Genomic DNA, 57,671 nt, shown 5'->3' on the forward strand with positions numbered 1-57,671 from the left:
TTGTCTTTTGAATTCTGCTGTAAATGTACGTCTTTGTTTTGGCATAGTAGATCCGCTCCTAGTATTATTCTCTTCATTCTACTAGCCCTTATTTTTATTGTCCAACTAAGTGTAGCCGATCCACACCGTTCATTCCATGATTATATCCGTCCATTCTTATTCTCTCCACGCCGCCAACATCACCGTGATAAGGAATTGCCGCCTCAGTTTTATCATTCCATTCCCCCATTGCCGACTTCCAAGCAGTTGCAAACATAAAGGTTTTCCCCCCGTATTGCAAGCCATCTGTTGCAAATATTGTATAAGAACCCGATGTTATACCCGTTTTCAGTTTTAATGGATCATTCCACCAACCATAATACTCATATGCTTCCAACTTAATTGGAGAAATTGCAGTTGCAACAAAAATCCCTAATGTAGCCGCAAATAATTTTAAGCGTGTTTTTGTATTACTAGTTTTCTTCATTGAATCATTACCTCCCGTTATCTATTTCACAGCCCCTATGATATGTAATTACTGTGATTGATGCAGGATGTACAATTTTTACATGTGAGAGTCATCACCCCCTAACGTAATAACATTTATACCAGTTAATAAATTTAAGTGAAATGATTTGCTTTCAGAATTGTGTATGACGTGATACAGTGTGAGAAGTTTGTCGAGGTCTTGGCTGATGTGGATCATTCGAACATCGGTCAGTGGTAAGCCTTTTTCATAGGCTTCATGCATTTGTTTTCGTAGGAATTCAATTTCATCAAACATAGAAATCACCTTTTTACGTTGGTGAGTGAATCTCCCCATTCACTCACCTATAAGTCAGTTCCCCACCATTATTATACAATCGGTTGCTTGTGATCTTATGGTTTGTGTTTGCAGCAACAAAAAAGACGCCGAATTGGCGTCTTGTGTCTTTTTCTTGATTACCATGGAACGTCTATAACTGACATAACTCTCCCGCCGTCAATTACTCCGCCAAGGATTGGAATGACAGTCACGACAAGACCTAATAAAGCAGCTGAGTATAAAATTTTGATAACCCTCTTTTTCATGATGACCCTCCTGTTCTAGTAAAACGGTTATAATAGTCCCCAATACGATCTATTACATCAGCTGTTAGTTTATTTTTCTTGCTTACTTGATAAATCAACCGCAAGCATTCGCGTTCATTGTCGACGTCATCAATACAAGCATATGCATAGGCTCCTTCAATGTATTCACTTATAGCCCGGTCGATATCAATCGTTTGACTATAATAGTCCCCCTTAGTTTTATAAAACTTCGCAAGCTCACCCCTTCGCATAGGTGTTGTGTAGGTCTGATCATGAATCGTTACCTCATAGCTTAAAAGGAGATTCTTTATTTTATCTATATGATCGCGCTCGAAACATAATGATACGTAAGCATTAACGATATACACGATAAAGGAATTAGAACAAAGTTGAAGGCACCTTTCGAACTGTTCAGTTGCAAGCTCTATATGCCCTCTTTTCGCGTTTATCATCGCCGTTAGCAAGCGGTCGTTATCTCCCTCAATAGAAGGAACACACCTCCGATACTCCTCGGCATACTTTTCGGCTAGTTCATAATTTCCAAGGTAAAAATGGGCGCTACGCAAGACGTCAATGACATATGATCTGACTGCTAGGGCTTCCTTCTCGCTACTCGCAAGTAGTGTCCTGCAATAGTTCACGCTGTCTTCGTACTCTCGTATAACATGTGCATGCACGGCGAGAGAATATAGTAGCTTGGAGTATTCTGCTGGGGGTAATTGCTCTTTGTATTTAAGAACGTACCTCCCAGCTTGGTACGTATCTTTTAACTTGCTAAAATCATCGCGTACAATAAGGTATTCTTGAAATAATGAACGGGCTAAGTAAGTCACTACCCCATGGCCTCGGGAGTAGTTTATGATGGTTTGGTATAGAGCGAGCTTTAGTTCTAGATTGTCGATGGACTGTGTGGAATGGAATAGTTGTGCAGTGGCGTCATAGCTGTCCAAACGCTCGGTTTCGAGAAACTTGATAGCAATTTGGGTTATGGTCGGGATAGGCCTCATATCCTTGATAGCGTCTTCAAGAATATTATTGATGACGTCAGGATTTTGCTCAGTTCCGATATAATGTATTAAATACGTTTCGTAAGGAATATGAAGGGCTTCAGCTAGCTTTTAAAGTCTTAAATTCCGGCCTCTTAACTTCACCACTTTCAATCCTTGAAATGATAGATTTGTTCACGCTTGACAAATTAGCCAACTCATTTAGAGATAACTTTGCCTCAGTCCTGTGCTGTCTTATTAAATCTCCAAATGTAAGCGTCGTAGTTACAGGCATCTTACATTCACATCCTTTTCAATTTTTACAACGTACTGAAAACATAGGAAATTTGAGACTAAGTAAATTATGAGGTGTGAAAAATAGAGGAAATTTATGGTTTATTAGCCATCTTAGATTATAACGGATCATCATATTTTGTCAATTAGTTATCGAACACTGTTAAATAGAAAGAATATGCAGAAAAAGACGAACAATTTCTGAGCAAGATTATTAGGAAATTTTATTAATAACGAACGTTTTTTATTAAATAGCGAAAATGTTCGGAAATAGAAAAACACTGATTCCTCGAAGGTTGTGTGGACTCTTATCTCTACTACCAGCATCTACAAGAGTTAAAAAAGGAAGCCCCGGTTGAACAGGGACTCCTAGAGTAAACTCGCGAAGCGTAAGCGATACGGAAAGAACAATCAACATCCCCAATCGCGAGCGCTTGATCAGACTTCCAGTTTGGCAAACGCGCCTTACAATGGCTATCTGCCGCGTATTCACAACGCAGAAACAGTCCTAACTCCTGAACAAGCGGAAGTATATCGAGCTGGTTTCTTTCCACGTATCTTAAAATACTACAACACAAGCGACCTAAACTATCGAAAAAGAGCGGCTCAGCCGCTCCCCTTATCTTTTGCAACTATATCGATATCCAACAACCTATATAGCTTGTCTACCATCCGCTACTGGACTATAACGCTCCAGCTACAACTTGTCCCATAAACATAACGGCACGGCGATCCGAACGACGGGCAACTGCCTCCGCTGAGCAACTAGCCTTTACGAATACAGCATCTGCGATACTGTCTTGAATAGGCCATACTTGCTCCCCATCCTTATTCAGCGGAGTGACACCACCTGTAATGCAAGCAAGTGCACGAGAAAGCGAGTACTCATCCGCATAATTGTACAACTCTGCCATTCGATTCGCTTTCTCCAGCATATCCCCTGTTCCGAACGGTGACCAATGATCCGTGATGCTGTCATTTCCAAGCTCAACCCGGACTCCTTTTTCACGCAGCATCGGAATTGGCATCTGCACTGCTCCGATCGGCACAGTAGAGGAAATCGATATGCCTAGCTCTGCAAATCGTTCCGCCAACTGCTCTGCCGCTTTCGTTACGGGACCTGCGAATCCGAAGGCATGACTCACCATCACGCGTCCCTGCCAGCCTGCTTCCTCTGTCAAATCAGCCAGCTTATTCATCGTATAAAGACCCAGCTGATTGCGCTCGTGCAAATGCAGATCAATGCCTGCATCAAACTCAATAGCAATATCCACTAGTGTAGCCAAGGACATCTCAATATTGTCGTCGACTATCGCGGGATCAACCGCTCCGACATGCGTAGCTCCAAGCCTCATGGCGCCCTTCACTCGTTCCACAGACGATGACTTAAGCAAGCCATGCTGAGGGAAAGCAACACTCTCTGCCGTAAGCTTGCCAGCATAATCGCTAAGCACTTGCAGCGTTAGCTCCATGTTTTTAGTTTCGACAATCGGATCAACATTTACATGTGTACGAATATGAGTGGCACCATAGCCAAGCAGTAAGTCGAGCATTTTAGCAGCCCGCTCCTTCACTGTAGGCAGTTGCTGTTTAAGAATGACTTGTTCTTCTGCCAAACGATCAAAGATATTTGAAGCTGGCCGCACTGCTTTCCAAGGTCCACCATAATACGTTTTGTCGATGTGAATATGCATTTCTTTAAATGACGGCAGCATAAGCAGGCCTTTGGCATCCATATGTGGAATCCCGTCCGCTGGCAATTGACTCGCAGCAATAATGTCGGCAATTACACCTTCTTTGACTTGTATATGATGAAGTGCTGTCTGTGTCCCTACGATCACATCTTGCTCTTTTTCAAAAGCTACCTCTAGCAAAACATTCGTAAGCCAATACGTAGATGAGTTCACGTCATGTTCCTCCTGCAGCTATAAGCATGTTTGCAATTTCATCGAATCCTCTTGATTTTGCATGCTCTAATGCAGATACTCCATCTATATCTGGGATGTTTACATCGGCTCCGTACTGAATAAGCATGCCCACCACTCGCTGGTGTTCTTCTCCGCCACTGCCCAGCACGATTGCCTCCATTAATGCCGTCCAGCCAAGATTGTTAACATGATTAATATCTACATTTGAATGCTTTACTAAGTATTCAATCACGTCTAAATGTGCATGTTCTGCTGCTGGGATGAGAGCAGTACCGCCGTAACGGTTCGTAATTTTGGTATCCGCACCTGCTTTGATCGTCAGCTTTAAAATTTCTGTTAACCCTTCCGCCCCAGCATACAAGTAAGGGTTGTCTTTGCGGTTATCTTGAATATTAACATCAGCTCCACGATCTAATAGAACTTTAACCGTAACAGAGTGATTGCCTACAGTCGCTAACATAACCGGTGTGCGATCATCCTTATCTCTCGTATTGATGTCTGCACCGTTTTTAAGATATTGCAGCACTGCTGTTGTTTCTCCTTTTTCAGCTGCAGCCAACAAGGCTTCATTTAAGACCTTCAGATCGTTTGACTTCGAAGAGGTTGGCTCCTGTTTTTGAGCCTGATCGGAGGATACGGAATTTTCTTTTTCTTTTTGTGACGGTGCGATCGAACAACCCATCATCAGAACTCCAGATAACACGATTATGAACGCTCTTGGCATGACGCTTCACCTCACCTTTTCTTGGTAATGCTTTTTATGCTACCATGGAACAAAATATATGAAAAATATTGATATAGTTACTTTTGCATATGAATTCAGTATGGAAGGAGCGTTTCGCTAAAAGTGGATATTAGACAACTTAGATATTTTATTGCTATTGCTGAAGAGCGGACAATTACTGGAGCAGCTGCCAAACTCCGCATGGCACAACCACCGCTCAGCCAACAGCTAAAGCAGCTAGAGCAAGAGCTTAATGTCCAATTGGTTAAGCGCCATCGTTCCGGCATCGAACTGACTAGTGCAGGGCAATCGTTGTATGAACACGCACTTCGGATTGTCCAGTTCATGGAAGAGAGTGAAATGGAAGTTAAAGAAATAGGCAGTGGGATTCGCGGTCAACTTGCATTTGGTGTAAATACGCTATCGGATCATGTCCTGCCGAAGCTATTGCAAGCCTTTCGGGAAAAATATCCGAAGATCACTTACAAAATACAACAAAATGAATCCGCTCAGCTATGCAAAATGATCAAGGAGCGGGCTATTGAAGTTGCCATTATCCGCTATCCTCTGAATCTGGAAGCGTTCACTGTTATGCCACTTCGAAAAGAATCGCTATGCTTTGTCACCGGTACACAAAACATATGCACAGATCGTGATCTATGGCAGCAACTGCAAGAGGTGCCCCTCATTTTACCGAGTACCCAAGGATTGGGTGTGCACAGCTTAATTATGGAACAGTTTACGGGGAGAAATATAGCACCGAATGTGATCGGCGAATGTTCAGATATCGCATTACTTATGAATCTTGTTCAATCTGGCTTTGCTTCAACGATCATACCAGAAACTGTACTACAAATGCACCCAGGTTTCCACGTTCGTTCTGTACAAATAGAAGATTCAACTTCATCATCCGTTTTAATTTGGCTCAAAAATCGTTATCTCTCTAAGGCAGCTCAGCATTTTATAGACATGTGCCAAGTGTACTATCGGGAGTAATCATTTGAACATTTTCTATGAGCAGCTAGAATGGTGGTAGATTAATCTGCGATCTATGAATGAATACTGTACCAGATGTACTATCATACAATCCAATAACGTAGAAATGAAAAATTGTTGCTATCATACATAATAAAGTAGAATTACTCATCTTATTTTATAAATCAAATAACATAAAAAAATCGCCTTTCTTCCACCCTATGAATAGGGAAAAGAAAAGCGATTGTTGTAGATTCACAGCCATCTTTACATACAGTCAAAATGGACTATCGAATGCATCTATCATTTATTTCTTGTCATTTTTCATGAAATACTCGAACAAATCGTCACGTGCCTCTTCCAAATATACAAGCTTCGGCTCACGCTCGATTTTGATCTTCATACGCTGTGCTGTCTTCTCTAGCAAGTCCACTGTATCGTTCGTACGAATGATTAGCTTTTGTGGACGAGCCCCCTTCTCTTCGATCAATTGAAGGAAATGATTCAAGAATTCCTGCTCATAGTTGTCATCATAAGACAAGTGGAAGCCTACAGCTTGACGCGCCAAACGGTCTACCCACAGGCAAAGTCGTGGATAGTAAGGACGCTCAGATTCACCTTGTACCGCTACAGGAGCAAAGAAGAATTCTGTTTCCCAATGTCCCTTTTTATTCGGGAAGCGCTCCATAATATCATTCAGGCGAGCTTGATCTTCGCACATCACTTTAACTGGACGCTTAAGAATGAAGTCCGGGTCTCTCCATGTATCCGTCCACTCACCGTTCACCAATTCACGGACAAGCACTTGACCAGAACGTGGTGCTGCAAGTGTCTCTGCATCCTTTTTCACGCGCTCTGCTATGATCATCGCTTGCTCTAATGCCATCGTCATGAAGCGAACTTGCTCACGGTTCAATGTCCAAGGCACAAGACCTGGATCGAAGGCACGGAACATCGGCCACGCATTTTTACCGCGGAAGCTGAAGCCCAAGTCCTTAATTTCTTGCCAGTCACGCTTCTCGATATCTGCACGGTCCTCATACGTTACCATCATACACTTTTGACGGTGCAGCCATGCGTAGCGCTCATCGCGCTCTAGCAGCATGTCGTTCAAGCTTTCCAAGCCCTCTGCACCACGGAACAAAGCCAATCCAAACAAAGATTCGCTCGTACCCATAATGCTGCAGTAGCCCATCTCTTCATCTTCTGGATTTTTAACCGCGAATACCGTATTATCGGACATCCACTTCCAAGCAGACAACTTCTTATAAGCTGTCGCTGCTTCATACATACGAGTCAATTCAGCTTGCTCTTCTGTAAGTACCTTTTCTTGCTCCACACTATTCTCTTCCACTTGTTTCACTGTCATGAGTTCCAAACTCCTCCTTCTTCGTTGCCTAACGGATCATACATCGAAGGCTTCGCACGAAGAACGCGACGATGTCGTGTGCTTCCTACGAAACCTTCCTGCCTACGAGCAAGAAGAACCCGTTCCATGCCCGGAACGGGTTCTTCCTCCATCATTAAACCCAAGTCTACTGTCGCAATAGCGATAAGAATTCCGCGCGCTGTGCCGCATCACTGCGGAAAGTCCCGCGAACCGCAGACGTTACCGTCTTGCTGCCCGGCTTCTTCACGCCGCGTGCGCACATGCACAAGTGCTCTCCTTCCACAACGACCATAACACCGTGTGGTTGAAGCACTTCATCCATTATATCTGCAATTTCGGATGTAATCCGTTCCTGAACTTGCAAACGACGCGTAATCGCATCAACTAGTCGAGCAAACTTGCTCAATCCAGCAATCTTACCGCTAGGAACGTACCCGATATGAACTTTACCGAAGAACGGCGCCATATGGTGCTCGCATTGGCTATAATACGTGATATCTTTGACGATGACAAGTTCTTCATGCTGTTCATCAAAGGTAACGCCGAGCACATCGCGAGGATCTACCTGATAGCCAGAGAAGATTTCCTCGTACATTCTCGTCACACGGGCAGGAGTATCTAGCAACCCTTCACGCTCCACATTTTCACCAATGAGCTTCAAGATTTCTTTCACATGATGCTCGATTCGCTCTCGGTTATCGCCAACTTGCGTATTAACGTAATCTTTCACGCCTGCCATAAATAGCCGTCCCTCCTCCAGCCGCTCCATCTCTATCTCCGTCAATTGCGTTAGAGGATGGCCGATTATTTAAATTTCTTGTTCTTCATCATTTGCTGTGCTTTTTGCATCTGCTTGCCATTCAAGTTATAGCCCATTTGCTTGGCCATCTTTTGCAGCATCTGCGGATCAGTCTGCATCTTCTCCATTTGCTTACGCAAGTAGAATACGCCACCGGCAAATCCAATGACAATACCGATAATTAGCGCAAGAATTATGAAAATGGTTGTCCACATGTTACGTCGTCACCCCAGCATTTATATTCATTCTTTTATGCACTCAACCATAATTCTACCATTACATTAGCCATTATGATAGCATGTCTGCCGTTTCTTTACAATTGAACTCAGTTCCATTTTTTTCTTGTTTACCCGGTAATCAGACAAAATTCGTCAACTTTCTAAAGAAAGCAACGTTTCTTTTATCCCTAAACCACCGCCATAACCGACAAGTGCACCACCTGCGCCAATGACGCGATGACACGGAATGACTACCGGCAGTGGATTACGATTGTTCGCTCCACCTACAGCGCGAACCGCTTTAGGGCGCCCAACTGCTTCAGCGATATGTTTGTACGAGCAAGTCTCACCATAAGGAATATCGCATAAGGCCGTCCATACTTCACGCTGAAATGGTGTTCCCCCTCGCATATCGATCTTCAAATCGAACTGCTTGCGTTCACCTCGGAAATACTCCTCCAACTGCAGCTTCGCTTCCTTTAGACGCTCTGGATGACGCTGCATCGTCACTTTGCCGATGGCTTTGGCTGCCCATGCTTGAATCGTATCGGATCGATCCAATATGGAGCCGAATTCGATAGCACAGAGGCCGTCCAGCGTAGCGCACAATGTCAGTGTGCCGATTGGAGATTCCATCTCTTGTACGTACAGCGGCTCCGGTGCCGCCTTCGCTTCCTCGATTGCGTCGCGCATTGCCTGACGCACCTCCTCATCCTGGTCGCGCGGCAATGCCTTCGCGAGCGCTTCGATCGCGGCCGCTCCACTGATGCGGCCGAGTGCCCATGCCGCCGTAATGCGCAGCTCTCTGCGCGGCTCGGCGTTCAACGCTTCCGTGAGCGCAGGCACTGCACTGCGGTCGCGGAAGTTACCCAGCGCCACCATCGCATTGCGCTGGATCGGCTTCTTGCCGCGCCATGCGGCGGCGCTCATGCCGAATTGATCGCTGAACTCGCGGTTGGACAGTTCCAGCATCGGTACCAGGAGCGGCTTAACCGCCTCAGGGTCAGGCTGCATTTCGGGATGATGCGTCCAATTGAAGCCCTTATTTTTCGGGCACACGACCTGGCACGTATCACAACCGTACAGCCGATTCCCCATCTTCGCCATCAAGTCGCCAGCAATCGGCTCCTTAAGCTGCGTTAAAAATGAAATGCAGCGCTTTGCATTCATTTGCCCCGGTCCGACAAGTGCTCCTGTCGGACAAGCATCCAAGCAGCGCGTACATTCGCCGCAATCCTCTGTAATTGCATGATCTGGCGGAAATGGAATGTTCGTAATCATCTCACCGAGATAGATCCACGAGCCATATTGCGGCGAGATAATTAAACAGTTCTTGCCGCTAAAGCCAATACCAGCCCGCTCTGCAACAGCGCGGTCACACAACTCGCCGGTGTCTACCATGCTTCTAAATTGCAGTTCCGGCTCAGGCACACGCTCGCGAATATACGCCTCCAGCTTCTGCAAGCGGTCGCGCAGCACATGGTGATAATCCATCCCCCATGCGGTGCGGGCAAACATCCCGCGGTATTGCCCAGGCTCCGACTTGGTCTGCGGAGATTCCGGCAGCTTCGACGGATACGCGACAGCAATCGCGATAATCGACCGTGCTTCCGACATTAACAGACGCGGCGTCGTTCGCTTGTCCAAATCCGGCTCTTCGAAGCCTGAGGCATAGCCTCGATCGATCGAAGTTTGCAGCCTTTCTTTTAAAGAAAGAAACGGATCTGCCGTCGTAAAGCCGACTTGGTCAATACCTAAAGACGACGCTGCTTCAATGATGTCTTGTTTCAAGGATGCCCAACGTTCTGCCGTCTCAGGCTCATGCCAATTCGCACGAGGCATTTCACGCCCCCTCCTTCTCCTTTTATTTTTACATCCGAAAACTATCAAGCTATATAATACATCCATGATTGCAAATGGAATAACATGCACAGAATGTGGTTGCTATATCAAAAGTTAGAACTTCGTTAACAAGATGTTCGACACCTTATTGTAACCCTACTAATGATAACGTTAAAGTGCGGTTCGGATCAACGTGTGTTTCTACCATAAACAAGATTGCCAAAAACACCAAGCAAAACTTTGCTTGATGTCTATTCCATCACAAATTAGCTTAGCATTGCTCACGGACACCGTATCTGTTATGAATGCTTCATTATGGTAGGCCTCTGGTCTAAAAAGCGGCAATTATGCAGTTATTTAATCTGTAAAAGTTCGTTTTAGGGATATTATCCGCAAAAATGCAGTTATTTGGGTTCCCACACTCATTTGCCCAATTGCTTAATCGCTTCTCGCGCTAGGAAGTCACAATGATTATTCAACTCATTGTCACTATGGCCCTTAACCTTTATATATTCGACTTTATGCTTGCGCATCAGCTGCCATAGCTCCTGCCACAATTCTTTATTTTCGACAGCCAGCCCTTTGCTCGTACGCCAGCCATTTTTCATCCAATTGTAAATCCAGCCTTGTTGAAAACAATTAACGACATAAGCAGAATCACTGTACAGCTTAACGAGACACGGCTCATTCAACGCTTTCAGCGCCTCGATGACCGCCTGAATCTCCATGCGATTATTGGTCGTATGCTTCTCTCCGCCAGATATTTCTTTGCGATACACACCAAAAAGGAGCACGGCGCCCCATCCTCCAGGACCGGGGTTCCCAGAGCAGGCGCCATCTGTGTAAATTAATACTTGTTTCACCAAGCTACCTCCATCATAACCCGATTAACTTTGGGCTTTCATCCATTGTTGATAGTACCATAGGACCGCTTCATCCTGAAAAGGAGTATCTCCCTTGCGCATCCGCCCCATTAATGCTTCCATTCCTTGTGCGACCCGCCGTTCTACAACATCCGGATAGTGATACACCAGACGATTCATATCATATTCCTCACGATCAACAATCGCAATATGACCGTCAGAATGACGGATCACGTCCAGATCGTAATCGATATAAGTAATGACCCCATCTGTCTGGTATGCTGGTGACGCAATATTACAATAATACCGTATTCCCTGCTCTTCTATGAGAGCGACAATATTGAACCATTGATTCGGGACAAAAAAAGTGACCGCCGGCACTTTGCTTATCCACTGCTTGCCATTCGCTTCTTGGATTGGAGTATGACAGTTAATGAGTACCAGCATGTCCTCTTGTTGATGTAGCTGGTGACACATTTGCTTTGGGACGATCCAATTCTCCATCCACATTCGATGCAAATGCCCATCATGCTTAAAACTTTTCACAAGTGTTCTACGATATGTAATCATGCGCTACCATCAGCCTCACGTCATCATATACTAATAGAAAAGCATATCTTTCCCCCGAATGCAACGGTTGAAAAGATATGCCTTCCTATGCATGATATTCGATTGTGTGCGCTTTAACTGTAAACCAGCCTGTAACTAGCCAGCTACAATGCGCAACTGCTTCAATGAACGTAAGACATGTTGTGTTCCGTATCCCAACTGCTCAAAGAACGGTAGCACCATCTCAGTATGCTCATCTGCAGCAATCATAATGTTCCTTACTTTACGTTGTTGGAACTTCTGCTCCAACTTGCCTACAAGTGCTTTGCCAATACCTTGGTTGCGGAACTCTGGATGTACTGCCAAGCGATAGTAGTAGCCATTGTTCTGATCTACTGTCCCAATCGCAACCCCTACAGTACGTACTTCTGAATCCAGCTCCAATTGTGCAACGACAACAAGCTCACCATCTAATGACAGTTGTCGCGCAAAGGCATCCCAAGTTTTCTCGCAACATTCTTCCGACAATGACAACTCCAGCAACTGCTTCGTCGGCATATAATCCGACAATTGAAAGGAACGAACAATCATGTCTTACTCTCCTCATCCTGAACTCAATGTATTTACAGCGTCTATTGTCTCTATCTATCGTCTGTTTGGTCTTTCCCTCTGACCTAAGTATTATACGACAAAAAAGCCTAAATTCCTTCTTCTTTGGCCATATTCCATAAAAAAGCACAGAAAATCTTTTGTTTTCTTGTGAAAGCGCTTAATTGAAATCGTTTACAAAGGTATTTTGTCTTAATTCCTGTTAAAAGTGTATATTTATTACCAAATGACATCTCCATGCATGCTCAATAAATCATTTCTATTGATAGTAATTGTGATGGATATGGCCGTCTCACATATTGAAGCCAGGTCCAGATTTTGCTCTTACAGATTCGTTTAGTTTATAAAAAATCGAAATAGGGTACATAATAGAAAGCGGAACTTAACTTACCTTCATTTCACATTGATTTGCAGGTAATTTACACAGTCATTTTAGACCTTCAAGACTTTTTAAACTTTTTTGTTGATTTATTCAATAGGATCAGGTTTAATTGAAGTAGAGTTATTACATATTCCTTTTAGGAGGTAATGCATAATGGCACATCAACTACCAGCGCTTCCATACGCAACTAACGCTTTGGAACCGCATATCGACGAAACAACAATGACTATCCACCACGGTCGTCACCACAATACGTATGTTACGAACTTGAATGCAGCTTTGGAGTCCGCTCCTGAATTGCAAGACAAGTCTATCGAAGATTTGATCGCTAATCTGGACGCTGTTCCAGAAAGCATCCGTACTGCTGTTCGCAACAACGGCGGCGGTCATGCGAACCACTCCCTATTCTGGGAGACAATCGCTCCTAACGCTGGCGGCGCACCATCCGGTAAGCTTGCTGAAGCAATCCAGAACGAGCTTGGCGGTTTCGACAAGTTCAAAGAAGATTTCGCTAAAGCAGCTACAACACGTTTCGGTAGCGGCTGGGCATTCCTTGCTGTAGACAACGGCAAATTGACTGTATACAGCTTGCCTAACCAAGACTCCCCAATCATGGAAGGCAAGACTCCAGTTCTTGGCCTTGATGTATGGGAGCACGCTTACTACTTGAACTACCAGAACAAACGCCCAGACTACATTGCTGCATTCTGGAACGTTGTGAACTGGTCCGAAGTAGAGAAGCGCTACGAAGCAGCTTTGAACAACTAATTATAATTGGGTCATCTGACCTTTGAAAAACACCTGTCATTCCGCTAGTCGGATGACAGGTGTTTTTTTATTATTTGCTGGTATATGTTCATCCGAAAGAAAGATAGCTGTACCTTACTTCAATCACTGAGCAAGATGAATCTTATCAAAAAAATGCCGTCGTAATGATCACGGACGACCATCACTTCATCCAGCCTCCCCCAGAGAAATTAGGTATACATTTCGTTTCATTTCCTGTCACTAGCTTTTACTTCTCAAATCAGGTACTATTCTCAATCACTCCGTATGTTTAGTTCAATTTAAACAAATGTATATTCATAATCTATTTACATTTATGATTTTACCGTATTTTCCTCGTCTTCCATTCATAAAAAACACATACTTTATTCCAAAATGAAATTAAGTAGCATATAATAAAGACATCAAGAAGTACAAGGAAAAGGGGTCAACAACGATGCAATCATCATCTTCCCTCTTCACAACGTCACAGCTCTGTCTTCAATTATTTTTATCCTTTATCAAAATAAGCCCGACGACCTTTGGGGGCGGGTACGCTATATTGCCGGTCATTCATCGCGAAATAACAGATCGACGGGGATGGATAACCCCTAATGAGATGCACGAAATAACAGCCATAGCAGGAGCTACTCCCGGTGGCGTCGCCATCAATATTGCAGCGCTTGTCGGATATCGAATGGCAGGAATTCGTGGCTTGCTTGCTTCAGTTACCGCTATATCACTTCCAACTGTCATGATCATGCTAGTGTTATCCATTTTAGCAGCCATATATCAACATTCTCCTTTCCTCGAGGCGGCCATGCTAGGCATTCAGCCTGCAATCATTGCACTCATTGCCTATGCCGCCATTCGTATGCGCAAAGATGTCCTTCGTTCACGCGCGGCTTGGATGACATTTGGAGGAAGCTGTATGCTGCTACTCTGGACGTCATTAAATCCTGTTGTTGTCATTGGATGCGGTATGGTTGCTGGCTGCCTCGTGCATTATCTTCAATGGAAGCGAGCTGTAAACCGAACTGTTGGAATGAATAGAAAATAGAAAGGAACTCAACGATGATATGGGATCTGTTTTGGACCTTTTTCAAATTAGGGTTCGTGTCATTCGGCGGGGGATATGCGATGATTCCACTCATCGAGCATGAAGTGCTGCAGCATAACTGGATGAGCGCGACTGAATTTACAGACGCTGTTACATTGGCAGGAATGGCCCCAGGCTCAGTTGCGATGAATAGTGCCGTCTATGTGGGCTACGCAGCATCAGGATGGATCGGAAGCACCGCCGCTAGTATTGGCATTGTATTACCTTCCATTATTTTGATGTTTTTAGTTGCTACTCTATTCTACCGGATGTATCATAATCATTGGGTGCAAGCTGCACTCGACGGCATGAAGCCAGCTGTTATGGCACTTATCGCCTATGCTGCCTTCAATATGGCGATGCATTCCGGCCTATTAAACGGATATGCTCGATATACGTGGTTCAGCGTCGTTATTTTCGCTGTCATGCTGTTCGCGCTTATTCGTTGGAAGTTGCATCCCATCGCTGTCATTTTAATTTCAGGAATAGCGGGGATTATTTTATATGTCTAATACACACGCTCAGGATGGAAGACCGCATCTGCCCTTGCAAGATCGAATCCCTTCATCAAAGACACGGGAGATCTTTAGACGGATTCGGCAGAAGCACGAAATCTCGAAGAACGACCTGCTCACAAAGAGCGGCTTAACAGTTAGCACACTCACCCGCGTACTGGAAGAGTTGTCTGCTGCTGGACTCATTGAGGAGAGCGGATTCGGCGCCTCAACAGGTGGTCGGCGTCCCATTCTTTATCGAACAATGGCATCTTATGGCTATTGCTTCGGATTGGACATTTCTCGTACAACTTCTCGCCTCGCTATTGTTGATGCGGCAGGACAGAAGATCGACTCGATTAACTGGACAATGACCGAGCATATGACACCTTCTGCGTTGATTGATTACGTTGTGGAGCAAATACAGCTATGGATTGCCAAGTATCGTATTCCACATGAACAGTGCATTGGACTTGGTATCGGAGCAGTAGGCACGCTTGATCGTTTTACTGGCATCATAGAGAATCCGCAATGGTTCTATGCGCCTGGTTGGAATGATGTCCCGATCGGTGCAGAGCTTGAGCATAGACTGCGTATTCCTGTGCTGCTTGATAATGGGGCCAACACAGCTATTATTGCCGAGTCGTGGAGCAATCGTACAAAAGGCGTCCGTTATATGCTCTACGTTCATGCAGGAGTCGGATTGCGCTCCGCGATGATGGCAGATGGCAAACTTATTCACGGTGCTACGGACATGGAAGGTTCCCTTGGTCAAATGATTATTCAAGCAGATGGAATTCCTCATCGCACCCCAGGAGGCAACTATGGCTGTCTCGACTCTTATGCCACGATCTATGCAATTGAACGAGAAGCGATCTCGAAGCTCCGAACAGGTCGACCAAGCCGTCTCCAATCCGTTATTCAACTCGGTGAAGCTGTTACATTCAGACATATCATCGAAGCACTACATCAACAAGATACACTAGCTACCGAGATCGTCAGTCAGGCTGCTACTTACTTCGGCATTGGGCTTGCGAATCTACTGAACGTGCTGCATCCTGAAAAAGTCATCCTTGGTGGACCTCTAATGACGTCCAATGACCTATTCTTCTATACAGCTACACAAACGGCTATTCGCCGCACCTACCATTACCCGAGCTATCAAGTTGTTTTTAGTAAAGGAACTTACGGCGAAGAAGCCATCGCTATTGGCGCAGCGCTGCTCGTTCTCGACAATCTCACATCTCGACAAGAAGCCTAAATTAGGTCATACAAGCTTAACTTCAAGATTAATCATCTTCTACACAAATAATCCCGTCTCTTCCGATAGGAAGTGACGGGATTAACTTCACTGCACTCTGCATGTACTTACTATATTTAGTGTGCTACGGCAAGCTGCATGTTCTGCTGTTCGCCAGCTTCATCACATCCAGCAACGGAACTCGATGCTTCGTAACTTCATGAATAAGTACCCCATCTTTCATTCTATCCACGAATAAGGTACCTTCCAAATGATCGATTTCATGCTGCAAGCAAACGGCCAAGCCGCCTTCCGCTTCCGTTATGAGCTGCTGTCCTTCTCGATCTATGCTCTTTACTTTGACATACTGATAACGGGTTACACGCCCATAATAGCCCGGATAAGATAAGCATGCCTCGAAACTTTGCTGTTCACCGTGAGCTTCCATGATCTCAGGATTGATAAACTCTCGGAAGCCATCCCCCATATCCATGACAACAGCTCTCCGCAAAATACCAATTTGCGGTGCGGCCAAACCCGCACGCCCAGGCTCCGCATAAAGCGTCTCTCTCAAATCTGTCAACAAGGTTAACATCCGCGGCGACATCTCTGTTATCGGCCTACAAGCTTTACGTAATAATGGGTCGCCAAATGGCAATATCGTTCTTACTGTCATCCTGCACCACCTATTCCTTATTAGCTGGTAGAAGTGTAAACCGCATTACATAATCTGTCAACTCATGCCATCGCAACCTATTAATCAGCGCGAATTGGCGCTGGTATATGCAAAAATGTCCGTTCTTCCACGTACAGCTGTCCTTGCAAACCGTGCTGCTCTTCTAACTTATGCAACTGGGCTTGCGCTTCTTCCTTCGTTGGGTAATAGCCCGCTTCCACCAAATACGTACCAGCACTGTCTTTCAAAATACGGACATGTTCTTGTTCGAGCAGTATCTCCTCCATCATGCTTTGCTCTTCTCCAAATGGATGTGAAGCAGTACGTACCGAATATACTGCTTCTTGCTCATTTATTGCTTCGCCTTGCTTAAAGGTAAGCACAACCTCTGCTGGTTGTTGATATTCCTTTACTTCATAAGCAATCGGCTCTTTAAATACAATGGTGAAGCGAACAAGCGAATCATCCGGTGATATGATCATGTAGGCATCCTGTACAAATTTGCTCTTTTTCAAAGTAGCCAAATCTTGCTCAGCAGAGAAATTACGAGCTCCACCAACCGCAAAAGTCATCGTATTTGGAAACTCACGATGAGTAACATGGAAGTAACTTGCTACGTCTTGCTCTCTATTATTTTGCTGGAAACGAATCGTAATCTGATCACTGTCGCCTTTCCCATGCAATCCAATCGCATAAACATCGGTCGAATCCGTAATCTGACCACCTTCAGCTTCTCCTTTATTAAACTGCAATACCTTTACTAGCTTGCCGATACCCGGAATATTCTCAAGGCTACTTGCAAAGGCAGGCATCGTATTCACGCTAATCGCAAATAATACAAATAAAGCTGCTGCGCTAGCCCCAATACGCTTCGCCCAACGATTGCGTGATAATGCGCGTTGACTTTGCGGCTGTCCTGAACGCTGCTGGTCGTTACGATTTTCACGATTCATTTGAATAGAGCCTGACTTCGCATCCAGACCTTGATTGTCAATTTGACCATAACTCACATCATGATAGGAAGCTTGCTTTAATCGCTCCCGTTCCTGTTTCCCCCGTTCCAAAGCTTGCCGCGTCACAGAAGTGAGCTCATCAGGAATTTCGATATTTTGATAGTCTTTCTTTAGCCGTTCCAAGTCTTTATTCAAGCAGCTCACCCTCCCCCAAATTTATTATCAGCTTCTCCAGCCCACGATAAACAATCGACTTAATCGTACTCAATGGCGCATCAAAGGTTTCGGCGATATCCTTCAAGGACATATCCTCAAAATATCGCAGCAATAACACCGTTCTCGTCTTCTCATCCAAACTATCCAATGCCTCATACAAATCCAGCTTCTCCTCCCGATGATCAGGGGTGTAGCTTCTTTCGATATCTTTGTCCATATAGACAACCCGCTTGGACTTACGTATATGATCCAGTGCAGCGTTCACCGCTATCTTCATCAGCCACGTATTAAAATATTGAGGCTGCTGCAGCTTCTCCACGGACAAATAGGCTTTATATACCGTCTCCTGTACAATTTCCAACGCATCCTCTTTATTTCTTACATACGTATAGGCCATACGGTAAATTCTTTCTTTCCGCTGCTCGATAAGGATAGAGAAACTCTCATCATCGCCAGCAATCGCGCGCTTCTCCAGTTCAAAGTCGCTCACGCAGCCCTTCACCTCCAGAAAATCATCGATCGTTACGTATCTCCTTATCTTTTAGTGTCGCCACTCCAACACCAACTTTAACCGTTCCATCGATGCGCAGTGCTACCTTTATGTAGAGAAGAAGCGACACCAGCAGCGTCGCTTCTTCCAAATAAGTCTACGCGATTTATCTATACAGGTTAGCGAATAGGCAGTACAAGTTTATTCGTCGCCTTGCCGCTTTCCATATCCATTTCAAACAATTCTAGTGTAAGCGGCTGTTTGCCAGATACTTTGCTCTTATCCATGGAAATCGTTTGATTGAGTTTGCCCCATTCCGGTGCGCCAATAGTTGCAGTGCCATAGCCCTGGGCAATCGTCGTTTTACCTTGTTTAACTGCATAGTGATAAGTGCCTTCGAAAACACGAGCTTCACCTTTTACAGCAGCCTGCAATTTCGCAGATGCCACTTTTACACCACGAAATGCATCATTTTGTTTCACTTTCCCTTTGCCATTCAAATCAACGACTACTTTGTTTACTTGCTTACCGCTTTCCATATCTACTTCAAACAATTCAACCGTCAATGGTTGCTTCTTAGCTGTTTTACTTACAGGAACCGTAATCGTTTGAGAGAATGTGCCCCACTCTGGACCGCCTTTAGATGCTGTGCCAAATCCTTTTGCGATCACTTTGTTACCTTGTTTCACAACATAGTTATAGTTGCCTTCAAATAGGCGACCTTCGCCTTTAATCACGTACTGCTCGCTAAGTTTCACTTCGCCCATGTTGCGGAATGCATCGTTTTTCACTACTTTATCTTTATTCGGCTTTAGTACTTCTTTGTGAGCTCCCGCTTCTTTCGCGATTGGCAACACGAGCTTGTTCACTGCTTTGCCGCTCTCCATATCTACTTCGAACAATTCCAGTGTCAAAGGCTCTTTACCGAACACTTTACTCTTTGGAATGGAAATCGTTTGGTTTACTTGTCCCCATTCTGGAGCACCTATTGATGCCGTACCGAAGCCTTTAGCAATGACGTTCTTTCCTTGTTTTACTGCGTAGTTGTAAGTTGCCTCATGTACTTGAGCTTCGCCTTTAATCGCTACTTGCACGTTGGCAGATACAACTTTCACACCGCGGAATGCATCGTTTTGCTTCACTTTTCCTTTACCGTTCAAATCAACGATTACTTTGCGTACTTGTTTACCACTCTCCATATCCACTTCAAACAGTTCAACTGTCAGTGGCTGCTTGCTGTTCAACTTATTAACGGGTACCGTAATCGTTTGGGAGAACGTGCCCCACTCTGGACCGCCTTTAGATGCTGTGCCAAATCCTTTTGCGATCACTTTGTTACCTTGCTTCACAACGTAGTTGTAGTTGCCTTCAAATACACGCGCTTCACCTTTAATCACATATTGTTCGCTAAGCTTCACGTCACCGATATTGCGGAATGCATTATTGGCGTACGTTTTTTCTTGTTGCGGCTTTTGCGGCTTCTGTACCTTTACATTTGGAACTTTCACTTCTTGTTTCGTTTGTGGGGAAGGCTGCTGCTGTTTGCCAGCGAATGTTGTACCTACATAACCAAGTAGAGAAGAACCTGCCAAGATAGATGCCGTTACGATTGCGATTGTTTTTGTTTTCATGTTGTATATGCTCCTTTATTTTGACCATGGTATCCATGTCTTCTTTTATTTGAATGACCTGTTAGGTGTTGTATCTTCATGAAGTTTACATGGATTAGACGGGGGAGCCTCACGAAAAGACGCAAGGTTTCATTGGGAATATATTCTTTGTTTTTTTTGTGAAACCAGCAAAAAAAACAGCCCCAGTTCATGAACTGGAGCTGTCTGTTCTTACTTATAGAAGTAGTATTTATTATTGCGCAGGTTGGAATGGAATCCCCTTCACTTCAAAGCCGTAAATACGAGCTGCTGTGTCTCCACCTTGTGTTGGCTTCTCTACGATCAGCTTCGCATAGCGAGCCTTCGTCTTAGCGATTGCATGCTTGCTTGTACCTTTATCATTATCCTTCACAACAACAGCATCTGTCCAAGTTTGACCGTCAGCGCTCAATTGAACTTTGAACTCACGTGTATTGAAGGATGCAGATTCACCACCTGCTTGCGCATGGTGTACAACGAACTCCGTAATGTTGAATTCGCCACCCAAGTCAACAGTCATCCAATGCGGAGCATTTCCTACCGCACACCACTTCGTATGCATTTCACCATCTACTGCAAATTGAGGCGCTTCACCTGCATTCACGAATGAGGAAGCTGTCGTCTTCTTACCCTTAGCTACATCCTCTGAGCGGTTGGCTGCTGCCTTATCTACCGTAATGAGCTTCTTCGTCACGACATCTTGGCCGACTGCGTTTTTCGCTGTCAGTGTAATCTCGTATTCGCCTTCTTGCTCATACTTCACTTGTGGATTACGCTCCGTACTAGATGTTGGCCTACCTCCTGGGAAGCTCCATAACCATTCTGTCGTTACTTCCGTAGACTTATCTTTGAGCTGGATCGTCTCCCCTGGTGCTACATACGTCTTATCTGCTTCAAAGTCAGCTTTGGGCGCAGGGTATGCCGGCCATTGGAATTGAACAGTCGCTGTACGCCCCTCTGCATAATGACGGTTAACAGGTACGACGATCAAGTCCGTCGCTTGCTCGATTCCATCACGGCGCATTTCGGAAACATAGTAATAGTTGTTGCCTGTTGCACCCATGAACTCACGGGAACCGTCTGGCTTCTGACGATACACTTGGTAGTAAAGAACATCGTCACCCATATCGTCCCACTTCAAACGAGCATCTGCATACAAACCATCTCGGAAATCGTTATCGATAATGGTTAGACCTTGTACTTCTTTAAGATTTGGAGCTTTAAACGCTTGGTGATCGCGGATTGCAAATTCACCTAGGTTCAGCTCATAGTTGTTTACTTGCTGCTTGCCTGCCACTTGTACAGACATTCCAACAACTTTCTTGCCTGCAAAGTCTTTCAAATCGTACGTAGCTTGTGTCCAATCTTTTGCTGTACCCGCTTTTTGCGTATGCTTCGGCTTCACGATTACATAATCATTTGGCGCACCTTCAAATGCAACACCGATGTTTACATCTGCTGCCTCTGCTTGATTGGTCTGATACGTTACCGACATGACAGTAGACTTCGTGACAGGAACATCTGTCTTATACAACTTCACATTTGTGCTTGCACCTGGTGCCGTTTGACCACTGAGCTTCAAAGAGCTACCGCCGTAATACGCTTTATTGAAGTCGAATGCGGCATCAATCTTCTGTCCTTGCTCGTCCTTCATCCAGCGCCATGTTGGTAAAATGTCCTGCAAGCTGCGGTTGAACCACTCACGGTCACGAACTTGCTGGCCGTGTACGCTGAACATTTTTCCGTTACCTGTATTGAAGTGCGTCGTAAAGTTAGTGTTTGTGATAACTGTCTCGTCGACGATATCATGCGCAATTCCACGCCAAGCCGTGCCATTGGACTTCGTCTTTGAAGGATCTTTACCTTGACCTACCCAGAAAATATGCTCGTTCTCCATGAACTGCTCATTCGTCTTGGACGCATTGAATGCCCAGTCTGGACGGTAAATACCAAGCGATGTTACTGGAGTACCATTGTCCGGGAAGAGAACAGGCCAATTCAATTTACTCTGATAGCCGCCTGCTTCCACATCGATACCTGCATACAGGTCATACTGACTGCGTCCAAGCTGCTTCGCAACATCAGGTGATTTCTTGAACGGTGTCTGCCCACTACCTTGGTATTGCCAACGGAAATCGATAAAGAGATGATCAGAAACACGCTGTGCACCATCTTGTACAAACATGCTGTTCTTATCGTTAAGAGCACCTTGCCATCTAACCGGACCATCATTAATCATGGAATCGTACCATACGATATCCATTTCAGGCGTTTTAATCTTTTGCAAATATTTCAGGAATTCCTGCATCTTCTTCGCATCTGCAGGTGTACCACCTTGAGTCTCCTCATTGATAAACCAGCCGTCAAAGCCGTAGTACTTCGCCACTTCGATTAACTTATCGGCAACTGGGAACGTGCCATCTGGGCGCTGCTGCAGCAAATCATGTGTCCATTGGAATTTGCCGCCGTGCTCCATTTGCGGTAGGAAGACCGTACCGTATACAGGCACACCGTTTTTATGTGCTGCATCAATAACATCTGCACTTGGTGAAACGATAAGGCCTTCACCTGCAGATCCGCCCCACATGATAAGACTGTCTACATACTGCCAGTAGCTAAATGCATAGCCATGCATGTTGTCGTTTCCTTGCGACGGCGCACCGGATGTATTTTTGTACATAGAAGCGAGTGCCATCACTTTTGGCTCTACTTTTGCATTCGGATTCACTTTAGTTCCTTGAACACGCTTTTCTTCCAACGGTACGGAACTACGGTTGAACGGTGCATCTGGGTCCGTCTGCGGCGACCAATTCAGAATCGTATTCGGGTACCAGTAAGAAGAATGAGGCTGAGCTGCCTGTACTTCGGAGGCACCAGTGAATCCTACCAAAGCACCTGCCAGGAGAGCTGTGCTTAAGTAGAGAGCTGCTTTGCGTTTCAGAGTGCTTCGAGATAACATGGTTGGTTTCCAACGTTTCATGTAAACATCCCCTTCTTAGATGAAATACAAATCGCATGCACATGATAGGCACTCACTTTTATGTGAGCGCTTACAAATTCTTATCGACATCATTATAGGACCTACAGTTGGACAAAAAAAGGGAGTTTGGACCCACAGGACCAACCTCCTTAAATATCAACACCTGATCTTTAATTTTTACTATGCAAAGTTGACATTCATCACTTAATGCGTACCCCTGACGCGATAATCATCACGAGAGGATTGATCAGCATCATAGAACACAATATCGCCATCCTTCAGTTGGAATGTGGCGCCATATGGATCAGTAACACTGTAAACAAAACCTTCGCGCTTCCATTGATTAGTCAACGGAGCATAAATGTACTGGAGGTGCGGATCATCCAGACGTCCTGCACGAATGGTCTCTATGTTGAAGTTCACGATAATATAGCCATCCTTTAAGAAAAATGAAGCGTCTTCTCTGAACGAAAATTGCCGATGCAGCGGAAATCCTTTCTGCACAACATATACTTTAGATGGAATACCGAACTCGCCATACCATTGCTGCTCAGCAGCATAAGCTCGATATGGATTTACGCCATTCGGCAATTGAGTCGGTCCACGGAATAAGCGAAGCCCACCTGGCACCTTCATATGACTGAATCCACCTGTCTTTGTTGGGCGATCGACTTGTCTTAACCATTGCTGCATGAACACCTGCTCACTTTGAGAAAGCTGATGACGATACAGCTGATAAAAGGTTCGCCCAGTCTGTTCAATTTGAAGCGGATGAAGATTCCGAAGCCTTGCATTCAACGTAATTTCTCGCTCAATCGTATCGAATGATGAACCTATTCTTACAAAGTTCCGATCTGGTGCGTGGTAATACAAATCTACATCTTGACGGTATTTGCCATCTCGACTCACAAACTCAAATGTCGGCGTAATCCGAATAGAGTCGTTCAGTCCGAACATATTCCCCTTCGTCTTGAGGTCAAATTTGAAATGATAGCCTGGCTTGACGGTTACATTTTTGAAGCCACCATTCGGATGGCTTCCTCGCCTAATCGGCAAGGTGTAGCGCGAATCATTTCCCCTCGGGTTTCCATCGATATTACGCGTACCTAACCAATAATAGCGACCTGTATGTTCCTTACTCTTTTTCTGCTGACGGAAAGCAAGCTCCCAGTTCATATCCACAATATCGGTAATACGGAAGTCATACACGCGTCCAATAACTTCAACAGGCACTGTATCTGTTGCTATATGGTTGTTTACTTCCAAATTGTCGTCTTGCTGGGTAAGCGTATCGGAAGGAGCATTTTCAGCAAACGATCTGAAATGAACCGTATAATCCCCTTCATCTACCCACACAGGTAAATAGAAGGTGGTTGCTAGATCTCTTACAGGAATGCTGATCCATGTATTCCTTGGATAAAAGGTGGATTTATCAGCACTGTATACATCGAACTCAAATCTAACTTGCTTGTCTTTTATGTATTTTGCATAGTCTCGGTTTCCATAGCCTAATATGTTGCGGTGCTGCCCGGAAGTCGGAATATGTATCGTAAATGGTCGATCAAGAATAAATGCTCTCCTATTGAGGTTAGGCCTGGTCTTTTGATTATGTGCAGCATCATCCGTTGCGTTGGAATAGTTGACCGTAGGTGTGTGAACAGTGACGGTATTAATTCCGTTGATTGGAAAGCTTCTATTAGCTCCACCATTTACATTTCCTGAGACAAGATCGTAATAAATCGTTCCTGAACTAACGGTGTTTAACTTGTTCGTTAATTGACTATTAATCATATGGCTAGGTCTGTAAAGCACATCACGGCTGATAATCGTAGGTTGAGGAATATTCGTGGGAGTAGGACCGTCCTTAGTAGTTTCTCCACCATCCATGATGGTAGCCCCATTAAAAATCACTGTATCGTTATTCACTTGGCTCTGAGGTGTAGTTGACTCGGCCATACCTTTTAATCTGGATGTATCATCTGGAATAGAGGGTGGCCTATTTAATCCTCCCTTCAAAACAGGTGGCGTATAGCTAATATCTGGTGTATCTACTGGCCTTACATGACTATGTACGGAAGCATCGTGCTCTGAATTCAGAGTAGGTGGAGTGTAGCCACTTGGCAGCATGGTAGTCCTCCCACTAGGTAGAGCATAGTTCAGCATATCTGCACGATTGATTTTATATAGTTCGAGATTTTTAATTTGCCAATATGAATAATCGCGAGTAAAAGAAAACGAGTATGTTACATTTTGGGAGTCCCCCGCATGAATGGGTGGTCCAGGAACGCATCCTGTTTTTGTACAAATTGGAGGACCTGGCACTGTCCACTCTCTTACATATTTAATATCGGCTTTACAATTGTAGGTTACCTTGCCTTTCATTTGAACCCAGTCTTGTTTGAAGAGGTAATTGTCTGCAAACGCATTGGTAAAGAGAGATTCGGAAGTCGGAATACCTTTTGAAACATCGAAATGTTCGGCATCTCTACTATCCGCACGAATAACTCCCGCTGCATTAGGGTCCATATCATTCCGATTCATTGAAGCTCCAGATGATGCACTTCCTATGCTAAATGTACACTGGCCTGATCCTTTAGGAACATCACTATAAGCGGCATATATCTTCATTTCAGGATATTTATAAATTTCACCGTGAAAGGTTACATCCCATGCATTAAACCATGCACGAACTAGTCCATTTTTGCCATCACTAATAACTTCTCCACCAGGAGGCGAGCTATCAAATGTACCTTGAAACTCAAAATCAATTACCACATTCGTTTTATCCGAATCGTTTACAACTACATTTCGCACACCATGCACTTTTGATTCCTGCATACAATTTGCCGGGCATTTCCAATACTCTAAATCGCTCTCGTTAACAATTACCTTGGCTACTTGATTCATCTCAAATTCCATTCCATGCAATGAGGGAGAAAAGAATTTCTCGGTCAATCTGGAACCTGCAGTGATCCTTCTTTCTGACCACACTGTGTTGGTGTTATTTCCATATCTCCAACCAAACGTGGGTATACCATTACCAGCCGTACCAAATGCCCACTCACCACTAGAAGGCGGGAAAGGATCATTATTGGATTTCAAAAAATACCGTTCATTCTTATAATCATACATCCAGTAATCCCCGGAAGGAGATCGAAACCACGCAAAATACCCCTGATATTGGCCATGAGCTTTTGCAGTAAGTTGAACTTTGTCTCCTGAAATATCACCAATATTCCAGGTTGTGTCATTAACCTTAGTTAAGTTCTTTACGAGTTTCCCATGAATATCGTAAATGGCCACTGCTGAAGCAGCCACGTTATTTTTCTTCGGTACGCTAACCGTCGTGTAGTGTAATTTACTTAATGGGATATAGTGATTTTTCGAGGAATCTACTTTACCGATACCACCGTAAAAAGTTACGTTTCCGATCGACTCATAGCCACTTGGGACGGCAGCGGATACTGTCATATTGATTCCAAGCAAGTTCGTTATGGTAGCAAGCAAGCTTACCACCATAACGAATAAAACGGATCTTTTTATCATTTCATCACCTACTGACTACTGATGATAGTTGGTATTGAGTTTACCATTGTAAATTGGAATGTAGCTTCCTTGCCAATTGCCCATTCCTCCAAAAATAAATCTGAAAGCTTTATCAGAAACGAAGTTTCCTTTAGGAAAAAGTGTACCTGTTGCAAATGATACAGTGCCACTCGATAGTTTCGAGACATCTACAAACGATTGAAATTGCTCATACTTGGCATTCCAAGGCATAATTCCATACGTTCTATCAGGTTTTCTTGGATTTTTCACGTTCTCTGGCATCTCATACCAATCATCATTTTGGAACGCAATTTGGCATGGGAATAATCTTTCTACATTTAATTTCCCTGTTATTTTTGTCTCGCTAATGCCCATAACAGCATAACCGTCCGAGTCTTTTAATTTGTGATACTTCCCGTTACCAACCCAGGCATATTCCTTATCTTCAATTAACTTTCTATTAGGATCTTTAGGATCACCAAGGTCAATGGCAACAAGTTGAGTAACCTTACAGGTTGCTTTTCCATCAGGAGATTGGCTTATCATTGCTTTATTATCAAATGGTTTGCCATTAAAAGAATCTTGGAAATATCTCGGCAGCATCGTCATAATGTTCGTATCATGCCAGTACAACTCCGCTGCTGAAACCGCGTATTTATCAACAGAAAGCTTCGCACCGCTCTTCACCTTTAGCATTCTTTCGATAACAGAAATAGCTTGGGCACGCGTCGTGCTTCCTTCTGGTGATAGAACTCCTGGTGCAGTTCCTGAAATCAGTCCGTTCTTCGTTGCAAGATACATCCACTGTTTATCCTCTGCTTTCAGATCAAGTGCTCTAACCGCAACTTTGGACATTTCTTCACGGCTCAATGGCTTATTCCAATCTGCACCTACGAAATCACCTTCTACAAAAATCCCGGATGTCTTGGCAGCATCTACATACTTCACATACCATAACCCATTCGCTGCAGATTCAACTGGTAGATTCAAAGCAGAAACCGCCATCTTCACAAACTCAGCACGAGATACTTTGGCATTAGGTAGAAACTTTCCTGTAGGATATCCCGTTACATAGCCTCTTTTAACAGCCTCGTAGATCGCCCCTTCTGCCCAGTGCCCTGCTACATCACTAAATGTAACAGCAACCGCACCATTAACCGTCGAAGCGGAAGCCGCAGATGATAGACTTACCTGCACACTGCCGCCTAAAAATACTGACAATGCCGTCATTGCAACAAGCGCTTTTCTCTTCATCATAAATAAATCCTCCTCGTAGTTGTTCGATTGATTCCCTATCTAGTTAAATAGATGTGAAAATGAAAACGGAATACTATGCGAGTCAGTTGTATAGAAACATAGAGGTTGGACGAGTAAGAGTGTCCTCGCATCAAAAACGTGATCTTGCATGCATTGAGTAGAATGAAAATAGGCTAACACCTAGAGGACTGACTTAATTGAAGTAATGGAGTAATTAATAAAGGAAAAATATAGGCGGTTAAGTCTTATATCGGCACATACCTTATAAGACTTAAGTCCTATAGAACAAAAAACAGCCGAACGCACCTATATAAGGTCAACGTCCGGCTGCCTGCCGTCCAAGATTTGTATAATTAACTCTATTATACTGCTCTACATCACAATAGCAAGTTAGAAATACTTATCACGCTCTGCATAAATGAAAAAACAATTTATCAAACTTCCTGCTCCCCAAAGTAAGCATCCAATAAGCGTACAAACAAGTTCGGGAAGGCATATTCTTCCCGATCATTAGGCCCAATAAACGCATATCCCTCCGGTACTGCCGCATCTTCAGCTATGCTGCAGCGGAATACCCGCATCTGCCAGTGGATATGGCTAAACGTATGCTCTGCATCCATAAACCGCTCCATCGGCAGCACAGCAAGCCCTTCCTGATGCAAGGCACCTCGCAGCATATCTTGAGCTTCTGCATCGGGAAGTCCCGCTACGCTCATTTGCTTTGGCACCAAGATGTGAGGCATTTCCCACATCCGAGCCAGCAACCCACTCTCAGGACGCTGACGCATAAGCAGCTTGCCTTTGTTAACACCAGTTCCTTCAATAAGAGCAGCATAGCGCAGCTCTGGCTTCGGCGGCTTCGCCTTCGTCTTAATCGGCAGCAGCGTCTCTTCTCCTGCCAAACGGCCTGCACAATGCTCCATCACAGGGCATAGCAAACAAGCTGGCGACTTCGGTGTGCAGACAAGTGCACCAAGCTCCATAATGGCCTGATTGAAGTCAGAAGCATGTCCATCTGGAATAAGGTCACGCGCAATATGCTCGATATGAACTCGCGTAGCAGGCTTAGCAATATCATCATGCAGACGGAAATAGCGTGACAATACACGCATAACATTGCCATCTACAGCTGGCTCAGAACGATTGAACGCGATGCTCATAATCGCGCCTGTCGTGTATGGGCCGACCCCTTTTAAGGAAGCGACAGCTGCTTTGTCATTAGGCACAACTCCAGCGTATTTTTCCTTCACTTCACGCGCTCCAGCCTGCAAGTTGCGTGCTCTTGAATAATAGCCAAGTCCTTCCCAAGCCTTCAACACTTCTTCCTCTGGAGCATCTGCCAAAGCAGTCGGCGTAGGAAACTTCGTGATAAATCTTTCGAAATATGGAATGACGGTGCTGACTCGCGTCTGCTGCAGCATAATCTCCGACACCCATGTGTAGTAAGCATTATGTTGACGGCGCCATGGCAAGTCCCGACGGTTATCTAAATACCATCGAAGCAATTCGCGGCTAAAATATCGTTGTTGCTCCTCCATAAAAGTCTCCCCAATCCTCTATTCTCGATCCTCTATGTTTCTTTCTATCTCTAGTTATGACGATACCAACTACTTATTGCTGTTCATTATTTATTATGATAAATATCCAAAAGTCCATTATACATCAGCAGCCTGTATTGTGAACGTTCTGCCAACAAACGGTTATCATGCTTGCCTATCTCTATCGCTCCTTACTATACTGATAACATAAGGAAATATAAGACAATCTAGCAAAGCAACTTTACCTATTTAACTCCATGAAGCATACATGGTAATCGTCACACAGAGAGGATGAGATAACAAAAATGAGGATACATAACAATAAAGAGACCTCGCATCTGCAGCAACCTAACCATAGAAGACACTTAAGGAAGAAACCATTGCTTCTGTCTTCATTCCTGCTATTGATCACGATAAGTTTGACAGCATGCGGCGGAGGAACGCAGCAGCAAAGTGCCCAGCTCGAAGGCCCGGCAGATGCTGTTGAAGTGTACAAAAATTCATGCTTAGCATGTCATGCAGCGGATTTAAGCGGCAAGATGGGACCTGAAACGAATTTGACTACTATTGGCGATCGCCTGACGAAAGAACAAATTGTAACCATCATCAAAGAAGGCAAAGGCAGAATGCCTACTCAAAGTGGGCGTGTCAGCGATGAAGACGCCGAAAAGGTCGCCGCATGGCTTGCAACGAAAAAGGAACAGGCAAAATAACCGATAACGACTCACCACGATCATTTCAAAATAACAAATAAGGTCATGCAGGCTTCTACTATTGAGAAGCACATGGCCTTTTTAGCATGAATGTCATAATCCTTGCAAATCTGTAAGTTTCCTGTCATCTCATTCGATAGTTCCCGCACTCCTCCCTTGGTATAGTAGTCAACAGATACACGACATGCTATCAATAACCTACTACGGAGGATTTACAACATGAAAAAAGCTACTATAACGATGCTAGTCATCATGATGATGGCTATTTTAACTGGCTGTATAGATCAAGCGAATGGACTTATCCTTTATGGAGAAGAAGCTAAGCTGAACCAAGTGGCAGACAAGTATAAAGATGATATTAAATCACAAACAATCTACAACGTGAAAAAAGTCAGTACCCAAGGAAAAGAAGTTCTTGTCTTATCTGAGTCGACAGCACGCAATTTAATTCGAATGGAGCTGTGGAATGAAGTGAAAAACGAAACGCAGCTAAGCGTTCTAAAAGGAATGCCAACGATCGGAAACGAAAGTGGCTTACTGTTCGCCAAACCCGAGGACAAGCATATTGAAATGAATGGTCTAAACGTCAGCTACCAAGGTAACTGTGTAATCGGAGAATCTAGACGCTACACGGATGCCTATGTAGTTGTAAAGGACAGTTCATTCGAAACGATAAAAGGCACACTAAAGCAAATGACAGTTCTGCATACTAAAAAGAGCATGGACAAAGAGCTTGTAACGATTAAAGATTATACGGATGCCTTTCAACTCGTAAAATTGACTGCCATCAATTAAATAAAGGAACGACGACAACCTCCATTCTAACTGACAACAGTAGGAAATGGAGGTTTGTGTTTTATTGCTCAACGACACAAACGGCTGATGCGATATGCGGTTGATGGGAAATGCTAATATGAATTCGCGTATGCTCAGCTTCAAGCCCTAACCGCTTCCATCCTGATCGACTAAGCTCTACATAAGGTTTGCCTGATTCCGCAGGAAGGACCTCAATATCTTGAAATCCAAGGACTGAACCGATTCCACAGCCAAATGCTTTGACGACCGCCTCTTTGGCAGCAAAGCGACCTGCTACCCATTCTAAGGATCTCGACTCATATTGTTGAAGAAGCGCAAGCTCTCGCGGCGTCAAGATACGCTGCAAGTAGCGTTCTCTGCTCTTTCCATCCAATAAACGACCAATGCGATCAATTTCTAAAATATCATGACCAAGACCGAGTATCATCCTATCCCGCCTTCCCTTTTCATCGAATCAAAAACAACGTGCACTCATTATCTTATGAAGAACCATGGTTTGCAAATAGATAAGACAGCTCGTATGCCAATCTCGCATTATAGTAAAATCAGCATTTCTCCTCCTCTATTAATCTAGTCCGATCTGGCAACTCTCTCATATATTACAGTATCTTCTCAAATAAAAGGAGGAAGCAAGATGTCGTATTACAACAATTGCGGATGGGGCGGTAATTACGGCGGCAACTACGGAGGTTATGGCGGTCAAAATGATGGTCTAAAAGGTCCATTGGCTATCCTGAAAAAAATCTCTCTTGGCACTACGATTAGCGTACACTTCGACTCTGTAGAACGTGTTGGTAGATATCTAGGGATTGAAAATGGCACTGTCCTTCTACTCGTAAACGGAACCATATACTATATCTCTATTAAGAAAATTACTGCAATCGACATACCATAACCATTCACAGTATGTAAAAATAGAGGGCTGCCTCACCAGCCCTCTCTCTTAACTCAATCGCCCCTACAAACATCCTCCTCAATGAACTCGACAGCAGTTACTGCTATTCGCAGTACGTACATAAATAGAACGACGATAAAGGTTATTTAAAATTTCCCAAGCTGTGAGCTTCACTGCAGTTCAATACCTATTCCCAACTCATCGGCTTGCCTCGTATACCAAGCTGCTACTGCTACATCAAATACAGCCAAGCCCATGGGAGCAAACCAGATTCGTTCCTGCCACGCTGTATCTATTTTCACCTTACCAGCAATGACATCGGACAGCGTAACCGCATGCTCTTCCTGCAGCCCTTCATCAAGGTGAAGACGCTCTATATCTGTATCTGCCCGACATACTTCATCCCAACTATCTACAACAACTAGGCCGCTGCTTGCCTTAGCTTCAGGTAAATAGTCACGAAGGGATACATGCATAAGAATGCTGCCCTCTTTGGAGGGAATATGAATATATCTTGCACTGGAAGCTGTGCAAGTAAATACGATATCGGCGCCTAGGTATGCCTCCTGCCACGTCGCAACCGCCCTTACAGGCACATTATTAGCAACCGGCAATGAGAAACTGATTTCTCGCTTATCATAAACACGAATCTCTTCAATTCGTTCACTAAACAAACTCGTTAACATATTTACATGATGCTGGCCAATCGGCCCCATCCCAATGACGGCAACTTGCAATTCATCCCCTTGACGTTCTTGCAGCAGCTTGCTCAATAGTGCAGCACTAACAGCAGTAGTCCGTATCGTACTAATCAAGCTACCATTAATAATATAGTTTGGAATTCCCGTATCTGGATCATTTAAAATCGTGACACTATTTGCCCTTGGCAGACCTATATTCACATTGTTAGGATAGCTAGCAATCCACTTCATACCTGCTGCACGAATCGGCCTGCTAATATAAGCTGGCATGGCAATAATTCGATTGCTTGCATCCCCAAATTTTAAATAGGGCTTAATGGGCTGTGCATAGTCCCCCTCGCCATAGGCGAGGGAAACTTCTGCTATTACATCACTTAAAGCTGCCCACGGAATGCCAATCTGCCGCAAGTCGTCTTCCGTTATATATTTCACGCGATCTCCACCCCGCCTTCACTTGCTTGCCGTGCACGGACTTGATCCAGTGCTTCCTTGCCAAAAAATTTGGCAATCCATTGATCATCATAAACGGTCTCTAAATATCTCTCCCCTCTATCAGGGAGTATCAATGCACAGGTAGAACCTGGAGCTATTCGATCCTGAACCTTCTCCAAAGCAGCGATCATGCCACCCGAAGAACCCCCAACGAGAATGGATTCCAAGCGAGCAAGGCGTCTACACCCAATAATGCATTCCAGATCGTCAACCTCTACAATGTCATCGATTCCGTCTTCGGGGCATAGTGCTGGCCTCACAGCCGCACCAAGTCCTGGAAGTAATCGACGCTGTTTCGGTCTATTGCTGCCAAATATCGAGCTACCAAGGGCATCAACCGCAATAACCTTTGTTGCAAGTCGATTAGCACGAATATATTCAATACAGCCACGAATCGTCCCGCAGGTGCTTACTCCGCAAAGCAAATAGTCTATTCGCGGTAAATCAGTTGCAATCTCCGCCATCGTCGTCTGCTGGTGAGAAAGTGGGTTATTCATATTGCCATATTGATTGGGCCAAAATGCATGGGGAAGCTTACGCAGCCAATGGCGCACTCTGGCCAAGCGAGCGGGCAAATATTCACCTGTCGCCGAATCTGGCTCACGAACAAGATCGATGCGAGCCCCGTAGGCACGTAATATGCGTATATTCGTTAACGTCGTACGAGGATCAACGACACAAATGAACGTACATCCAATCAGATTACAAATTTGCGCCAAGCCAATCGCAAGATTACCCGAACTTGATTCGACAACTACTGACCCTGGTCGAAGCTTACCTTCACGCAAAGCCTCTTGCAGCATCACTTTGGCTGGGCGATCCTTTATACTTCCGCCGGGGTTCAGCATTTCCAACTTTACATACGCATCGAATGAAGCATGTTTGAACAAGCGCTGCAGCTTAACCACTGGCGTATTACCAATGACCGTCATCATATGCGCATGAGCGCTCACACTTACCACACCCTTCTCTTTGACTGCAACTCTTATTCTTGAACGTATAGCTTCTTCTGCTTCACTGCCTGATGGTTCAGGCTTGGTACCGCATTCGGATCTTGTAAATTGACGAGATGTACATTCATGTCCTCTAAAATACCAGAATCAATCATTTGCCCAATCTCAGGAATAGCCTCATGCAAGCTAGAGCGAATCTTCTGATAAAGGACGTTGTCGATAGGCTGAGGACTGTCGATATACACATGAAGTTGGTTATGCTCTACGATGACGCGTACATCTGCTTGTTTTACATGTTGGAATACAGCATCTTCGATATCGTATAGGCTAATTTTCTCACCATGCTTCAACTCAGGGCCAATTCGTTTGACGATAGCTTCAAATGTCGTTACATGTCGTCCATCTATCAGCTCTGTACGGAGATCACGAACGACATCATAGGTCACATAGCGCAGGACAGGGAATCGTCTACGGACGAAAGAGGTTAGCACAAGAACTTGTTCTCCTGCAGGCAAATGGATATCAGGCAACCCTACTTCCGCAGGAGATACACCTTCTGCTGTAATGCCCTCCATCAGGACGTAGCGCCCACTGCTTGCATCATAATAAGCCATTGTGCCAACCTCGATGCTGCCATACGTATCTTTCACATCGTCAGCAGCAATACCGAATACATCTGCCATCCGCTTCCGCCATGCTGGAGCTGCTACTTCTCCTACTAGAATGACAATTTGAATCCCCCAATCAAAGCCAGCGGGTGCCGCCTTGACGAGACGATCCAAAATGGAAGGCATCGTATACAATACTTCCGGACGATGCTCTGCGATGCAGGCCAGATGCTCTTCTACAGGCTGTTGGAACGGAATCGTCCAGCATTGCATATTTAGCTTCTCGAAGATCTCCTGCGCTGTAGCGGCCGCATGCCCCGTCCCCATATCACTGAGAGCTCTCGTTAACCCCCTGCCTTCCAGCAGCTTGCCGAACAACTGCACTTTATGCTCGACATACGCCTCCTCGTCTGCGGCATCATAACCAATTGCTTTTCTCCTTTTTCCACTCGTGCCCGATGTTCGATAGACATTCCAATTGGGTTCCTGCACTAACTCTGTCTCGTCGAAATAAGGAAGCAGCCTATCATGTGTGAGCAATGGTAGTTTAGGCCAACTATCGATATACGCTCCTTCCAGCAGAGTCGTATACCAAGGGTAAAGCTGTTTTACTTCCTGCAGCTTTGCTGCAACATGCGGGGCGTTTATCTCTACCATTATGGCAACCCTACTTTCAAGATTGTTCATACTATACTATGCAGAACTTTCGAGCCCGTCTGCCCAATCCTCCTTAACATGACAGGCATAGCTTATATTAAAAAGAGGTGGTGCATAGAATATGGCTACTAAAAGTAGGCGTATAGCAAGCAAGTGGATAAAAACAGCGGTACTAGTACGCAACAAAATCGTACGCCGGGCAATTCCACAGACAATGCTTTACCGAGCTTCCGCATTGGATAAGCTCCTTAGGCGTCACGGCATGGTGTATGTAAAGCCTGATCATGGTTCACAAGGTAGAGGGGTTATGCGTGTTCAGCAAAATAATGCCAAAGGCACCTCATTCTCTGTGCAACGTGGCGACCGAATCCGTTCGGGTCTTACTTGGCGCAAACTAGTTAAAGAGCTCAAACCTTATACTCGCAGCCGTGTCCATGTCGTACAACAAGGTATCGATTTGCTTCGCTATAACGGACGATTACTAGATATAAGAGCTGTGACGCAAGTTGATCGTAAATGGAATTGGCATTTTACAGGCATGGTTGCTCGTATTGCTCAACCACGCAAAGCTGTTACAAACGGTAGTCAAGGTGCTGATATTACACCTGTTCCCTATGTCTTTACACGCACCGGTAGATCAATGGACACGTATCATCAACTAGACGCTGATATTCGCCACCTTTGTCTAAAGGGAGCCCAAGTCCTATCTCGCAAATACCCATTTCTACAAGAGCTTGGATTCGATATCGCCCTTGATCAAAAGCTTCGCCCATGGATTCTAGAAGTAAATACGAGACCAGATATAAAGCCTTTTAGTAAAATATCCGACCTGACGATGTATAACCGCATACGACGCTACCGCCGCAATTTTAAATAGGTGCATCTAATAGGCTGATAGATTACTTGCTGTACAAACCGCAAGCTGGTCTATCGTTACCCTATTGCTCTGTGGCTTTTTCATAGCGCATAAAGGCAAAAAGGCTTACTCTCCTCAACCTCTTTTGCGGAGCGGTAAGCCTTTTAGGGGTAATAGTAGACTATAAATTGAATTCTATCGCTATTGGTTCGAATCGGTTCGGTGATTATCCTAGCTTCGCCCCGTACATATTCTAGTTGCATTCAACTCCTCTTTCTTCATAACTGCTGATCTGCCGCTACTGTTTACTGCAGCATTACATTTGTACAAATACCTTTCATTCGTCAACCTATTTATATTAAAATAAAGTTAACATATATATATCTATGAACTAGATGCTCCATTAGGAGGTATTTATGGATCCGAAGCAGAAACAGGAACTGCTCCTGAAGGACAAGCAGTACGTATGGCATCCATTCACACAAATGAAAGACTATGAACATAGCGATCATCTGCTTATTGAGCGTGCAGAAGGCATCTTTTTAATCGATGCGGATGGTCGCCGCTATTACGATACGGTTTCTTCGTGGTGGTGCAACGTGCACGGGCACGGACACCCTAGAATCAAAGCGGCTATTCAGCGCCAATTGGACGCATTTGACCATATTATGTTCAGCGGACTAACACATGCGCCAGGCATTGAGCTGGCGGAAAAGCTGGTCGACATTACTCCGGAGGGCCTTAATAAAGTGTTCTACTCGGATAATGGCTCGACGGCGGTTGAAGTGGCGCTGAAAATGTCATTCCAATATTGGCAGCAGATCGGGCTGAAGTCGAAGACGAAATTTGTCTATCTCGACGGAAGCTATCACGGCGATACGTTGGGCGCCGTAAGTGTGGGCGGCGTGGCGCTGTATCACGCCCTGTTCAAGCCGCTGCTCTTCCACGCACACCGTGTACCGGCTGCGGATTTGAGGCAGGCTCGGGGGGCGCGGGCTAAGGTGACGTCAGGGCTGGGGCAGGAGTGTAGGACAGAGTCGAAATTTGAAGCAGTACTGCAACAAACTTGTGGTAGAGAGTCAAAGCTAACGGTGGATATGATACAGGCTGAAGCTATGGTGCCGCAACTTGGTTCGCATCTATATCAGGAACGTGATGTAGACACGAATCTCGTGCGAGGCACGAGGAAGTCAGGCACAAGCACAGCGAGTGAAGACACTGGTGCCGCGGCTAGGCTCGAGAGCGAGCGCAAAGTTGCGGAGCAGGCGTTAGCCGCCGTGCGCGAGCTATTTGAACGTGAAGGCGACACGATCGCAGGGATCGTCGTGGAGCCGATGCTCATGGGCGCAGGCGGCATGATTATGACGCCGGCTGCGTACATGCAAGGGCTGCGGGAGCTATGCACGCAGCATCATGTCCACCTCATCGCTGACGAGGTGGCAACGGGCTTCGGTCGTACAGGCAAAATGTTTGCCTGCGAACACGCTGGAGTGAGCCCTGACATCATGTGCCTGAGCAAAGGGCTTACAGCTGGCGTTATGCCGCTGGCCGTAACCTTATGCACGGATGCTATTTATGCTGCGTTCTATGATGACTACCATACGCAGAAGACGTTCTTTCACGGCCATAGCTTCACCGGTAACCCGGTCGCTTGCGCCGTGGCACTTGAAAGCTTGCGCTTGTTCGAGGAAGAGAATGTCCTCGAACGAGCGCAAGCCTCCGCCGTCGCGCTGGCAGCTGCTCTGCGCGACTCTGGATTGACCGCACTGCCGCACGTCGCTGATGTGCGCCAGCTCGGCCTCGTCGCAGCGTTCGACCTGTATGCAGATGCCGAACGCCGCGAGCCCTTCCGCCCCGAGCAGCGCATCGGGGCGACCATTTACCAAGCAGGCTTCGAAGAAGGACTCATTCTCCGCCCGCTTGGGGACACGCTCTACTTCTGGCTGCCGCTATGCGTCACGCCAGAAGAGGTGCGCGATATCGTTGCGCGCACCGTGCGTGTCCTTCGGCGCGTGTTGTCATAACGACTCCCACACGCCGAACCCAACAGCGAGGGGGACTCCGTTACCAATCCGTAAACGGAGCCCTCCTCGCCCAACAAAGAAGCGCTTGTCCTTAACAATCCCAGGACAGGCGCTTCTTTCACTTACTACCACTTGCTTCTCATTTTTATCTGACATCCCAACAGCACCCTGTAGTCTCCGCTCAGCTAATTTAGTAATGCTACAGCCTAGCTAGAAGCGAACACGCAGACGGTTAAGTAATTTAATCATCACATAGCCAATAAGAAGTCCAACACCAAATCCGATCCCGTAGCCAATTTTTCCACTGTAATGTTGATGATATACATAAAATCCGAAAAATAACCCGCTGCTTATCGCAAAGCCGATAATTAAAATTTTCTCCCATATGGGAACAACAACCCACTTCCCGTTATGTTCAGCATGATTGAAACGATAGTGAACTATCCCTAGTCCAATTGTAACTAGCAAAATAAACAAGGAAGGATAACTGCCATACTGCATATCAAAAAAATAAGTAGTTAGCGGATAGTGATTATAATTCTGTAGTATTGAAATCTCATAAAGATGAGAGACCGTTCTGAAACTCCATCTTATAAACTCCGGATAATATATGACGACAAACGTAAATGCAATATGCGCTACTAACGAACCGCTAATCGTACCGACAAACATACCGATTGAATATGCAGACAGAACCACAAGCAGAAGCTTCCCTATATACGTAACATAATCTTCCCACATCATCATAAAGCTAAAATCCAAAGCATATAGCATGACGATATCGAGCAATACATTTATCAATATAGAAATAACTATAAACGTTACACCAATCAATAACTTCGTTATATACATTTGACTACGAGAATATGGCAATGAAAAGCTAAGCTCCTGTCTATGAGCGTGTCGTTCTAGACCAAGCTGATAGATAGCCAAAATCAAACTCATTACTATCATCGTAGATAAAAAGCTTGATAATAAATCCGTCACCATCCAGAAGCCAGCTGGGGTCTCTTTCAACTCTCTAATGATATGCATGAGTTCCCCATAGATTTCCCCTGACTGCATTATAGAATAATAACGAATATGCGTATAAGGAAGCGCAAAAAATCCAACGACGAGCATCGCAAGCAGCATCAGCCTCGCCTGCCTAAATTCCTTCCACCACAATCCTCGATCAAAAAGGTTACGCAGCATCGCCATCACCTCCTGACTTCCATGTGAACCAATCTTCAAGCGTTAAGGGTAATTCGTCAATGAGCAGTTTACTGTTATCACTCAGAAGCGTATACAACTCATCAGATTCCATCAACACTGTATGTACAGGACCAATCTGCTGTAAAACGTGAACGCAAGGCTGATCCAGCATCTGAGCAGATGCACCCTCTGTAAACACAATTTGCAGCTTGCGTACTTGCTGCTGCAATTGCTCTAACGTCCACTGCTCATCGGTCTTACCATCCCGCAGCAAAACAATTTTGTCCGCTATTCGATCTAGCTCATGGAGCATATGCGTAGAAATGACGATGCTGCTTTCTGGTGTCAGTGCCCCCATTATGATTGCGAGCAATTGCTTCTTAGCGATGACATCTACCCCATTCGTCGGTTCATCCAACAAAATATATCGCGCCCTCGTAGCAAGTCCTAACGTTGTACTGAAGAGCATTTTCATTCCCTTAGACAGTTTGCGCACCTTCTGTCCTTCCGCCAAACCGAATTCCTTAAGTGTGATCTGGAAAAAGTCCATATCGAATTTTGGATAAATCCGCGCAAACATTTTAGCGCACTCCCCCAGCCCGTAGCCTTCCAACGCAGTTGGCGCATCTGGGATAAATACGAGATCTCGCTTCACTTCCGGCTTCGTATGAACATCAATGCCATCCAACGTTACTTTTCCGCCATCAGGGTCATATATACCCACTATCGTACGCAGCATCGTTGTCTTTCCTGTTCCATTCCTTCCGAGCAATCCTACAATTTGGCCAGGCTCTACCTCAAAGGATGCTCCACTTAGTACTTGCCTGTTGTCGATACGTTTTGCAATCGTTTCAATCCGCAGCATGATAACCCTCCCCAAGCATATGACTTGCTTCGTCTACCATTTCTCGAAATTGTGCTTTCGTCATACCTAGATGCTTCGCTTCCACCGTTAAACGCTGCAGCTCATGCCGAAGTGCTTCGATACGCTCTGCTGCCATTCTAGGAACCGATGGCTCTAATACGAATGTTCCCTTCCCTCTAATCGTCTGGATCACTCCCTGACGTTCAAGCTCTTGATAAGCTTTACTTACCGTATTTGGATTAATTAATAACGTAGAAGACAGTTCTCTTACCGAAGGTACTTTGTCTCCAGCCTTCATGATGTCTTTAGCAACTAGCTCTTTCATTTGCTCTACAATTTGCTCATAAATAGGAGAAGAACTTCGTTGTTGCAGCTGTATCATGTTCAACCTCCTTCCTACTCCATCTCAATCGATAAAAATCTTCCAGTAGGTATGTTACGAGATGATATATCGTCTACACCTCTCATTTATCTGGCCCACTAACGGCGATTTCACTTAATGCAGCGATAAACCGTAAATTAGTTAAGTGTATTATTTGAAGTAGTACACTTAACACACAATAAACCACCATCCTTGAATTGTCAAATTTTTCTCATTTTTGTAACCAACTAATCATGAAGTTTTGCATACAACAGCTACTCACTATGATACAATCACCTGTAAAACCGAATCGAACCGTTGAAGATAAGGAGGAAGCGCTTTGAGCTATCATTTTAATTTGAATATGCTAGGTGAGTCCGATATGGGTAATCGTAAAGAAACGCTTTACGGGAGCCGCGTCGTTCGAGGAACACTTCATTTGCCCCCAGGAGGAGCAAAAGCCGTACAAGGCACACTTCTCATCTGCCACGGATTTAAAGGTTTCAAAGATTGGGGATTCTTCCCCTTTGCTGCTGAACAACTCGCTATTTTAACGAATCTGAATGTCGTTCGTTTCAACTTCTCACACAATGGTGTAGGTGCTGACATGGGCTCATTCAGTGAACCTGAACGCTTCGCCGTGAATACATATGAACGCGAACAAGAGGATTTGGCGTCTGTACTGGCACTTGTCCATTCGGAAGCTTTTAAGCAATGGAAAGAACAATTATATGCCAGCTTAGCTTTATCCAACCCGATTCGCATTCCCTCCTTTGATTCACGCATGCTTGTCCAAGCCGATCACACCTCTAATGAACCTATATTTATTCTGGGGCACAGCCGTGGCGGTGCAACGGCATTGTTGTATGCACTTGATTATTCCGAGCATATTGCAGGCGTCCTTACCTGGAATGGAGTCACCAATGTCGATCTCTTCTCTACGGAGCAAAAAGAAAATCTTCGTACAACAGGTCGTTCACAAGTGATCAATGCACGTACGGGAGAAGCTCTTCCACTAGATGCCGTAGTGCTAGAGGACTTAGAACGAAATGCCGATAAATATCAAATTATTGAGCGTATGTCTACTGCTCAGTTTCCTCTTATTATGATTCAGGGCTCTAACGATCTACCAGGATTTTGCGAAGGTTCATCACGATTACAGCAGCAATATAAAGAAGCTGAGTGGGTTATTATTGACGAGGCAGGACATACATTTCAGGCCGTGCATCCCTTCCAAGGCACAACTCCCCAGCTAAATGAGGCAATTGAGCATAGTGCAGCATGGTTGAAGAAGCAATTGCAGTGCCGTGATAAGTAAGGTAAACGAAAGTGCTTTTGTAGAGGATAAGTAATAGTTGAATACTATTAGATTTGCAACCTGCCCCATTCCGACCATACAGACAACAAATAGATGCCTTGTTCAATCGAAAATGAAGGTGGTTAGTTCAGCTTAATTGTGCTAATCACCATTTGAGCATAAGATCAGTAGGCCGCAAAACAAGAGTTGAGTTTAACAAGCATCGTTTTTGATGGTTTCGTTTGCGCACAAAGAACATATCGCTAATTTGTCCACACAAAAGTGGACACGACCAACATATAACTGGGTTTGAACAACTTATTGTTGTAAGCAATAGATGTAGTGTATTAAACCTCATTAATGTCTATATATAGAGTGTACCGTGCGGCTCCATCTATCTCTTGTTTTAAAATTAGTGCTTAGAAAGACATTGTTGTGCTTTTTTCCACCTGTAGTGGACTTGTCTAATTGGTATGCATGGATAACATTAACTAAGGAATTACCTCGTGACTTGTAGCAGTGTCGCATTTCATTTTATTTTATTTATTTCACTTTTCTCTTCTTTACTGTTCTGCACGTTACTTTATGTTACTGCTCAGCTCTATTCATTTCTGTTCTTCACTTCGTTCAGCATAGCAACACAAATACTAATGATATCGCGAGAGGTTTATGACATCATGTTATCCAAACAACAGCTTAGCATCGTCGTATTTACAACCATTTCTGGATTAACGACTTCTTATCTCTTAGGCTTGCCTCTTATTCTAGGCTTTACCATTGGCTTTCTTTCGTTGCTGATATTTTCGAACAGCCGAGGAACGGACCGTCGAACCCTAATTAATGCCATTAAAGATGGAGCTTCCCGTACACAAGAAGTAATCTGGATACTGTTCATGGTCGGCTTGATTATTCCAACATGGACATTAAGCGGTACGATTCCCTATTTGATTGGCCAAGGGATTCAATGGATACATCCTGCATATATGACGACACTCACCTTCTGGTTTGCCGCATTGTTCTCCATGATGCTCGGTACCTCTACGGGAACATTGAGTGCAGTCGGAATTCCGATGATGGGGGTCGCTTCGCTTACTGGTGTTCCATTACCCATTATGGCTGGTGCCCTCGTGTCAGGTGCGTTCGTTGGGGATCGTACATCTCCATTTTCAAGTGCACACCGACTCGTTGCAGACTCAACGGGGACCACGGTGCGTGCACAGTATCGGTTTCTAATGCCTACGACAGGATTGGCACTAGGTTCAGCAACCGTTTTCTTTTTCATTATCGACTACATAGGAAATTGGCAGGTACCGCACTCCGCTCTACAACTCGATATCTATCGAGAACATTTTGTCTTTAGCCCATGGCTCGTTATGCCTGCTGTCGTACTTATTACTGCTATCTTGTTCCGTCTGAAGACGCGACATGCATTTATGCTATCCATCGCAGTTGCAATTTTGGTAGGTTCCTTGCTCCAAGATGTCAGCCCATTTACCTGGCTACACAGTATGCTTCACGGCTACACCAACACGGAGCTCCCTGCCTTGCATACAAAAGGCTTATTAAATATGGTCGATCTTGTGCTGTTAATTGCTCTTGCTGGATCATTCAACGGGATTCTTGAACACACTCGATCACTAGAACCGTACATGAGTGCATTAATTGGCCACAACTCTTCCATGGCACAAGCGACTGCACGCATCGGCTTATTCGGTCTTGGCTTGGGCGCGGTCTCATGTACGCAAACATTGCCGATCATGATGTCAGGACGCAACGTACTTCCCATATGGTCACAGCGCTTTCAGCGAGAACATTTGTCTCGGATCATATCCGATACGGCACTCGTATTTGCTGCTATGATTCCTTGGAATATGCTCGCTGTATTATGCGCAACCATCGTAAACGTCCCGGTTCATCAGTACATTCCCTATGCCATTTTCCTTTGGAGCTTACCTTTATGGACTTTTATTGTGTCTTTAACAATAGGTTCTAGAATTGACTCGGTTGCAGTGGTGGATGCTCATCCCAAGTCTGATGCTTCTTAGCCTACTATATAATTAGTGCTATTCATCAAAAAAACATCCCGTCTCACTATAAGGTGGGCGGGATGTTTTATGTAATTATATGCCTGGAATGATAGCACGTTTATGTTCCGTTTTATTGTACTGGCGCTCAATCTTCTCCTGAACATCAGTAGGCACTTCTTTGCCTTCCAAATAGTCGCTGTTATGCTCGTAGGAAATACCAAGTTCCTTCTCATCCGTTTGACCTGCCCACAAACCTGCCGTTGGAGCCTTATCCAACACGCTCTGTGGAACGCCCAAATGACGTGCCAACTGACGAACTTGACGTTTATTAAGTGAGGAAAGCGGTGTGATATCTACCGCGCCATCGCCCCATTTCGTATAGAAGCCTGTCAAAGCCTCAGAGGCATGGTCGGTACCAACAACTAATAAGTTCAAGTCAAACGCCAATGCATACTGCGTAACCATACGCACACGAGCTTTCACATTTCCTTTGCCTGGGATGCTAAGATGACGATACTGTCCAATTTGCTTCAACGCATGCTCGGATTCCAAGGCAATTTCATTAACCGCCTCTTCGATGTTCGTCTCAACTGTGTGTTCCAAGTGAAATGCTTTTGCTACCGCATAGCTATCTTGAATATCTTCCTGCTGGCCATAAGGCTGGAAGACGCCTAACGTCATATACGGTTGACCTGTTTCTGCCGACAATTCATCTGTCGCCTGCTTACAAAGACTTGCTGCAACTGCACTATCAATACCGCCACTAATCGCAATTAACAAACCAGATGTACCCGACTGCTTCACATATTGTTTAAGAAAATCTACGCGCTTGCGAACCTCTGCTGCTTCGTCAATTTCCTTCTGTACCCCGAATCGCTTGACGATCTCTTCCTGTAAGCTCATCTATTCTTTCTCCTTCCTTGTGCAAAAATCCCCGCGCATCAAGTGCGCGGGGGATATTAGGTCTTAACGACAGTGCTTATCAAATGCTGCAGTCAGCTCTGCAGCAATGTCTTCAGCAGAACGGTTTTCAATGCTAAGACGCTCAATAAAATGAACCAGTTCTCCGTCCTTCATCAATGCAATCGATGGAGAAGATGGAGGATATGGTGCGAAATATTCGCGTGCCTTTGCTGTCGCTTCTTTGTCTTGTCCTGCGAATACAGTGAACAAATGATCAGGTGTAACTTCATGCTCCAATGCTTTGCGCACACCTGGACGGCATTGACCTGCTGCACATCCGCATACAGAGTTAACAACGACAAGCGCTGTTCCCTTCGCGTTTGGAAGCTTCTCTTCTACTTGCTCTGCTGTTGTAAGCTCTTCGATACCCATCGAAGTAAGCTCCGTACGCATTGGTGTTACCATATCACGCATATATTGCTCAAATGACATTGACATCTCACATTCACTCCTACATAAATAGATTCCGATAGAACGCCCTCCCGTTCTATATCGACTCTATTGTAACGAAGCACCATTGCGAAATGCAAACAAAATCCGAACAATCCATAATTACTGTTCCTATTTAAGTAGAAGGACGATTTGGCCCATTCAACTTTTTATCAATACCAACATTTCCTCCGGCACGTGACTTCCGTGCCTGATTTTCCTTATCTTGCTGCTGCTGAGCTTTTGAATCTTCAGACATAAGATAAGCCTCCTTTCTCCTGCATAATCACACGTATTATGTGCTTTCTGCAGCAGACTTATCCTCCATAACAGGCTGTTCCTTCATTTTCATCATCCAATAACCAAGCAATAGTAAGCCTATAAACACCCACTGTATGGTAGACAACCCCAATGTTGTCTTAACTTGTACGGAAGTAAAGCTAATCAGCATACCCAACACTCCACTTACGATTAGCGTCCAACGCGCATCTTCCCCTGTACCTAGAGCACTTCTGCGCAGCCACAAACCAGCTAGCAGCAGAATACACCATATCGACTCGAATGGTGGAAGTGCAGCCGCTAATGTAGGAGGCAAAGGGAACGGAGTGTATCCTTCAGGTGTCATGCCTGCATAAGCATAAATAAACCCGTATACGGCTACCGCAAACAATGCACCATGCGCAGTCAGATCTGCAAGAATTTGAAGCCTTATTTGCTGTTTGCGAGCAAAATACACAGTCCAAGCCACCAAACCAATGATCATGAGCACATTTCCATTCCATGATGTACCTTGTAAAAAGAGTAATGCTTTAGGCTGCTGCCATAATATCGAAGGCGCATCCCATAAATACCCGAATTTTTCGTTTAAGATAACAACAAGCAATATGGTTAACATCCAATCGGTGTAGCCACGAAGCTTTATCCCCTCTAACCTTAGACGCAGAAGCATGACTCCACCTGCCAATACCAAGGCAACCAACAAAATAAACAAGTCAATTTGTAACGTTAATGAACCTAGTTGTATCGCTCCCACAATCGACCTCCATATATGGATTCACAGTTCAATCTTTTTACATATCATAACATAACAACAATATCCACTCATCCGATATAACTAACTAATACGGGATGTCTCTCCAGATGTATCATTTATACTTGGCGAAGGTACAACACTGATACACTTCTCATATGCTGCATTGGCTTCAACTTGAAAAGACACGATAAATGTCGTTCCACGGCCAATCTCAGAATCAATGCTTATAACACCTCCATGCCGTTCGACAATACTCAAGCATAACGGCAAACCCAAACCTGTCCCCTTCGCCTTCGTTGTATAGAAAGGCTCAAACATTCGCTCTTGAACCGCGACAGGAATCCCTAGTCCGTTATCACGAACAATGAGCTCTACTACACCTTCATGAAATCTTGTTTGTATCGTTAACACGCCCTTTGGCTCCATGGATTCCATCGCATTGCGTGCCAAGTTCAGCAGCAATTGCTTCATTTCCTTCGAATTAATGAGTAGCTCAGGAACATCTTCAGCAAGCTGCAAATGAATCTCTTGTCCACGCATATTGGCATCTGCCCATAGCAAGGGACTAATATTGGAGATAATATCGTGCAAATGCATGAATTCCTTTTCCACGATTCGATTTTGCGCTAGCGATAAAAAGTCGTTAATAATCATATTTGCACGATCTAATTCTTCCATTACAATCGCATAATAATCATTGAGATGTTCCGGGCTCTTACGCTGCATCAATTGAATAAAGCCACGTACAACAGCCATAGGATTTCGGATCTCATGTGTAATACTAGCTGCCATTTGCCCCACTAAACTCAAGCGTTCCATGTTCCCCATTTCGGCTCTCAGTTGCGATAACTCCGTAATATCATGAGCCATTCCTACAGCACCAACAATTTCTCCGCTTTCCTGATTCCGCATAGAGGCAGTACGAACGAGATATTTCCGATTAAAATGCTGGATCACCTCAGATTGCGGCGGCTCTCCACTCAATACGCGACCAAGCATGAAATCGTCTTTGGATAATAGCTCATATTCTTCAGAGAACGAATAATAGCAGCGACCAATAATATCAACATTAGTAAGCAGTGGATTGTACTGCTGCAGCATACGAAGCATCATTTGATTAACAGCAGTAATTCGCGCATTAGCGTCCACAGCAAGTACAGCCAATGGTGTCTCATCGATAAGTTGATGCATCTTCTGTGCCTCTTGTCGATACTGACGCCATACCATTTGATATCCCTGCTGAAGAAATGCCTTCTCACGAACGTACTCCATCATGTAAATAATCGCGCACGAAGCACATAAGAACACCGTTGCATACATGCCCATAAACAATAAAATATGCGTTTGCATCTGGATATGATGATCCCATAAGCTTAATGAATAAATAATGAAATGAAGCAGCATTCCTAGCGAAGCAACACCCATGAGCATGAGTATTCGCTTAGGAGCACTAGATTGCTGGAAGTAATTAAGCATTAAAAATAAAAGAGGAGCAACATATAGCAGTGAATCCGACCACCATATGTAATGATCATGCCATGCGTGCATCATGAGCATAACAATGATGTACATCGCCGTTAACATAATCCCTACCCGATAACCTCCATATAGGAAACCAACCATGAACGGGATAAGGCGAAAATCAAACGGAAGATTCGTCTCGGGGAAATACATAAATGAGAACAACATACAAAAAAGTAACGACAACGCTGAAAACAGAAAGAGATATACATGCGCTCTTCCTATACGCTCTGGCCGCATCAAGCAAATATGGTAAGTAAAAGCCGGAAAATAAGCGATCAACACTTGTAGCAATGTATCTTTGAATGCGACGTACAATGTGTCCTTGAAAGCAGCGAACATGGTTATCGTTATCAACTCCAATAGTTATCGTTGATTTTTTCCCTGATTAAACCATAAAATGCTGTCGTTGTACAACAATAATGTTGAAATTTTTAGATATTTTTTAACAAAACTCTGCAACCTACAGCAACCTTCAACAAAAAACTACACCAACCATTAACTTGTTCAATCAGCAAAATGAAGGGTACAATAGGGAAAAAGAAACGTTTACGCATAAGGAGATGGCTATGCAAGCAGATGTAGTAGTAATCGGTGGAGGACCTTCTGGACTAATGGCGTCTATCGCAGCAGCAGAACAAGGCGCCCAAGTAGTACTTATAGATAAAGGAGACAAGCTAGGTCGTAAACTAGCCATTAGTGGCGGAGGTCGCTGCAACGTTACAAATAATAAATCACGCGAGGAATTTATTCGCTATGTGCCTGGTAATGGGCGGTTCTTATACAGCGCATGGAATCATTTTAATCCCGAGCTTATTATTGCTTTTTTCGAAAATCTTGGTATTAAGCTCAAGGAAGAGGACAACGGAAGAATGTTCCCTGTTTCGGACAAAGCTAAGACGGTCGTCGACGCCTTAATAGGAGAAGTTCGCAAACTGGGTGTTACGATTCGGACCATGTCTCCTGTTGACCATGTTCGCTACGATGAGGAAGGAGTAAGCGGCGTTCAATTACGAGACGGCACGTACATTCATACAAAGTCCGTTATTATCGCAAGTGGTGGAAAGTCTGTTCCACAAACAGGCTCTACTGGAGATGGATATGCATGGGCAGAAGCAGCAGGTCATACGATAACCGAACTGTTCCCGACAGAAGTTCCACTCACCTCGAATGCTTCCTTTATTCGAGAAGGTTCTCTACAGGGACTCTCACTTCGTGATATTGAGTTGACCGTATGGAACGATCGCAGTAAGAAGCTCGTTCAGCATGAGGGTGATATGATATTCACTCACTTTGGCCTATCAGGACCAGCTGTACTGCGCTGTAGTCAGTATGTCGTGAAGGAGCTAAAACGTACTGGCTTATCTACCGTGCTGCTCACAATCGACTTGAAGCCTAATGAATCAGAAGAGCAGCTTGCCAGCTATCTTATGAAGCTTTGCCGTTTGGAGCCAAAGAAGGCAATCAAAAATATTTTGAAGCAAGCTATCCCAGAGCGCATGCTGCCCGTCTTATGTAAAATGGCTGAATTGGATGAGTCTATTACCTATGATAATATTCCTAAGCAGCCTTGGCTTAAGTTTTGTCAGCTAGTCAAAGCATTTCCGATTAAAATAAGTGGTACCAAATCAATCGAAGAAGCATTTGTCACTGGCGGTGGAGTGAATCTAAAAGAAATTGATCCTAAATCTATGCAATCGCGCTTGAAGCCGGGACTTTTCTTTTGCGGAGAAATTCTAGATATACACGGTTACACCGGCGGCTATAATATTACAGCAGCATTCGCTACCGGATATACAGCAGGCATGCATGCCGGACAACTTCACCAACAGTAAGCTGAGTAAGTAAATACGAATTATAAACAACTTCTCCTCGCTTCCTAGCAGACGACTATAGATATCAAATCTACTGTAAGCTGCAGCAAAGGCGAGGAGAAATGTAATTGCATTTGATTACTGGTGTATTCTTCATTTCTTAATTCATATTGCCATTACGTACTAAATTACATCCTACAAGTGAATGCCGCCTTGGAATTGATTCGTATGCTCATCATTCCAACCCGTCGCCTCTTCATCGCGATGCGACAGATCATCCCCGGTCGGATCAATCGTGCTGTAGCTCTCACGATCCACCCAATCCTCATTCACAATATGCGCAGGAATCGGAATACAATCGATTCCATAAGCACTATTCATCACAGCTGTCTCGGTAAGAGGGGCTTCTTCAATTAATTGCCCACCATGGGCTTCCGCAATTTCTAACGCAGAGGTCAAGTCTTGGCGTTCAATGTGAATATGAAGACAATCACCGCTAGGCTCTATCACCGCATCATATCCCAGCTCTGACAATGTATCTTGTGCTAATTGCGTTGCACTGCTAGTACCAAATCGGAATCGTATTACAGCCTGATGCATCGTAGATGCCTCCTGTCTGCTAGTTTCGTCCCTTACTATTCCCAGCAATAACAAGATTATACCGATGTGTCAGCTTTAGGACGCTCAAAGCTCCACCCACGCAAGGACAGATAAGCACGCCCAACGAATGGCAATACAATAGTTCCTAGGACAGCCGCCATACATACGATCAACAGGCTCCCCGAACCTACAACAATACCTGTCGTTATCCCCCATACTAGACCGCCTAATGCAGCATTTACCGTTACAAAATGCTCAGCCGCCTTCCACAATACTTCACTACGGAACTGAAATAAACACCAGTACTCGCCTGTGACAAGACTTTTCCAGTACATATGCAGCCAAAAACTAACGATAACGACTAGAAACGGAATAACCCCGAATAACATCAAAGGTTCCTCTAATCCAGTCGCCACAATAGCTGCAGTACCTACACCTACAATCTTCATAAAAAGAAATAATGAGGCTTTATTGCGCCATAGCGTCTTAACTGCCAATGGCCCCAGTTTGTCATCTCTATTGCGCTTTAGTCGCTTCCAATAGCCAGATTGTCGGAACACCCATGTTCGCTTACGGTTTCTGCGGCCCGTCTGCTCAACAGCTTGGGACAATACCGCCTGCGCAAAACTTCCCTTCTGCTTGGCCTCTGCCGCTGCATCCTTTTCGAAGCTCGCTCGCTCCCTCAATCGCCAGCGTAAGAGAGGCATAGATAGTAAGACGACAACGATTATACCAGCAAGAGCAATCCAGCCCGATGTATCGAACTGCACAAGCCAAATGAGCAATCCGAACAACAGCGTGATAGCTATCATTTGCGCCACTTTCCCTACTACACGTCTCCAGCCATGCAAATGCACTCGAAGCCAATGTTCAGTTAAAGCCTGAAGCCAAGACAATGATAACGTGCATAAAGCTGCCGTTACTATGAGTGAGGTGGGCATAGCATATCCTCGCACGAACCATGGCAAAAGAATAATAATCGAGAAGGCGATCATCCCTAACTGTCTGACCACAAACTCCACCATGCCAAATCGTACAAGTGTACGAATCCATTCTTGCCGCTGAATTAAAAAGAGCTTATCCGCTGCTTCCACCCATACACGAAGCTCTCCCATAAACACAAGGCTCAGCAATGGAGTGAACCAAACGAACACAGGCAGTTGAAGCACTGCCCCAGATAGCGGTTCGTTCCACCAAGTCCAATAAACCGCAGCAACAAATATAAGAGCAGGAACTACGACATAAAGAGCAACTACCCAATCAGGAATCACAAGTCTGATCGAGTCCCATTGATATCGCATAAAGGTCTTCCATCTCCGTATAGCTAACCCTCTAGCTGTCTTCATGTCAGTACCTCAAAGCAATCCATTAAGCTGCCATTGGGCAAGCCAGCTCGATGGCGGATATCTTGTAGTGTGCCATGTGCAACAACAGCTCCCTGTTGAATAAGCACGAATCGATCACAAATGCGTTCGGCAGTGTCCAATACATGGGTACTCATCAATACACCCGCTCCGCGTTCACGTTCACTTTTCAACTTATCTAACCATATTCGCGTTGCTCTAGGGTCCAAGCCTACAAAAGGCTCATCTACAATGTAAAGAGGAGGCCTGAGCAAGAAAGCAATAATGAGCATCATTTTCTGCCGCATCCCCTTAGAGAAACTACCAGGCAGATGATGAATAACGTCGAGCATCCCAAATTCCTCGATAAGCGGCATGGCTCGCTCTTTCAATTCCTTGTCACTCAAATCATGAGAAGCACCTGCCAGTTCCAAGTGCTCCCATAACGTCATCGTATCGTAATACTCCGGCTGTTCTGGAACATATGCATAAGAACCACTGCCGGATCCAATGTGAATGCTTCCCTTTACGTGCTGCATAATACCTAAGATCGATTTGATCGTTGTACTTTTCCCAGCACCGTTTGGGCCGATAAGACCAACTAGTTCCCCAGGTTGAACATCAAATTTGATCGCAGAAATCTTGCTATCGCCTGCTTCGTATCCTGCTTCCATTAGGTCAACTTGAAGCACTGTCATATTGTTCTTCCTCCCATAGTGAAATTAGGGAACAAGAACCACCATTTTCCCTATATTTTCATTACGTTCCATACGAGCATGCGCTTCATTTATTTCATCTGCTTCCCATACAGAGTCAATAATAGGCTCCATTTCGCCATTCTCAATCAAAGGCATTGCCCAATCAACAAAAGAAGCTGTAAGTGCTGCCTTACGCTCAATGGGCAGACCTCTCAACGTACTCGTAATGATATGGATACGCCGCATCATAGCTGGCAGCAAATCTACCTTCTCCACCTTAGAACCACCCAATACACCAAATAAGATAAGACGCCCATCCATCGCCAAGGCTTCCATATTAGACTTCCAATAAGAAGCACCAATAGGGTCCATGATCATATCGACACCTTTTCCGTTGGTATATTCCATAACCGCATCTTCAAACGATTGGTTCCGGTAGTTAATGACGACATCTGCATCAAGGCGTTCAACTGCGTCCGCTTTTTCATCTGTACCAACCGTTGCAATTACAAATGCACCCGCCGCTTTAGCCAGTTGTACGGCTGCAGTCCCTACACCACTTGCCGCAGCATGAATTAACACATGCTCACCTGCTTTCAATCTGCCTAACTCGAACATATTTAGATACGCTGTCAAAAATACTTCTGGAATAGCCGCAGCCTCGACAAATGTGAGCTTATCAGAAATTCGTATAGCTAACTCCGCAGGTATCGTAACGTACTGGGCATAGCCACCACCAGGCAGCAATGCACATATTCGATCGCCTACTTCCCAACCTTCTACGCTTGAACCCACTTCTTCTACAACCCCTGCCATCTCCAAACCGATAATCGGGGATGCCCCTTTAGGCGGGGCATATAAACCGCGCTTTTGTAGCAAATCTGCCCGATTCAACGCTGTCGCTTCAACACGGATAAGCAATTCTCCTGATGTACACTTCGGCTTCGTCCAACTTCCCCAATACAAACTCTTACTCTCATTCACTAAACACGCAATCATCTGCTCTTCCATCTTCATTACCTCCTCTAGGATGTATCGATTCATTACTTCGCTTGTATAACTATACGTTTAAGGAAGCCATATGCACTCAGTAATTTCCATTATGTGATAAATGACATGTCCTTTATCCTGTTAACCCATTAAGATGAATAGGTACATATATAAGTAAGGTGGGATTCCTATGCATGAGCGCATGGACAGAGAGACCGAAGCGTCACTGCATCTATTTCGCGTTTTCTCCAAAGCATTCAAGAGCATCTCCGATCACACTGCTGCTGGCTGTAAACAGGAAGGCTTCAACCCGACTGACTTTGCTGTACTGGAAATGCTATACCATAAAGGACCTCAGCCTATCCAGCAAATTGGTTCTAAGTTGCTGCTCCAAAGCGGAAACATCACTTATGTCATCGATAAACTTGAGCGCAGCGGATATGTGAAACGTCATCCTTGTACAAAAGATCGTCGCGTCATCTATGCCGAGTTAAGTGAAAGTGGTTGGCAAAGTATGAAGCTTATTGTGCCCCGTCAAGCCCAAATACTTCGTAGAGCACTAAGCGGATTGACAATGAAAGAAAAAGATCAAGCGATTAACCTTCTCAAAAAGTTAGGCTTACAAGCAGAACGTCTTGCTCTTATCCACTATACAAAAAATGAATAGAGCTAAAGAGCCTGCTTCCCCTACGAAGCACGGCTCTTTTTCATAACGTCCTATTTATCTTCTTACACTCATCATGTCCATTAAAATCTTGCGTGACTGCCTTACCTCCGCATTGATCGCATGTTCAATGGAAGAAAGGGTCTCATAAGGCTTGGAATTACCATCTATCGCTTGCTGCCTTCGCGCTTGATACTTCTCTTCCATATCCACATCAAATGGGGTTGGTCGGTATTCCACGATATGATTCGTCAACTTCACATACAGCTCATTAGCATGCTGTCCTCCTAGAAATTCACTTCTGCTATTGTGTTCCAATAGCTGAAGTCGAGATGGTAGATGGGCTGCCACCAATCCATCTTGATCCATATGTTCGTACACATATTTCATGAACTCCCAAGCCAACTGCTTATTGTTCGACATCTTAGGCATCATGAAGTACGTCCCGTCTGAAAATCCATACGTGCCTAATGGTAATTTCGTAGCCCGCCACAATCCCTTCGTCTCCGGAGCGATTTCCTTTAGACGCTTCTCGCCCCATGTCCCAAGATACACCATTGCCTGCTTGCCCGAACGAACGGCTTCCTTCCCTGCCTTCGTTCGCAATGGGACGTTGAGTGCGAGACCACTTTCTTTTAGTTTCTGTGACAGTTCGAATGCACGTGCGATGTGAACGTTATTGCGGTTAAACATATACATATTGTCGAATAAAGGAATGGCCGATTCTGCCCAATCTAAAGGATTCGAGACATCTTGCATCATATAGATTCCTTCTTGCCTCAGCCTTATAGCCATAGCAAGCAAACGTTCTTCGCTCTCCAAATACTTTGCAAGCTCTTCCGGTTCAGATGGATAACCGTACTTTTCCATAATATCTTTGCGATAGTACGTCAACAGTGGCGAAGTGGATATCGGGAGTGCAAATAGTCGCTCATTATCTAGCGAATGCCCCGACTTTAATAGCGGTATCGACATCGTATTTTTGAGTTTATCCTCCAAAAAACCCTCACCTTTTAAGTCCACAAGCCCCTCAATTACACTAAACTCACCAAGTGCCATGTGATCAACTTCCATAACATCAGGAGTTTTGCCGCTGACTAATGCTTCTCTGTACACATTCACATGGTCATGATAATTGACACGCTTAATATGAACCTTGACCCCTTGATGGTTCTTCTCAAATTGTTCAACTAGCTGCATATAGTTTTCACTATATGCCCATATCGTAATCTCTTGTGGGGCCGCTTCTTTCCCCAATGTTTTATGCTCTCGTGGCCATGTTGATACCTTTTCGGTACGAGCGCAGCCAGATAGCAACAATGCAAAGAAACATACGATAAGCGAAGCAAGCAAATGTCTATATGATAATCGAACTTGTTCCATGTCCGATCAACCTCCGGGTCGAGCAGCTCCCAATATATGATCCATCATCGCAAATTGATGATATTGTGCGACGAATTCCTTTGCTGGAAGCGGCGGTGTTATAAGGTATCCTTGAATTTGCGTACAGCCAAGCGCCTGTAGCTGCATAAGCTCCTCCACGGTTTCTACTCCTTCTGCCATGACTTTAAGATTCATGCTTTGTCCCATCTGGATGACAGCCTGCACGATAGATACATTTGTACTATCACTTTGCAAATGTCGAACGAAGGAACGATCGATTTTTAAAATGTGGATGGGCAGTGTTTTCAAACGACTTAAGGATGAATACCCAGTCCCAAAGTCATCTACTGCGATTTGAATGCCACGCTTGTCCAACTGCTTCAATACGAAAATGGCTTGTTCTACATGCTTGTGAACATAACCTTCTGTAATCTCAAGAATCAAGCTTTCGGGATTAAATCCTGTTTGCTCTAAAATGCGGTCAACACTTGTCAAGAAATCATGGTTTAGAAATTGCCGCAATGAAACATTAACAGACAGTTTGAAATGCGGCAGCTCTTGCTTGCTCGTCCATTCTAGATGCTGTAAGCACGCTGTACGCAGTACCCATTCACCAATAGGAATAATAAGTCCTGATTCTTCTGCTAAAGGAATAAATTTGGACGGGGACACAAACCCGCGTTCTGGATGACTCCAACGCAGAAGCACCTCCGCGGCCGTCACGACTCCCTCAACATCAACGATTGGCTGGTAATTAAGATGCAGCTCTCCACGATCCAGCGCCTTACGCAGATCGCTCTCCAGCATATGCCTTTCTGGCAGCTGCTCTGGATGAAGCTGATCATAGAACATGTACGTCTGCCCTCCCCGATCTTTAGCAGCATACATGGCGGTATCAGCATGCTTCAACAACGAAGTAAACTCCTTACCATCATCAGGATAGACAGCGATGCCAATCGATGCAGATATGTACAACTCATAAGAAGATACAAAAAAGCTTTCTCTGAACTGAGTTAAGATCTGATGCACGGCGACTGAAGCATCTTGGCGGCAGCTATCTTCCATAATGACAACAAATTCATCTCCACCAAGACGTGCACAAATGTGTACTCCTGCCATAGTGCTCATACAACAGGTTAATCGCTGCCCAACCCGTACCAGTAAAGAATCACCAATGTTATGACCAAGTGAATCATTAATGTGCTTAAATCGATCTAGATCGATAAACATCAGTACGAGCGAAGAAGATTTCTGTTCAGCTGACTTTAACGCTTTCTCAAGATTCACTGTAAAATAATGTCGATTCGGCAACTGCGTTAATGTATCGTAATAAGCTAGATGTTGAAGTTTCTCCTCTGAAGTCTCCAGCATCGTCGTCTGATCAACCAACTTCTCGTTCATCCGATTCATCTCACGAATCATTTCGGCGAGCCGGTCGGACATCATCCGGAAGTTATGCACCAGTGAGCGGATTTCTCCGATACTGCTCTCTGGCCACGGAATTTTGTGAGTGAGAAGCTTGTTCGGCATCCCTGTTGTAATCGCGGTAAGATTGCTAAGCGAGCGGACGATATATCGATTGGCTATTATAGACATACCCGCTGCAAGTGAACAAAGAATAAACAACGTAATATATTTTTGCAAATAAAGCTCAATCGTTTCTTTTAAATAGTGTGAAATCGGCAGCAGCACCACTACTTTATTTACAGGATGCTCCTTCAATCGTCTTTCCATGACGTAATAGCCATCGCTCCATCGGCGAGTCTCATAGTCATACTCATGTGTAGATGGAAGCCATCTGAAAAAATGTTGTGCATCATTATGATTCAGATTAAATCCATGAATGGAAAGAGGGTCCTTCTCTAGTTTCCCTTCATTTTTACTCATATCGATCATCTTGAACCAATGCTCATCCGTAGATGCAACGAGCTCATTATTACTATCATAGAGTGAAATTTTTAATAAGCTGCTATGCGAGTAATCCTCAATCATTCGTTCTACCATGCCCATTTGAATCTGGTGCCTTAAGGCTAAACTCTGTCGTTTACTCAAATTCATCTCGTAGAGCCAGTCTGACATAAGGCGTGTCTGCGTATCTAAAAAATAGAAAGAATCGGTTTCAATCTCGTTGCGCATTTGCTTGCTGTCCAAAACCATGTTGATCATAAACGGAATAAAAATAGCTGCGATGCAAAGATGAGTTAAAAGTTGGCTCAAATAAACGGACTTTTTGCGAGCCTTTGGAATGACCCGCGACCATGG

General features: G+C 44.6%; 56 protein-coding genes (1 of these 56 running past the window's edge). 14 read left to right on the forward strand and 42 right to left on the reverse strand.

What is annotated here, in order from left to right:
* Positions 1 to 94: 94 nt before the first annotated feature.
* The 7 genes from IFO66_RS19705 to IFO66_RS19730 form a co-directional block, all read right to left on the reverse strand.
* On the reverse strand, positions 95 to 466 hold the full coding sequence (locus IFO66_RS19705) for a hypothetical protein (RefSeq protein WP_192026803.1): 372 nt from the start codon (positions 464 to 466) through the stop codon (positions 95 to 97).
* A gap of 78 nt (positions 467 to 544) precedes the next feature.
* Entirely contained in the window at positions 545 to 802 is a 258-nt protein-coding gene (locus tag IFO66_RS24390) for a Spo0E family sporulation regulatory protein-aspartic acid phosphatase (RefSeq protein WP_420488688.1), read from the reverse strand.
* Between the two features lie 119 nt (positions 803 to 921).
* The gene (locus tag IFO66_RS24145; protein WP_273015717.1) at positions 922 to 1,050 is read right to left on the reverse strand and encodes a hypothetical protein; all 129 of its coding nucleotides are present in this window, start codon (positions 1,048 to 1,050) and stop codon (positions 922 to 924) included.
* A complete protein-coding gene (locus IFO66_RS19715; protein WP_192026805.1) occupies positions 1,047 to 1,883 on the reverse strand; it encodes a hypothetical protein in 837 nt (278 codons plus the stop codon). The genes IFO66_RS24145 and IFO66_RS19715 overlap by 4 nt, the downstream gene beginning before the upstream one ends.
* Before the next feature lie 274 nt (positions 1,884 to 2,157).
* Entirely contained in the window at positions 2,158 to 2,331 is a 174-nt protein-coding gene (locus IFO66_RS24395) for a helix-turn-helix domain-containing protein (RefSeq protein WP_192026806.1), read from the reverse strand.
* Between the two features lie 682 nt (positions 2,332 to 3,013).
* On the reverse strand, positions 3,014 to 4,237 hold the full coding sequence (locus IFO66_RS19725; protein WP_192026807.1) for an amidohydrolase: 1,224 nt from the start codon (positions 4,235 to 4,237) through the stop codon (positions 3,014 to 3,016).
* Position 4,238: 1 nt separating this feature from the next.
* Positions 4,239 to 4,940, reverse strand: coding sequence for an ankyrin repeat domain-containing protein (locus tag IFO66_RS19730; protein WP_420488689.1), 702 nt, complete (start codon positions 4,938 to 4,940; stop codon positions 4,239 to 4,241).
* A gap of 165 nt (positions 4,941 to 5,105) precedes the next feature.
* Between IFO66_RS19730 and IFO66_RS19735 the strand changes: the two genes are divergently transcribed.
* Positions 5,106 to 5,978: a LysR substrate-binding domain-containing protein gene (locus IFO66_RS19735; protein ID WP_192026809.1), complete on the forward strand. Its 873-nt coding sequence runs from the start codon at positions 5,106 to 5,108 to the stop codon at positions 5,976 to 5,978.
* Between the two features lie 286 nt (positions 5,979 to 6,264).
* On the opposite strand, the gene IFO66_RS19740 is transcribed toward IFO66_RS19735, so the two are convergent.
* From IFO66_RS19740 to IFO66_RS19775, 8 genes are all read right to left on the reverse strand, one after another.
* On the reverse strand, positions 6,265 to 7,326 hold the full coding sequence (locus tag IFO66_RS19740; protein WP_192026810.1) for a DUF7309 domain-containing protein: 1,062 nt from the start codon (positions 7,324 to 7,326) through the stop codon (positions 6,265 to 6,267).
* Positions 7,323 to 7,481: a hypothetical protein gene (locus IFO66_RS19745; protein WP_192026811.1), complete on the reverse strand. Its 159-nt coding sequence runs from the start codon at positions 7,479 to 7,481 to the stop codon at positions 7,323 to 7,325. Before IFO66_RS19745 ends, IFO66_RS19740 begins: the two co-directional genes overlap by 4 nt.
* An 11-nt stretch (positions 7,482 to 7,492) precedes the next feature.
* Positions 7,493 to 8,086 carry a GTP cyclohydrolase I FolE gene (gene folE, locus IFO66_RS19750; RefSeq protein WP_028594689.1) on the reverse strand — a complete coding sequence of 198 codons (594 nt, stop codon included), beginning with the start codon at positions 8,084 to 8,086 and terminating at the stop codon, positions 7,493 to 7,495.
* 65 nt (positions 8,087 to 8,151) lie between these two features.
* Positions 8,152 to 8,361 (reverse strand): YneF family protein, encoded by a 210-nt coding sequence (locus tag IFO66_RS19755; RefSeq protein WP_028594688.1) that lies wholly within the window; start codon positions 8,359 to 8,361, stop codon positions 8,152 to 8,154.
* A gap of 156 nt (positions 8,362 to 8,517) precedes the next feature.
* Positions 8,518 to 10,206 (reverse strand): tRNA epoxyqueuosine(34) reductase QueG, encoded by a 1,689-nt coding sequence (gene queG / locus IFO66_RS19760; protein WP_192026812.1) that lies wholly within the window; start codon positions 10,204 to 10,206, stop codon positions 8,518 to 8,520.
* A 422-nt stretch (positions 10,207 to 10,628) separates the two neighbouring features.
* The gene (gene rnhA / locus IFO66_RS19765) at positions 10,629 to 11,069 is read right to left on the reverse strand and encodes a ribonuclease HI (protein ID WP_028594686.1); all 441 of its coding nucleotides are present in this window, start codon (positions 11,067 to 11,069) and stop codon (positions 10,629 to 10,631) included.
* Positions 11,070 to 11,093: 24 nt separating this feature from the next.
* Positions 11,094 to 11,639: a DUF402 domain-containing protein gene (locus tag IFO66_RS19770; protein ID WP_192026813.1), complete on the reverse strand. Its 546-nt coding sequence runs from the start codon at positions 11,637 to 11,639 to the stop codon at positions 11,094 to 11,096.
* A gap of 135 nt (positions 11,640 to 11,774) precedes the next feature.
* Positions 11,775 to 12,209 (reverse strand): GNAT family N-acetyltransferase, encoded by a 435-nt coding sequence (locus IFO66_RS19775; protein WP_028594684.1) that lies wholly within the window; start codon positions 12,207 to 12,209, stop codon positions 11,775 to 11,777.
* Between the two features lie 553 nt (positions 12,210 to 12,762).
* On the opposite strand from IFO66_RS19775, the gene IFO66_RS19780 reads away from it, so the two are divergent.
* The 4 genes from IFO66_RS19780 (at position 12,763) to IFO66_RS19795 (ending at position 16,228) form a co-directional block, all read left to right on the forward strand.
* Positions 12,763 to 13,377 (forward strand): superoxide dismutase, encoded by a 615-nt coding sequence (locus tag IFO66_RS19780; protein WP_225445927.1) that lies wholly within the window; start codon positions 12,763 to 12,765, stop codon positions 13,375 to 13,377.
* 454 nt (positions 13,378 to 13,831) lie between these two features.
* A complete protein-coding gene (locus IFO66_RS19785; RefSeq protein ID WP_192026814.1) occupies positions 13,832 to 14,434 on the forward strand; it encodes a chromate transporter in 603 nt (200 codons plus the stop codon).
* Positions 14,435 to 14,448: 14 nt separating this feature from the next.
* On the forward strand, positions 14,449 to 14,985 hold the full coding sequence (locus tag IFO66_RS19790; protein ID WP_192026815.1) for a chromate transporter: 537 nt from the start codon (positions 14,449 to 14,451) through the stop codon (positions 14,983 to 14,985).
* Positions 14,978 to 16,228 carry an ROK family protein gene (locus IFO66_RS19795; protein WP_192026816.1) on the forward strand — a complete coding sequence of 417 codons (1,251 nt, stop codon included), beginning with the start codon at positions 14,978 to 14,980 and terminating at the stop codon, positions 16,226 to 16,228. Before IFO66_RS19790 ends, IFO66_RS19795 begins: the two co-directional genes overlap by 8 nt.
* Before the next feature lie 124 nt (positions 16,229 to 16,352).
* Here IFO66_RS19795 and def read toward each other — a convergent pair whose 3' ends face one another.
* The 8 genes from def to mutY all read right to left on the reverse strand — a co-directional run bounded on the left by def (position 16,353) and on the right by mutY (position 29,512).
* The gene (gene def / locus IFO66_RS19800; RefSeq protein ID WP_192026817.1) at positions 16,353 to 16,883 is read right to left on the reverse strand and encodes a peptide deformylase; all 531 of its coding nucleotides are present in this window, start codon (positions 16,881 to 16,883) and stop codon (positions 16,353 to 16,355) included.
* Positions 16,884 to 16,963: 80 nt separating this feature from the next.
* On the reverse strand, positions 16,964 to 18,031 hold the full coding sequence (locus IFO66_RS19805; RefSeq protein WP_192026818.1) for a DUF4179 domain-containing protein: 1,068 nt from the start codon (positions 18,029 to 18,031) through the stop codon (positions 16,964 to 16,966).
* On the reverse strand, positions 18,024 to 18,542 hold the full coding sequence (locus tag IFO66_RS19810; RefSeq protein ID WP_192026819.1) for a sigma-70 family RNA polymerase sigma factor: 519 nt from the start codon (positions 18,540 to 18,542) through the stop codon (positions 18,024 to 18,026). The genes IFO66_RS19805 and IFO66_RS19810 overlap by 8 nt, the downstream gene beginning before the upstream one ends.
* A gap of 179 nt (positions 18,543 to 18,721) precedes the next feature.
* On the reverse strand, positions 18,722 to 20,173 hold the full coding sequence (locus tag IFO66_RS19815; RefSeq protein WP_192026820.1) for a Gmad2 immunoglobulin-like domain-containing protein: 1,452 nt from the start codon (positions 20,171 to 20,173) through the stop codon (positions 18,722 to 18,724).
* A 232-nt stretch (positions 20,174 to 20,405) separates the two neighbouring features.
* Positions 20,406 to 23,171, reverse strand: coding sequence for an endo-beta-N-acetylglucosaminidase (locus tag IFO66_RS19820; RefSeq protein ID WP_192026821.1), 2,766 nt, complete (start codon positions 23,169 to 23,171; stop codon positions 20,406 to 20,408).
* A 204-nt stretch (positions 23,172 to 23,375) separates the two neighbouring features.
* Positions 23,376 to 26,717 carry a DUF5704 domain-containing protein gene (locus tag IFO66_RS19825; RefSeq protein ID WP_225445928.1) on the reverse strand — a complete coding sequence of 1,114 codons (3,342 nt, stop codon included), beginning with the start codon at positions 26,715 to 26,717 and terminating at the stop codon, positions 23,376 to 23,378.
* Between the two features lie 15 nt (positions 26,718 to 26,732).
* Positions 26,733 to 27,974, reverse strand: a complete 1,242-nt coding sequence (locus tag IFO66_RS19830; RefSeq protein ID WP_192026822.1) for an S-layer homology domain-containing protein — start codon at positions 27,972 to 27,974, stop codon at positions 26,733 to 26,735.
* Between the two features lie 434 nt (positions 27,975 to 28,408).
* Positions 28,409 to 29,512 (reverse strand): A/G-specific adenine glycosylase, encoded by a 1,104-nt coding sequence (gene mutY, locus IFO66_RS19835; RefSeq protein ID WP_192026823.1) that lies wholly within the window; start codon positions 29,510 to 29,512, stop codon positions 28,409 to 28,411.
* A gap of 380 nt (positions 29,513 to 29,892) precedes the next feature.
* On the opposite strand from mutY, the gene IFO66_RS19840 reads away from it, so the two are divergent.
* Positions 29,893 to 30,225, forward strand: coding sequence for a c-type cytochrome (locus IFO66_RS19840; protein ID WP_225445929.1), 333 nt, complete (start codon positions 29,893 to 29,895; stop codon positions 30,223 to 30,225).
* 219 nt (positions 30,226 to 30,444) lie between these two features.
* Entirely contained in the window at positions 30,445 to 31,020 is a 576-nt protein-coding gene (locus tag IFO66_RS19845) for a lipoprotein BA_5634 family protein (RefSeq protein ID WP_192026825.1), read from the forward strand.
* 61 nt (positions 31,021 to 31,081) lie between these two features.
* On the opposite strand, the gene acpS is transcribed toward IFO66_RS19845, so the two are convergent.
* Entirely contained in the window at positions 31,082 to 31,468 is a 387-nt protein-coding gene (acpS, locus tag IFO66_RS19850; protein ID WP_192026826.1) for a holo-ACP synthase, read from the reverse strand.
* A 207-nt stretch (positions 31,469 to 31,675) separates the two neighbouring features.
* Between acpS and IFO66_RS19855 the strand changes: the two genes are divergently transcribed.
* Positions 31,676 to 31,936 carry a hypothetical protein gene (locus IFO66_RS19855; RefSeq protein WP_192026827.1) on the forward strand — a complete coding sequence of 87 codons (261 nt, stop codon included), beginning with the start codon at positions 31,676 to 31,678 and terminating at the stop codon, positions 31,934 to 31,936.
* Between the two features lie 170 nt (positions 31,937 to 32,106).
* Here IFO66_RS19855 and IFO66_RS19860 read toward each other — a convergent pair whose 3' ends face one another.
* From IFO66_RS19860 to IFO66_RS19870, 3 genes are read right to left on the reverse strand one after another with little or no spacing between them, the layout of a single operon-like run.
* On the reverse strand, positions 32,107 to 33,069 hold the full coding sequence (locus IFO66_RS19860) for a 2,3-diaminopropionate biosynthesis protein SbnB (RefSeq protein WP_192026828.1): 963 nt from the start codon (positions 33,067 to 33,069) through the stop codon (positions 32,107 to 32,109).
* Positions 33,066 to 34,082 (reverse strand): 2,3-diaminopropionate biosynthesis protein SbnA, encoded by a 1,017-nt coding sequence (gene sbnA / locus IFO66_RS19865; protein ID WP_337913444.1) that lies wholly within the window; start codon positions 34,080 to 34,082, stop codon positions 33,066 to 33,068. The genes IFO66_RS19860 and sbnA overlap by 4 nt, the downstream gene beginning before the upstream one ends.
* A gap of 32 nt (positions 34,083 to 34,114) precedes the next feature.
* On the reverse strand, positions 34,115 to 35,347 hold the full coding sequence (locus tag IFO66_RS19870) for a phenylacetate--CoA ligase family protein (protein WP_192026829.1): 1,233 nt from the start codon (positions 35,345 to 35,347) through the stop codon (positions 34,115 to 34,117).
* A 121-nt stretch (positions 35,348 to 35,468) separates the two neighbouring features.
* Here IFO66_RS19870 and IFO66_RS19875 point away from each other — a divergent pair, with 121 nt between their 5' ends.
* Complete coding sequence (locus tag IFO66_RS19875) at positions 35,469 to 36,224, forward strand: YheC/YheD family protein (protein WP_192026830.1); 756 nt, start codon at positions 35,469 to 35,471, stop codon at positions 36,222 to 36,224.
* A gap of 395 nt (positions 36,225 to 36,619) precedes the next feature.
* Positions 36,620 to 38,227: an aminotransferase family protein gene (locus IFO66_RS23900; protein WP_225445930.1), complete on the forward strand. Its 1,608-nt coding sequence runs from the start codon at positions 36,620 to 36,622 to the stop codon at positions 38,225 to 38,227.
* Here IFO66_RS23900 and IFO66_RS19890 read toward each other — a convergent pair.
* From IFO66_RS19890 to IFO66_RS19905, 4 genes are read right to left on the reverse strand one after another with little or no spacing between them, the layout of a single operon-like run.
* Complete coding sequence (locus tag IFO66_RS19890) at positions 38,222 to 38,383, reverse strand: hypothetical protein (protein WP_192026831.1); 162 nt, start codon at positions 38,381 to 38,383, stop codon at positions 38,222 to 38,224. The genes IFO66_RS23900 and IFO66_RS19890 overlap by 6 nt on opposite strands.
* Before the next feature lie 54 nt (positions 38,384 to 38,437).
* Positions 38,438 to 39,421 (reverse strand): hypothetical protein, encoded by a 984-nt coding sequence (locus IFO66_RS19895; RefSeq protein WP_192026832.1) that lies wholly within the window; start codon positions 39,419 to 39,421, stop codon positions 38,438 to 38,440.
* Positions 39,411 to 40,286, reverse strand: a complete 876-nt coding sequence (locus tag IFO66_RS19900; protein WP_192026833.1) for an ABC transporter ATP-binding protein — start codon at positions 40,284 to 40,286, stop codon at positions 39,411 to 39,413. The genes IFO66_RS19895 and IFO66_RS19900 overlap by 11 nt, the downstream gene beginning before the upstream one ends.
* On the reverse strand, positions 40,273 to 40,668 hold the full coding sequence (locus IFO66_RS19905) for a GntR family transcriptional regulator (RefSeq protein ID WP_192026834.1): 396 nt from the start codon (positions 40,666 to 40,668) through the stop codon (positions 40,273 to 40,275). The genes IFO66_RS19900 and IFO66_RS19905 overlap by 14 nt, the downstream gene beginning before the upstream one ends.
* A gap of 319 nt (positions 40,669 to 40,987) precedes the next feature.
* Here IFO66_RS19905 and IFO66_RS19910 point away from each other — a divergent pair, with 319 nt between their 5' ends.
* Positions 40,988 to 41,965 carry an alpha/beta hydrolase family protein gene (locus tag IFO66_RS19910; protein WP_192026835.1) on the forward strand — a complete coding sequence of 326 codons (978 nt, stop codon included), beginning with the start codon at positions 40,988 to 40,990 and terminating at the stop codon, positions 41,963 to 41,965.
* A 656-nt stretch (positions 41,966 to 42,621) separates the two neighbouring features.
* On the forward strand, positions 42,622 to 43,989 hold the full coding sequence (locus tag IFO66_RS19915) for a Na+/H+ antiporter NhaC family protein (RefSeq protein WP_192026836.1): 1,368 nt from the start codon (positions 42,622 to 42,624) through the stop codon (positions 43,987 to 43,989).
* A gap of 75 nt (positions 43,990 to 44,064) precedes the next feature.
* Here the strand turns inward: IFO66_RS19915 and nadE are convergent, their stop codons facing one another.
* From nadE to IFO66_RS19940, 5 genes are all read right to left on the reverse strand, one after another.
* Positions 44,065 to 44,874, reverse strand: a complete 810-nt coding sequence (gene nadE / locus IFO66_RS19920) for an ammonia-dependent NAD(+) synthetase (protein WP_192026837.1) — start codon at positions 44,872 to 44,874, stop codon at positions 44,065 to 44,067.
* A 63-nt stretch (positions 44,875 to 44,937) separates the two neighbouring features.
* Positions 44,938 to 45,372, reverse strand: coding sequence for a BrxA/BrxB family bacilliredoxin (locus IFO66_RS19925; RefSeq protein WP_192026838.1), 435 nt, complete (start codon positions 45,370 to 45,372; stop codon positions 44,938 to 44,940).
* A 127-nt stretch (positions 45,373 to 45,499) separates the two neighbouring features.
* Positions 45,500 to 45,622 (reverse strand): spore protein, encoded by a 123-nt coding sequence (locus tag IFO66_RS19930; protein ID WP_192026839.1) that lies wholly within the window; start codon positions 45,620 to 45,622, stop codon positions 45,500 to 45,502.
* A 36-nt stretch (positions 45,623 to 45,658) separates the two neighbouring features.
* Positions 45,659 to 46,396 carry a prolipoprotein diacylglyceryl transferase gene (locus IFO66_RS19935; protein WP_192026840.1) on the reverse strand — a complete coding sequence of 246 codons (738 nt, stop codon included), beginning with the start codon at positions 46,394 to 46,396 and terminating at the stop codon, positions 45,659 to 45,661.
* Between the two features lie 81 nt (positions 46,397 to 46,477).
* Complete coding sequence (locus IFO66_RS19940) at positions 46,478 to 48,259, reverse strand: two-component system sensor histidine kinase NtrB (protein WP_192026841.1); 1,782 nt, start codon at positions 48,257 to 48,259, stop codon at positions 46,478 to 46,480.
* Positions 48,260 to 48,486: 227 nt separating this feature from the next.
* Between IFO66_RS19940 and IFO66_RS19945 the strand changes: the two genes are divergently transcribed.
* The gene (locus IFO66_RS19945) at positions 48,487 to 49,752 is read left to right on the forward strand and encodes a BaiN/RdsA family NAD(P)/FAD-dependent oxidoreductase (RefSeq protein WP_192026842.1); all 1,266 of its coding nucleotides are present in this window, start codon (positions 48,487 to 48,489) and stop codon (positions 49,750 to 49,752) included.
* Positions 49,753 to 49,926: 174 nt separating this feature from the next.
* On the opposite strand, the gene IFO66_RS19950 is transcribed toward IFO66_RS19945, so the two are convergent.
* Genes IFO66_RS19950 through IFO66_RS19965 form a run of 4 tightly spaced genes read right to left on the reverse strand, consistent with a single transcriptional unit; the run spans position 49,927 to position 53,383 of the window.
* Positions 49,927 to 50,331, reverse strand: a complete 405-nt coding sequence (locus IFO66_RS19950; protein ID WP_192026843.1) for a DNA/RNA helicase — start codon at positions 50,329 to 50,331, stop codon at positions 49,927 to 49,929.
* A 56-nt stretch (positions 50,332 to 50,387) separates the two neighbouring features.
* Positions 50,388 to 51,677: an ABC transporter permease gene (locus tag IFO66_RS19955; protein WP_192026844.1), complete on the reverse strand. Its 1,290-nt coding sequence runs from the start codon at positions 51,675 to 51,677 to the stop codon at positions 50,388 to 50,390.
* Complete coding sequence (locus IFO66_RS19960; RefSeq protein ID WP_192026845.1) at positions 51,674 to 52,372, reverse strand: ABC transporter ATP-binding protein; 699 nt, start codon at positions 52,370 to 52,372, stop codon at positions 51,674 to 51,676. Before IFO66_RS19960 ends, IFO66_RS19955 begins: the two co-directional genes overlap by 4 nt.
* Before the next feature lie 24 nt (positions 52,373 to 52,396).
* Entirely contained in the window at positions 52,397 to 53,383 is a 987-nt protein-coding gene (locus IFO66_RS19965; protein ID WP_225445931.1) for an NAD(P)H-quinone oxidoreductase, read from the reverse strand.
* Between the two features lie 169 nt (positions 53,384 to 53,552).
* Between IFO66_RS19965 and IFO66_RS19970 the strand changes: the two genes are divergently transcribed.
* Positions 53,553 to 54,029: a MarR family winged helix-turn-helix transcriptional regulator gene (locus IFO66_RS19970; protein WP_192026847.1), complete on the forward strand. Its 477-nt coding sequence runs from the start codon at positions 53,553 to 53,555 to the stop codon at positions 54,027 to 54,029.
* A gap of 54 nt (positions 54,030 to 54,083) precedes the next feature.
* Here the strand turns inward: IFO66_RS19970 and IFO66_RS19975 are convergent, their stop codons facing one another.
* Together IFO66_RS19975 and IFO66_RS19980 are read right to left on the reverse strand one after the other, a co-directional pair.
* Positions 54,084 to 55,409 carry an ABC transporter substrate-binding protein gene (locus IFO66_RS19975; RefSeq protein WP_192026848.1) on the reverse strand — a complete coding sequence of 442 codons (1,326 nt, stop codon included), beginning with the start codon at positions 55,407 to 55,409 and terminating at the stop codon, positions 54,084 to 54,086.
* Between the two features lie 6 nt (positions 55,410 to 55,415).
* Positions 55,416 to 57,671: the 3' portion of a putative bifunctional diguanylate cyclase/phosphodiesterase gene (locus IFO66_RS19980; RefSeq protein ID WP_192026849.1), read on the reverse strand. 471 nt of this gene lie beyond the right edge of the window; only the last 2,256 of its 2,727 coding nucleotides appear in the window; the start codon falls outside the window, past its right edge; the stop codon is at positions 55,416 to 55,418.

This window comes from Paenibacillus arenosi, assembly GCF_014841135.1.
Taxonomy (GTDB): domain Bacteria; phylum Bacillota; class Bacilli; order Paenibacillales; family Paenibacillaceae; genus Paenibacillus_B; species Paenibacillus_B arenosi.

Bases quoted from the DNA above. Each gene is read 5' to 3' on its own strand.
- IFO66_RS19795 (WP_192026816.1), top strand. From the start codon at position 14,978: ATGTCTAATACACACGCTCAGGATGGAAGACCGCATCTGCCCTTGCAA.
- IFO66_RS19970 (WP_192026847.1), top strand. From the start codon at position 53,553: ATGCATGAGCGCATGGACAGAGAGACCGAAGCGTCACTGCATCTATTT.
- IFO66_RS24390 (WP_420488688.1), bottom strand. From the start codon at position 802: ATGGGGAGATTCACTCACCAACGTAAAAAGGTGATTTCTATGTTTGAT.
- IFO66_RS19825 (WP_225445928.1), bottom strand. From the start codon at position 26,717: ATGATAAAAAGATCCGTTTTATTCGTTATGGTGGTAAGCTTGCTTGCT.
- IFO66_RS19815 (WP_192026820.1), bottom strand. From the start codon at position 20,173: ATGAAAACAAAAACAATCGCAATCGTAACGGCATCTATCTTGGCAGGT.
- IFO66_RS19820 (WP_192026821.1), bottom strand. From the start codon at position 23,171: ATGAAACGTTGGAAACCAACCATGTTATCTCGAAGCACTCTGAAACGC.
- IFO66_RS19930 (WP_192026839.1), bottom strand. From the start codon at position 45,622: ATGTCTGAAGATTCAAAAGCTCAGCAGCAGCAAGATAAGGAAAATCAG.
- IFO66_RS19780 (WP_225445927.1), top strand. From the start codon at position 12,763: ATGGCACATCAACTACCAGCGCTTCCATACGCAACTAACGCTTTGGAA.
- def (WP_192026817.1), bottom strand. From the start codon at position 16,883: ATGACAGTAAGAACGATATTGCCATTTGGCGACCCATTATTACGTAAA.
- IFO66_RS19960 (WP_192026845.1), bottom strand. From the start codon at position 52,372: ATGACAGTGCTTCAAGTTGACCTAATGGAAGCAGGATACGAAGCAGGC.
- IFO66_RS19915 (WP_192026836.1), top strand. From the start codon at position 42,622: ATGTTATCCAAACAACAGCTTAGCATCGTCGTATTTACAACCATTTCT.
- IFO66_RS19790 (WP_192026815.1), top strand. From the start codon at position 14,449: ATGATATGGGATCTGTTTTGGACCTTTTTCAAATTAGGGTTCGTGTCA.
- IFO66_RS24145 (WP_273015717.1), bottom strand. From the start codon at position 1,050: ATGAAAAAGAGGGTTATCAAAATTTTATACTCAGCTGCTTTATTAGGT.
- IFO66_RS19745 (WP_192026811.1), bottom strand. From the start codon at position 7,481: ATGATGGAGGAAGAACCCGTTCCGGGCATGGAACGGGTTCTTCTTGCT.
- IFO66_RS19870 (WP_192026829.1), bottom strand. From the start codon at position 35,347: ATGGTAGAGATAAACGCCCCGCATGTTGCAGCAAAGCTGCAGGAAGTA.
- IFO66_RS24395 (WP_192026806.1), bottom strand. From the start codon at position 2,331: ATGCCTGTAACTACGACGCTTACATTTGGAGATTTAATAAGACAGCAC.
- IFO66_RS19945 (WP_192026842.1), top strand. From the start codon at position 48,487: ATGCAAGCAGATGTAGTAGTAATCGGTGGAGGACCTTCTGGACTAATG.
- nadE (WP_192026837.1), bottom strand. From the start codon at position 44,874: ATGAGCTTACAGGAAGAGATCGTCAAGCGATTCGGGGTACAGAAGGAA.
- IFO66_RS19770 (WP_192026813.1), bottom strand. From the start codon at position 11,639: ATGATTACATATCGTAGAACACTTGTGAAAAGTTTTAAGCATGATGGG.
- IFO66_RS19830 (WP_192026822.1), bottom strand. From the start codon at position 27,974: ATGATGAAGAGAAAAGCGCTTGTTGCAATGACGGCATTGTCAGTATTT.
- IFO66_RS19925 (WP_192026838.1), bottom strand. From the start codon at position 45,372: ATGTCAATGTCATTTGAGCAATATATGCGTGATATGGTAACACCAATG.
- IFO66_RS19890 (WP_192026831.1), bottom strand. From the start codon at position 38,383: ATGTCAGATAAAAATGAGAAGCAAGTGGTAGTAAGTGAAAGAAGCGCC.
- IFO66_RS19965 (WP_225445931.1), bottom strand. From the start codon at position 53,383: ATGGAAGAGCAGATGATTGCGTGTTTAGTGAATGAGAGTAAGAGTTTG.
- queG (WP_192026812.1), bottom strand. From the start codon at position 10,206: ATGCCTCGTGCGAATTGGCATGAGCCTGAGACGGCAGAACGTTGGGCA.
- IFO66_RS23900 (WP_225445930.1), top strand. From the start codon at position 36,620: ATGGATCCGAAGCAGAAACAGGAACTGCTCCTGAAGGACAAGCAGTAC.
- IFO66_RS19775 (WP_028594684.1), bottom strand. From the start codon at position 12,209: ATGATTGTTCGTTCCTTTCAATTGTCGGATTATATGCCGACGAAGCAG.
- IFO66_RS19905 (WP_192026834.1), bottom strand. From the start codon at position 40,668: ATGATACAGCTGCAACAACGAAGTTCTTCTCCTATTTATGAGCAAATT.
- IFO66_RS19895 (WP_192026832.1), bottom strand. From the start codon at position 39,421: ATGCTGCGTAACCTTTTTGATCGAGGATTGTGGTGGAAGGAATTTAGG.
- IFO66_RS19855 (WP_192026827.1), top strand. From the start codon at position 31,676: ATGTCGTATTACAACAATTGCGGATGGGGCGGTAATTACGGCGGCAAC.
- IFO66_RS19845 (WP_192026825.1), top strand. From the start codon at position 30,445: ATGAAAAAAGCTACTATAACGATGCTAGTCATCATGATGATGGCTATT.
- acpS (WP_192026826.1), bottom strand. From the start codon at position 31,468: ATGATACTCGGTCTTGGTCATGATATTTTAGAAATTGATCGCATTGGT.
- IFO66_RS19740 (WP_192026810.1), bottom strand. From the start codon at position 7,326: ATGACAGTGAAACAAGTGGAAGAGAATAGTGTGGAGCAAGAAAAGGTA.
- IFO66_RS19950 (WP_192026843.1), bottom strand. From the start codon at position 50,331: ATGCATCAGGCTGTAATACGATTCCGATTTGGTACTAGCAGTGCAACG.
- IFO66_RS19730 (WP_420488689.1), bottom strand. From the start codon at position 4,940: ATGGGTTGTTCGATCGCACCGTCACAAAAAGAAAAAGAAAATTCCGTA.
- IFO66_RS19875 (WP_192026830.1), top strand. From the start codon at position 35,469: ATGGCTACTAAAAGTAGGCGTATAGCAAGCAAGTGGATAAAAACAGCG.
- IFO66_RS19785 (WP_192026814.1), top strand. From the start codon at position 13,832: ATGCAATCATCATCTTCCCTCTTCACAACGTCACAGCTCTGTCTTCAA.
- folE (WP_028594689.1), bottom strand. From the start codon at position 8,086: ATGGCAGGCGTGAAAGATTACGTTAATACGCAAGTTGGCGATAACCGA.
- IFO66_RS19900 (WP_192026833.1), bottom strand. From the start codon at position 40,286: ATGCTGCGGATTGAAACGATTGCAAAACGTATCGACAACAGGCAAGTA.
- IFO66_RS19940 (WP_192026841.1), bottom strand. From the start codon at position 48,259: ATGTTCGCTGCTTTCAAGGACACATTGTACGTCGCATTCAAAGATACA.
- mutY (WP_192026823.1), bottom strand. From the start codon at position 29,512: ATGGAGGAGCAACAACGATATTTTAGCCGCGAATTGCTTCGATGGTAT.
- IFO66_RS19955 (WP_192026844.1), bottom strand. From the start codon at position 51,677: ATGAAGACAGCTAGAGGGTTAGCTATACGGAGATGGAAGACCTTTATG.
- IFO66_RS19975 (WP_192026848.1), bottom strand. From the start codon at position 55,409: ATGGAACAAGTTCGATTATCATATAGACATTTGCTTGCTTCGCTTATC.
- IFO66_RS19755 (WP_028594688.1), bottom strand. From the start codon at position 8,361: ATGTGGACAACCATTTTCATAATTCTTGCGCTAATTATCGGTATTGTC.
- IFO66_RS19705 (WP_192026803.1), bottom strand. From the start codon at position 466: ATGAAGAAAACTAGTAATACAAAAACACGCTTAAAATTATTTGCGGCT.